At 50.9% G+C, this 57671-nt stretch carries 51 protein-coding genes and 1 riboswitch (2 of these 52 only partly in view); of the genes, 26 read left to right on the forward strand and 25 right to left on the reverse strand.

Annotated elements, in window-relative coordinates; all coding sequences use genetic code 11:
• Positions 1 to 384, forward strand: the final stretch of a protein-coding gene (guaD, locus tag ABKW30_RS13960) for a guanine deaminase (protein WP_348599525.1). 930 nt of this gene lie to the left of the window's left edge; 384 of the gene's 1314 nt are visible here — the last part of the coding sequence; the start codon falls outside the window, past its left edge; it ends in the stop codon at positions 382 to 384.
• Positions 385 to 444: 60 nt separating this feature from the next.
• Positions 445 to 1656, forward strand: coding sequence for an FAD-dependent oxidoreductase (locus ABKW30_RS13965; RefSeq protein WP_348599526.1), 1212 nt, complete (start codon positions 445 to 447; stop codon positions 1654 to 1656).
• Position 1657: 1 nt separating this feature from the next.
• On the opposite strand, the gene ABKW30_RS13970 is transcribed toward ABKW30_RS13965, so the two are convergent.
• From ABKW30_RS13970 to ABKW30_RS13980, 3 genes are read right to left on the reverse strand one after another with little or no spacing between them, the layout of a single operon-like run.
• Complete coding sequence (locus tag ABKW30_RS13970; protein WP_348599527.1) at positions 1658 to 2245, reverse strand: sarcosine oxidase subunit gamma family protein; 588 nt, start codon at positions 2243 to 2245, stop codon at positions 1658 to 1660.
• On the reverse strand, positions 2238 to 5225 hold the full coding sequence (locus ABKW30_RS13975; protein ID WP_348599528.1) for a sarcosine oxidase subunit alpha family protein: 2988 nt from the start codon (positions 5223 to 5225) through the stop codon (positions 2238 to 2240). The genes ABKW30_RS13970 and ABKW30_RS13975 overlap by 8 nt, the downstream gene beginning before the upstream one ends.
• A complete protein-coding gene (locus ABKW30_RS13980) occupies positions 5222 to 5500 on the reverse strand; it encodes a sarcosine oxidase subunit delta (RefSeq protein ID WP_348599801.1) in 279 nt (92 codons plus the stop codon). The genes ABKW30_RS13975 and ABKW30_RS13980 overlap by 4 nt, the downstream gene beginning before the upstream one ends.
• A 234-nt stretch (positions 5501 to 5734) precedes the next feature.
• On the opposite strand from ABKW30_RS13980, the gene ABKW30_RS13985 reads away from it, so the two are divergent.
• The 7 genes from ABKW30_RS13985 (at position 5735) to ABKW30_RS14015 (ending at position 14553) form a co-directional block, all read left to right on the forward strand.
• Positions 5735 to 8230 (forward strand): mechanosensitive ion channel family protein, encoded by a 2496-nt coding sequence (locus ABKW30_RS13985; protein ID WP_348599529.1) that lies wholly within the window; start codon positions 5735 to 5737, stop codon positions 8228 to 8230.
• A 128-nt stretch (positions 8231 to 8358) separates the two neighbouring features.
• On the forward strand, positions 8359 to 8622 hold the full coding sequence (locus tag ABKW30_RS13990; protein WP_348599802.1) for a hypothetical protein: 264 nt from the start codon (positions 8359 to 8361) through the stop codon (positions 8620 to 8622).
• A 198-nt stretch (positions 8623 to 8820) separates the two neighbouring features.
• Complete coding sequence (locus ABKW30_RS13995; protein WP_348599530.1) at positions 8821 to 10260, forward strand: UbiA family prenyltransferase; 1440 nt, start codon at positions 8821 to 8823, stop codon at positions 10258 to 10260.
• Positions 10257 to 11579, forward strand: coding sequence for an FAD-binding oxidoreductase (locus ABKW30_RS14000; protein WP_348599531.1), 1323 nt, complete (start codon positions 10257 to 10259; stop codon positions 11577 to 11579). The genes ABKW30_RS13995 and ABKW30_RS14000 overlap by 4 nt, the downstream gene beginning before the upstream one ends.
• A gap of 85 nt (positions 11580 to 11664) precedes the next feature.
• Entirely contained in the window at positions 11665 to 12093 is a 429-nt protein-coding gene (locus ABKW30_RS14005; RefSeq protein ID WP_348599532.1) for an EamA family transporter, read from the forward strand.
• Positions 12094 to 12107: 14 nt separating this feature from the next.
• Positions 12108 to 13106, forward strand: coding sequence for an NAD(P)-dependent oxidoreductase (locus ABKW30_RS14010; protein ID WP_348599533.1), 999 nt, complete (start codon positions 12108 to 12110; stop codon positions 13104 to 13106).
• A gap of 10 nt (positions 13107 to 13116) precedes the next feature.
• Entirely contained in the window at positions 13117 to 14553 is a 1437-nt protein-coding gene (locus tag ABKW30_RS14015) for an aspartate aminotransferase family protein (protein WP_348599534.1), read from the forward strand.
• Between the two features lie 39 nt (positions 14554 to 14592).
• Here the strand turns inward: ABKW30_RS14015 and ABKW30_RS14020 are convergent, their stop codons facing one another.
• Positions 14593 to 16296 (reverse strand): hypothetical protein, encoded by a 1704-nt coding sequence (locus ABKW30_RS14020; protein ID WP_348599535.1) that lies wholly within the window; start codon positions 16294 to 16296, stop codon positions 14593 to 14595.
• A 243-nt stretch (positions 16297 to 16539) separates the two neighbouring features.
• On the opposite strand from ABKW30_RS14020, the gene ABKW30_RS14025 reads away from it, so the two are divergent.
• Both ABKW30_RS14025 and ABKW30_RS14030 read left to right on the forward strand, forming a co-directional pair.
• Positions 16540 to 19053 carry an FAD-dependent oxidoreductase gene (locus ABKW30_RS14025; RefSeq protein ID WP_348599536.1) on the forward strand — a complete coding sequence of 838 codons (2514 nt, stop codon included), beginning with the start codon at positions 16540 to 16542 and terminating at the stop codon, positions 19051 to 19053.
• A 123-nt stretch (positions 19054 to 19176) separates the two neighbouring features.
• The gene (locus ABKW30_RS14030; protein ID WP_348599537.1) at positions 19177 to 20028 is read left to right on the forward strand and encodes a DUF1194 domain-containing protein; all 852 of its coding nucleotides are present in this window, start codon (positions 19177 to 19179) and stop codon (positions 20026 to 20028) included.
• Between the two features lie 2 nt (positions 20029 to 20030).
• Here ABKW30_RS14030 and ABKW30_RS14035 read toward each other — a convergent pair whose 3' ends face one another.
• Both ABKW30_RS14035 and ABKW30_RS14040 read right to left on the reverse strand, forming a co-directional pair.
• Positions 20031 to 21029, reverse strand: a complete 999-nt coding sequence (locus ABKW30_RS14035) for a GlxA family transcriptional regulator (RefSeq protein ID WP_008123533.1) — start codon at positions 21027 to 21029, stop codon at positions 20031 to 20033.
• Between the two features lie 217 nt (positions 21030 to 21246).
• Positions 21247 to 21507, reverse strand: a complete 261-nt coding sequence (locus ABKW30_RS14040; RefSeq protein WP_348599538.1) for a hypothetical protein — start codon at positions 21505 to 21507, stop codon at positions 21247 to 21249.
• A gap of 136 nt (positions 21508 to 21643) precedes the next feature.
• Between ABKW30_RS14040 and ABKW30_RS14045 the strand changes: the two genes are divergently transcribed.
• Positions 21644 to 22552 carry a LysR family transcriptional regulator gene (locus ABKW30_RS14045; protein WP_348599539.1) on the forward strand — a complete coding sequence of 303 codons (909 nt, stop codon included), beginning with the start codon at positions 21644 to 21646 and terminating at the stop codon, positions 22550 to 22552.
• Here ABKW30_RS14045 and ABKW30_RS14050 read toward each other — a convergent pair.
• From ABKW30_RS14050 to ABKW30_RS14090, 9 genes are all read right to left on the reverse strand, one after another.
• A complete protein-coding gene (locus ABKW30_RS14050; RefSeq protein WP_348599540.1) occupies positions 22542 to 23264 on the reverse strand; it encodes a copper homeostasis protein CutC in 723 nt (240 codons plus the stop codon). The two genes, ABKW30_RS14045 and ABKW30_RS14050, sit on opposite strands and share 11 nt — an antisense overlap.
• The gene (locus ABKW30_RS14055) at positions 23261 to 24175 is read right to left on the reverse strand and encodes an ROK family protein (protein WP_348599541.1); all 915 of its coding nucleotides are present in this window, start codon (positions 24173 to 24175) and stop codon (positions 23261 to 23263) included. The genes ABKW30_RS14050 and ABKW30_RS14055 overlap by 4 nt, the downstream gene beginning before the upstream one ends.
• Positions 24176 to 24240: 65 nt before the next feature.
• The gene (locus ABKW30_RS14060; protein WP_348599803.1) at positions 24241 to 26268 is read right to left on the reverse strand and encodes an ASKHA domain-containing protein; all 2028 of its coding nucleotides are present in this window, start codon (positions 26266 to 26268) and stop codon (positions 24241 to 24243) included.
• 139 nt (positions 26269 to 26407) lie between these two features.
• Positions 26408 to 27370, reverse strand: coding sequence for a methyltetrahydrofolate cobalamin methyltransferase (locus ABKW30_RS14065; RefSeq protein ID WP_348599542.1), 963 nt, complete (start codon positions 27368 to 27370; stop codon positions 26408 to 26410).
• A gap of 10 nt (positions 27371 to 27380) precedes the next feature.
• A complete protein-coding gene (locus tag ABKW30_RS14070) occupies positions 27381 to 28253 on the reverse strand; it encodes a methylenetetrahydrofolate reductase (protein ID WP_348599543.1) in 873 nt (290 codons plus the stop codon).
• 16 nt (positions 28254 to 28269) lie between these two features.
• Positions 28270 to 28572, reverse strand: a complete 303-nt coding sequence (locus ABKW30_RS14075; protein ID WP_348599544.1) for a virulence factor — start codon at positions 28570 to 28572, stop codon at positions 28270 to 28272.
• Between the two features lie 118 nt (positions 28573 to 28690).
• Complete coding sequence (locus ABKW30_RS14080) at positions 28691 to 29362, reverse strand: exopolysaccharide biosynthesis protein (protein ID WP_348599545.1); 672 nt, start codon at positions 29360 to 29362, stop codon at positions 28691 to 28693.
• Between the two features lie 70 nt (positions 29363 to 29432).
• The gene (locus ABKW30_RS14085) at positions 29433 to 30008 is read right to left on the reverse strand and encodes a DUF4893 domain-containing protein (RefSeq protein WP_348599546.1); all 576 of its coding nucleotides are present in this window, start codon (positions 30006 to 30008) and stop codon (positions 29433 to 29435) included.
• 71 nt (positions 30009 to 30079) lie between these two features.
• The gene (locus tag ABKW30_RS14090; RefSeq protein ID WP_348599547.1) at positions 30080 to 30703 is read right to left on the reverse strand and encodes a DUF1638 domain-containing protein; all 624 of its coding nucleotides are present in this window, start codon (positions 30701 to 30703) and stop codon (positions 30080 to 30082) included.
• A gap of 68 nt (positions 30704 to 30771) precedes the next feature.
• On the opposite strand from ABKW30_RS14090, the gene ABKW30_RS14095 reads away from it, so the two are divergent.
• Complete coding sequence (locus ABKW30_RS14095) at positions 30772 to 30927, forward strand: entericidin (RefSeq protein ID WP_348599548.1); 156 nt, start codon at positions 30772 to 30774, stop codon at positions 30925 to 30927.
• Between the two features lie 67 nt (positions 30928 to 30994).
• Here the strand turns inward: ABKW30_RS14095 and ABKW30_RS14100 are convergent, their stop codons facing one another.
• The gene (locus tag ABKW30_RS14100) at positions 30995 to 31693 is read right to left on the reverse strand and encodes a cobalamin-binding protein (protein WP_008123516.1); all 699 of its coding nucleotides are present in this window, start codon (positions 31691 to 31693) and stop codon (positions 30995 to 30997) included.
• A gap of 242 nt (positions 31694 to 31935) precedes the next feature.
• Here ABKW30_RS14100 and ABKW30_RS14105 point away from each other — a divergent pair, with 242 nt between their 5' ends.
• A complete protein-coding gene (locus ABKW30_RS14105) occupies positions 31936 to 33522 on the forward strand; it encodes a trimethylamine methyltransferase family protein (protein WP_348599549.1) in 1587 nt (528 codons plus the stop codon).
• Between the two features lie 89 nt (positions 33523 to 33611).
• Positions 33612 to 34286, forward strand: a complete 675-nt coding sequence (locus ABKW30_RS14110; RefSeq protein WP_348599550.1) for a hypothetical protein — start codon at positions 33612 to 33614, stop codon at positions 34284 to 34286.
• A 3-nt stretch (positions 34287 to 34289) separates the two neighbouring features.
• Here ABKW30_RS14110 and bmt read toward each other — a convergent pair whose 3' ends face one another.
• Entirely contained in the window at positions 34290 to 35300 is a 1011-nt protein-coding gene (gene bmt / locus ABKW30_RS14115; protein WP_348599551.1) for a betaine--homocysteine S-methyltransferase, read from the reverse strand.
• A 90-nt stretch (positions 35301 to 35390) separates the two neighbouring features.
• Positions 35391 to 36227, reverse strand: coding sequence for a helix-turn-helix transcriptional regulator (locus ABKW30_RS14120; RefSeq protein WP_348599552.1), 837 nt, complete (start codon positions 36225 to 36227; stop codon positions 35391 to 35393).
• A 117-nt stretch (positions 36228 to 36344) separates the two neighbouring features.
• Between ABKW30_RS14120 and ABKW30_RS14125 the strand changes: the two genes are divergently transcribed.
• Entirely contained in the window at positions 36345 to 37382 is a 1038-nt protein-coding gene (locus ABKW30_RS14125; protein ID WP_348599804.1) for a fatty acid desaturase, read from the forward strand.
• Between the two features lie 9 nt (positions 37383 to 37391).
• Complete coding sequence (locus ABKW30_RS14130; RefSeq protein ID WP_348599553.1) at positions 37392 to 38159, forward strand: PhnD/SsuA/transferrin family substrate-binding protein; 768 nt, start codon at positions 37392 to 37394, stop codon at positions 38157 to 38159.
• Here the strand turns inward: ABKW30_RS14130 and ABKW30_RS14135 are convergent.
• The 5 genes from ABKW30_RS14135 to ABKW30_RS14155 form a co-directional block, all read right to left on the reverse strand.
• The gene (locus ABKW30_RS14135) at positions 38136 to 40712 is read right to left on the reverse strand and encodes an FAD-dependent oxidoreductase (RefSeq protein WP_348599554.1); all 2577 of its coding nucleotides are present in this window, start codon (positions 40710 to 40712) and stop codon (positions 38136 to 38138) included. The genes ABKW30_RS14130 and ABKW30_RS14135 overlap by 24 nt on opposite strands.
• A gap of 59 nt (positions 40713 to 40771) precedes the next feature.
• On the reverse strand, positions 40772 to 42352 hold the full coding sequence (locus ABKW30_RS14140) for a trimethylamine methyltransferase family protein (RefSeq protein ID WP_348599555.1): 1581 nt from the start codon (positions 42350 to 42352) through the stop codon (positions 40772 to 40774).
• 161 nt (positions 42353 to 42513) lie between these two features.
• Complete coding sequence (locus ABKW30_RS14145; RefSeq protein ID WP_348599556.1) at positions 42514 to 43584, reverse strand: glycine betaine/L-proline ABC transporter ATP-binding protein; 1071 nt, start codon at positions 43582 to 43584, stop codon at positions 42514 to 42516.
• The gene (locus ABKW30_RS14150; protein ID WP_348599557.1) at positions 43577 to 44464 is read right to left on the reverse strand and encodes a proline/glycine betaine ABC transporter permease; all 888 of its coding nucleotides are present in this window, start codon (positions 44462 to 44464) and stop codon (positions 43577 to 43579) included. The genes ABKW30_RS14145 and ABKW30_RS14150 overlap by 8 nt, the downstream gene beginning before the upstream one ends.
• Positions 44465 to 44588: 124 nt before the next feature.
• On the reverse strand, positions 44589 to 45593 hold the full coding sequence (locus tag ABKW30_RS14155) for an ABC transporter substrate-binding protein (protein ID WP_348599558.1): 1005 nt from the start codon (positions 45591 to 45593) through the stop codon (positions 44589 to 44591).
• Positions 45594 to 46166: 573 nt separating this feature from the next.
• Here ABKW30_RS14155 and ABKW30_RS14160 point away from each other — a divergent pair.
• A complete protein-coding gene (locus tag ABKW30_RS14160; RefSeq protein WP_008123494.1) occupies positions 46167 to 46304 on the forward strand; it encodes a hypothetical protein in 138 nt (45 codons plus the stop codon).
• A gap of 319 nt (positions 46305 to 46623) precedes the next feature.
• Here ABKW30_RS14160 and mmsB read toward each other — a convergent pair whose 3' ends face one another.
• Together mmsB and ABKW30_RS14170 are read right to left on the reverse strand one after the other, a co-directional pair.
• The gene (gene mmsB, locus ABKW30_RS14165; protein ID WP_348599559.1) at positions 46624 to 47514 is read right to left on the reverse strand and encodes a 3-hydroxyisobutyrate dehydrogenase; all 891 of its coding nucleotides are present in this window, start codon (positions 47512 to 47514) and stop codon (positions 46624 to 46626) included.
• A gap of 27 nt (positions 47515 to 47541) precedes the next feature.
• A complete protein-coding gene (locus ABKW30_RS14170; protein WP_348599805.1) occupies positions 47542 to 48696 on the reverse strand; it encodes an isobutyryl-CoA dehydrogenase in 1155 nt (384 codons plus the stop codon).
• Positions 48697 to 48816: 120 nt separating this feature from the next.
• Here ABKW30_RS14170 and ABKW30_RS14175 point away from each other — a divergent pair, with 120 nt between their 5' ends.
• From ABKW30_RS14175 to ABKW30_RS14210, 8 genes are all read left to right on the forward strand, one after another.
• Positions 48817 to 50277: a cobyric acid synthase gene (locus ABKW30_RS14175; protein ID WP_348599560.1), complete on the forward strand. Its 1461-nt coding sequence runs from the start codon at positions 48817 to 48819 to the stop codon at positions 50275 to 50277.
• Positions 50278 to 50334: 57 nt separating this feature from the next.
• Positions 50335 to 50570, forward strand: a riboswitch (cobalamin riboswitch).
• Between the two features lie 48 nt (positions 50571 to 50618).
• A complete protein-coding gene (locus ABKW30_RS14180) occupies positions 50619 to 50798 on the forward strand; it encodes a CbtB domain-containing protein (RefSeq protein WP_348599561.1) in 180 nt (59 codons plus the stop codon).
• Between the two features lie 126 nt (positions 50799 to 50924).
• Positions 50925 to 51650, forward strand: a complete 726-nt coding sequence (locus ABKW30_RS14185; RefSeq protein WP_348599562.1) for a CbtA family protein — start codon at positions 50925 to 50927, stop codon at positions 51648 to 51650.
• Positions 51650 to 52174 carry a bifunctional adenosylcobinamide kinase/adenosylcobinamide-phosphate guanylyltransferase gene (cobU, locus tag ABKW30_RS14190; RefSeq protein WP_348599563.1) on the forward strand — a complete coding sequence of 175 codons (525 nt, stop codon included), beginning with the start codon at positions 51650 to 51652 and terminating at the stop codon, positions 52172 to 52174. Before ABKW30_RS14185 ends, cobU begins: the two co-directional genes overlap by 1 nt.
• Positions 52175 to 52178: 4 nt before the next feature.
• A complete protein-coding gene (cobW, locus tag ABKW30_RS14195) occupies positions 52179 to 53231 on the forward strand; it encodes a cobalamin biosynthesis protein CobW (protein WP_348599564.1) in 1053 nt (350 codons plus the stop codon).
• An 11-nt stretch (positions 53232 to 53242) separates the two neighbouring features.
• Entirely contained in the window at positions 53243 to 56974 is a 3732-nt protein-coding gene (gene cobN / locus ABKW30_RS14200; protein ID WP_348599565.1) for a cobaltochelatase subunit CobN, read from the forward strand.
• A 26-nt stretch (positions 56975 to 57000) separates the two neighbouring features.
• Positions 57001 to 57639, forward strand: a complete 639-nt coding sequence (gene cobO, locus ABKW30_RS14205; RefSeq protein ID WP_348599566.1) for a cob(I)yrinic acid a,c-diamide adenosyltransferase — start codon at positions 57001 to 57003, stop codon at positions 57637 to 57639.
• Positions 57639 to 57671 carry the beginning of an EamA family transporter gene (locus tag ABKW30_RS14210; protein WP_348599567.1) on the forward strand. Its footprint extends 396 nt past the window's final position, so 33 of the gene's 429 nt are visible here — the first part of the coding sequence; its start codon is at positions 57639 to 57641; its stop codon lies off the right edge, out of view. The genes cobO and ABKW30_RS14210 overlap by 1 nt, the downstream gene beginning before the upstream one ends.

Genomic DNA, 57671 nt, shown 5'->3' on the forward strand with positions numbered 1-57671 from the left:
CGGGATGCGGACGTTCGCACTGCAATCGCCACGGATATTGGTGGGGGCACATCCTACTCTATGCTCCGTACATTGGATGAGGGATATAAAATCCTCAATATTCAAGGGCAGCGATATCATCCTCTAAGATCATTCTATCAGGCGACGCTTGGCAACGCCCGCGCGCTGTCTCTTGATGGCGTTATCGGTTCATTCAAACCGGGGGCAGAGGCTGACTGCGTCATTTTGGATGCAAGAGCCACACCTGCCATGCGTGTGCGGATGGAGACGGTTGAAACGCTGGTTGAAGAGTTGATGTTGTTGCAAACGATGGGCGATGATCGCTGTATCGCCGAAGTATATGTTGCTGGCAGCCCGTCGAAAAGCACGTTGACTACTTGTTGATGGAACGAAGCTGTGAGTTGACCCGTTTCGAAGCGTCAATGCCTCGATCTGGGATTCTTCATGACAACACAACACCGAAACTTGAGAACCGGCCAGCCTATCTGGTTGGGGAAAGCGGCACCGAGCGTCAAATTTGATGCCTTGATGGATGATATCACCATCGACATTGCTATTGTCGGAGCTGGAATCAGTGGTGCGCTAATGGCCGAAAGCTTAACCGAGGCGGGTTATAGCGTAGCCGTTCTCGACCGGCGCAAACCTGTAATGGGTTCAACTCCAGCCAGTACCGCGTTATTGCAGTTCGAGATTGATACGCCGTTGCATCATTTGGCAAAACAAATTGGACTGAACGATGCCGAGCGTGCGTGGAAGCGTTCAAAGCTTGCCGTGGATGCATTGCGGGAGCGAACTCGAGATCTTGGTATTGCATGTGAAATGAAAGACCGCGATTCGCTCTACATTGCTGGTGATCTGCTAGATGAGAAAGGTTTGCAGCGAGAGTTTCTATCCCGTCAGCGGGCAGGATTTGAAACCAGATATCTGTCTCACGACGATCTTCAGTCGAGATTTGGAATAGATCGCGGCGCGGCACTCATGAGCTTCGATAATATCGAGGCTAATCCCCGTAAGTTGGCGCTGGGTTATCTAAATGTTGCCATTAATCGCGGTGCGCGCATCTACGCCCCTGTCGAAGTAGCAACTGTGGAGCCAAGATCGCGGGATGTCTTGGCGACGACCAAAGAGGGTCGAAAAATTCGCTGTAAATACTTCATATCCGCCACCGGTTACGAGCTGCCAGAGCATGTCCCCAAAAAAGGCCACGAGATCATTTCGACATGGGCGCTTACGACAGTACCTCAACGCGAAAAACTTTGGCCCGAACGTTGCCTGATCTGGGAGGCCTCCGATCCGTATCTTTATATGCGTACGACGCAGGACGGGCGGATAATCGTCGGAGGCGAAGATGAAGAATTTGAAGACGAAGAGAAACGCGATGCCAAACTGACTTCCAAGACCAATGCAATCTTGAAGAAGCTCAAAAAGATGTTCCCTCGAATTACTGCAGAAGCCGATTATGCCTGGACGGGAAGTTTTGGCTCGAGCACGACGGGGTTGCCGTTTATCGGGGCTATACCCGGTATGGATCGTTGCTATGCGGTTCTTGGATATGGCGGCAATGGCATCACGTTTTCAATGGTTGCTTCGCAACTCGTGCGGGGCCTGATAACTGGGACCGGTGACCCGGATGAAAATATCTTCGCGTTCAGATAAGCTATTTTACTCGATAGCCAACCTCTTCAGCCGCGCGACCCAATGTCAACCAGAAGGAACGTGCAAATGTTCGGAAAACGTAAAGGTCAAAAGTCTCGCTATCGATACGCTGGATCAAAGTGTGAATATCGTGGTGGAGGGTTGCACGACCGGCTCCAATAGGGAAAGCGTGCTCAGAGAAGTCGATGGCGAATAATTTTGCCAATACCCACTCTACATGTGTCCCTCTTATGCGGATGACAGTACGTCCGTGAGTTAGCGCAACCACTGTACCAAGATCAGGTGAGATGGCGGCTCGCAAACGCTGTTCGAGATCAGGAGTGGCTCCTACAACCATGAAGCGTCCCGGCGCGAAGCCGAAAACCGTCTTTTCACCTGCAACCCTGCCATTCCCGGGTTTGTTCTGGATGATCACTCCAGTTGCACTACCGATCGCAGTTAAAACCGTTGGAATGGCATCGCTCCAAGCGGTAACCTGAATGAGCGAGATATCGGTGCGCTCATGTATTGTAACGCCGACACCGCCAGCCGCATTGCCATGGTCACCTGGGCGGTATGCCAGACCAAGTGGCGATTGAAAATCAGCCATGCATCCGGCTCCCATCCTTATCGAACATATGATGGCTCACTATTTCCACTGCACCATGCTTGTCGCGTAAAAGATCGGTGGCAAAAGCCCGTTTTCCGATCATTGATGATCCATGCTTGACCAAAGCCAACGCGATGTATTTTCCAAGAGCGGGTGAGTAGCAGGCAGCAGTCACGTGGCCGAAACTGTCAGCGGGCTCACGTGGTATCTTGTCGGAGACAATATGGCTGCCTCCATTAATCGACTGATTGTCCAATGAAATAAGCCCGACAAGAGATAAACGATGTTCATCCTTGAGACCCGGACGCTCGATCATGGCTGAACCGATATAGGTTTTTTTCTTTGATAGCATCCAGTCAAGGTGAAGATCATGGGCTGTCGTGCGCCCATCGATTTCTGCGCCTGTCACGTGGCCTTTTTCAATGCGTAATGTTCCAAGTGCCTCCAAACCATAAGGAAGGATATTGAATGTTTTTCCTGCTGTGAGCAGAGCTTCCCAAACTTGTATTCCGTGTCCTGCTCCAGAGTAAACCTCGTAAGCGAGTTCACCTGAGAAGGAGAGGCGGCAAATCATGACGGGAATATCGCCAATGCGACCGTAGACAATACCCATGAATGGTAAGGTTGTATTGTCCACCTTGGTTCCGGTGACACATCCTTCAAGTACGGCACGTGATTTCGGGCCTGAAACGGCAGCCCCAGCCCAAACATCGGTTACTGACGTAAGGTGAACACGCAAATCTGGCCAAACGCAGTCAAGATAATACTCCAAATGCTGCATTACCGGGCCCGCATTAGCCGTTGTGGTCGTCATCAAAAATTGAGTTTCTCCGAGGCGCCAGGTAGTGCCGTCATCAAAAGCAATTCCGTCCTCGCGTAGCATAAGTCCATAGCGTGCCTTGCCTACAGGAAGTGTTGAGAACATGTTGGTATATACGCGATCAAGAAACTCTGCCGCGTCGGGGCCCTGAATATCAATTTTGCCCAGTGTGGAAACATCGACAATGCCTACACCTTCGCGCACAGCACGAGCTTCGCGTGCATACGCTTGTTCAATGGTTTCACCGTGACTGCTGTAAATCATGGGTCGATGCCAAAGTCCCGCTTCGTAGGTCTTGGCACCATTGGCAATGTGCCAGTCATGCATTGGAGTTAGTCGGTGAGGGCGCAGATCGCCATAACGTTCTCCGGCAATGGTTCCCATGGATACGGGTGTAAAGGGTGCGCGAAACCGTGTGGTGCCGGCTTCAGGAATTGAGATGCCGCGAATGTCCGCCATGATTGCAAGGCCCGGTACATTTGAAGTCTTGCCCTGATCAGTCGCCATGCCAAGCGTTGTGTAGCGTTTAAGATGCTCTACGGAGTGAAAACCTTCGCGATAAGCAAGGCGGATATCACTTGCAGTCACGTCATGTTGAAAGTCTACAAAAGCTTTCTGAGACTTTCCAGCGGGTTCGATCTCGAAGATTGGCGCTGGAGAACTATCCAGCATAGACGCTTCTACAGAAGGTAAAACAATTCTGCTCTTGGCGGAGCCCTTGGTGGCTGCATCGGAAAGAACGCTGATTGTATCCATATAGCCGGCAGCTGACCCGGTGACTACCCAGTTCTGGTTTGGCTCTGGTGCAAGAAAAGCTTGCAATTCCTCGTCCCACTCAGGCTTGCCACCGGCTTGGCTGGCAAGATGAATGGCTGGTGACCAACCTCCCGATACGCCCAAACAATCAGTTTTTATCTCACGCGGCGCGCCGGATATACGTCCAGTCTCCGCATTGAAATGCTGGACAGTTATAGAACTCAAAGTCTTACCTGCGTGGGTGCCAGTGACCGCCGACCCAAGTAGTAACTCGGCACCAATGACATTGGCTATATCATTGCAAGTGCCCGAAACGTCGGAACGAACGTCGACTATGGCTACTACATTGACGCCAGCTATGGATAAAGCTCGAGCTGCATCATAGGCACTGTCATTATTGGTGAAGAAGGTAACATTCTTGCCCGCGCCGACGCCATATTCGATTGCAAATCGACGGACTGCATCACCAAGCATGACGCCGGGGCAATCATTGCCTGGAAAGACTATTGGTCGCTCAAACGCACCTGTGGATAAAATGGTTTTACCCGTACGGATTACCCAGTGCCGCTGCCGAGGCTGACCGTGGGTTCGGTTTGGCTTGTGGTCCGAAACACGCTCGACAGCAGTCAACACGTTGCCATCGTAGTAGCCCCAAACAGACGTGCGGACCAGAAAACGAACGTTAGGAAGATTGGCCAACGCCTCGGCCTTTTCACGTGCCCATACTGCTGGGCTGCGACCATCGAGTGTTTCGCTGGAGGCCAGAAGGGAGCCGCCGGCTATCGCCCGTTCTTCGGCAATGATCACGCGTGCCCCAGTTGATGCCGCTGCTTCGGCGGCAATAAGCCCTGCAGGCCCGCTACCCACAACCAGAACATCACAAAATGCGTTCATGCGTTCATAGCGGTCAGGATCGGCAGCGGTACCTGCTCTGCCAAGGCCTGCAGCGCGCCTTATGAAGTGCTCACAGAACATCCAGAAACGAGTGTTTTTTAGTGGACCAATCGCTGGGCCCATAAAAGTTTTATAATAGAATCCAGCTGAGAGAAGCGGGCCTGCCAATTGGTTGACAGCCATCAAATCATGTTCGAGCGATGGAAAACGGTTCTGGCTTTGAGCAACAAGGCCATCATAAATCTCAAGTTCGGTTGCGCGGACGTTTGGCTCGCGGACATCACCTGAGATAACGGTGACGAGTGCATTGGGTTCGTCACTACCTGCTGCGAGCAGACCGCGAGGGCGGTGATATTTGAAAGAACGCCCAAAAAGCGTGACTCCGCTGCCAAGAAGAGCAGATGCGAGTGTGTCGCCCGGGTGTCCGTCATAGGCCTTGCCGTCGAATATGAACCGGATCACTTTGGCGCGCTCTATGCGTCCGCCATTGGGAAGTCGCCAACTTGTCATCGCTGGTCGTCTCCTCGTTGGCTGTCGCGAGCAAAGCTGACTGATGAAATCATATGGGTTGATACATCGCGTATGACGATCAGATGCTGGCGGCACCCACCTCCGTGCAACCAGAATTCTCGATGTGATTTTGCAGGATTGGAACGATCATAGATATATGCGTTCCAGATGTTCTCATCTGTTGATGCTGGATCTGGTCTTACGCGCGTAGCGTCGCCCTGATAAGTAAACTCTATAACATCGCGCGGACCACAATAAGGGCATTTGATAATCATGGTGTCATTGTCCGATGAGCGAATCGTTGGGGTTGCGGTATAATGGTGGCGTGAATCGTGCTTAAACAGAAGACAGGATATGCAGCCTTTTGCAAACACACGAACAGCACTTCCTAACAATATGCTATTGTCAGCCGGGCACAATCATCAGTATAGCGGCGATCACTGTCATTGAACCGACCCGGTTTTATTGATCATGCCTTGATTGTGCCGAGATGAACGGGCAAGGCGAAAATGAAACTCTCCATCTATGGATTTAAACCTGTGATTTCTCCATTTCGGCAAATTATCCTCGCTTTCGCATTATTTTTTTTCGGTGCGATGCAAGTCCATCCGACATGGGCGCAAGCTACCGAGCAGCCTGCCGCTGCTCCAGTTGTTACCTCTGGTATTGTTGCCGAACAACGACCGCTCATCGATAATCTGAAGAAGCAAATCTCGGCTTATCAGCAGAAATTCAAAGACAAGGCCGATGCGGATGCTGCTTTGGCGGATCTGCGTCTTGATCTCGAAGGTACTGCAAAGAAACTACTGGAAATTGGCGTTTCGTTTCGTCCACGCTTGACCGAGATCAATTCTCGGCTGGAACAACTGGGACAGCCGCCAGCTCAGGGACAGCCCACCGAGGCACAGATCGTCACTGACGAGCGTACCAGGCTGACAACCGAAAAAGCCGAAATCAATGCAGTCCTTGGAGAAACGGAGGATCAGTTGATCGCGGTCAATAAAATGGTTGACGCCATTGGAGATGCCCGGCGTGAGCTTTTTGCAAATACTTTGTCTCAACGTGTGGACATAAATTATTCGCTTGGAAGCGAAGTAGCGGAGGCTTACGGGCGCGAAATACAAACGATGAACCAGCGCATATCATCATGGTGGCGCTTTGTTATCGCATTCAAGTGGCAGTCCATGCTGGCAGCTGCAGCAATGGCCGTGGTGGCAGCGTTGGTCTTGTTGATTGGAGGGCAGCGCGCGCTAGGGCACCTTTATCTGCGCGATTCAACGGTGGAAGCTCCATCTTATCTTAGCCGCTTGGCTGTGGCATTCTGGTCAACGCTAATGCGTTCACTCACAGTGGTAGTTTTTCTCGCCACGACTTATTTTTTTCTGGATTATTTCAATGTCCTCAGAGCGGATATAGCTTCTCTATTTTATACTTTGTTCAGTGTTATCGGGATTGTCTATTTCGTCCATGCTCTTGCGCAGGCAGTTATCTGTCCAGGCGCACCCAATTGGCGGCTGGTACGCGTTGCTTCTCGGCCAGGACGAGTTCTGATGGTACTGATCACGGCAACGGCTACCATTACAGGTCTTGACTATCTGGCAGACACAATCAACCAGATTGCGACCTCTCCCTTATCGTTAACTGTTGCCAAAAGCCTGTTTGCCACAATTTTGGTGGGCCTTTTGATCTTTTCAATCGCCCTGCTCAAGCCGTTGGAAAATCAGGAAACCGGCAAGGTTAAGCCATGGCCGAAGACAATAAGATTCTCGCTATATGTGATCGCTTTGATGCCGGTAGCCGCTGCATTGCTCGGTTATATCGGACTTGCTCGTTTCGTTTCCCAGCAGGTTGTCATTAATGGCGCAGTCGTTGTCACGATGTATCTGGGTTTTCTCACCGCACGTGCAGTGTCAGATGAAAACGCGTTATCAGGAACAGTGTTTGGGCGGGCAATCCAAACTCGTTTCGGCATGGATGAAACAACGCTGGATCAGCTTGGCCTTGTGGCGAGTATCGTCATTTACGCCTTCGTTCTTCTATTAGGTATACCAGTCATACTGCTGCTTTGGGGCTTTCAATGGAGTGAGATGACCGCGTGGTTCCTGAATGTCGCTACCGGTTTTCAGATTGGCTCAGTCAATATTTCGCTTGTGGCGATTGCCATCGGCATTCTGCTGTTTGCATTGTTCTATGCCTTTACCCGCTGGTTCCAGGGGTGGCTTGATACAAAAGTCATGGCTCGGGGCAAGCTTGATTCAGGCGTGCGCAATTCTATCCGTACAGCTGTTGGCTATCTTGGTCTTGGTATAGCCGGTGTCATTGGTATTTCAGCTGCGGGCATCAATCTTTCAAGCCTTGCCCTCGTCGCCGGTGGTCTTTCATTGGGTATCGGTTTCGGCATGCAGGCAATCGTGTCTAATTTTGTCTCCGGCCTTATTCTTCTGGCTGAACGCCCATTTAAGGTGGGAGACTGGATTGAAACGGCTGGCGTTGGAGGAATTGTAAAGAAGATCAGTGTGCGAGCGACAGAGGTAGAAACCTTCCAGCGTCAGTCGATTATCATTCCAAACTCGTCATTCATCAACGGTAATGTCGGCAACTGGACCCACCGCAACAAGTTGGGCCGCGTCGAAATCCCTGTTGGTGTTTCCTACAAATCAGACCCAAAGCGCGTTTACGATGTGTTGATGGAAATCGCACGGGCGCAACCGCTTGTCCTTAAAAACCCTGAACCATTCGTGGCCTTCAAGGCTTTAACGTCTTCCACAATGGATTTTGAATTGCGTATCCATCTTGCCGATTTATCAAATTCCGGGACCGTTCAGAATGATATCCGGTTTGCGATGATTGATCGTTTCGCGGAAGAGGGGATAGAGATTCCTTACCCTGCGCGCGATGTGCAGCTTAATCTGGAAGAGGCTGATGTTCTGATCGAAGCGTTGACCAGTAGGATCAAGGCTGAAATAGCTGGAGATGCAAAGAAGCCAAAAACCAAATCCGTTTAGACTTTGGTTGAATGAAGGCAAAATAACGGAGTGTTCAGTTGCCGTTCAGTTTGTTGCCGCTATAACTGTTTATGAAAAGGGCAATATTGGCTCTTGATAACAGGGGCGGTGGCGACACCGGAATGGATATGAACAAGTTTGCTGTTGCTGTTCTTATGAGTGCCATCTCTGCCGGATCTGCATTCGCCGCCAGTGTTACGAACGGCGATGCATCCGCGCAGACTATCGTTGTCACTGAGGGCTCCAGCAAAACGGAGCTTCAGGTGGGAGCGGGGGAGACTCTCGAATTTTGCAGCAATGGTTGCTTTGTCACATTCTCAAATGGCGACCGTGAAGCATTGACCGGTGGCGAAACCGTCGAGATTAAAGGCGGCAAGGCGACGATCAAATAAGACTTTCAACTCATAGTTTTATAATTCTCTCAGTCGGCTGCACCTGTCAGCCGGCTTTTTAATGGTTAATTTACTTAGGTTATTACTTTCCTTACCAGCATCAATAATTTCATTTTTCATTTCTTCTTTTCCGATAAGCACTGCACTGATAGATAATATGGCGCTGGTCCGATCATTATGGGACTTTAGGGATTTGTCGTGGTGAATTCTCGTTCGAGTAGCAACGTTCCAGATCTGATCGTAGACCTTGATGGCACGCTGATCGCGACAGATCTTCTTTGGGAAAGTGCGTTTCAGTTATTGAAGAAGAATATGTTTTATATTTTTCTTCTGCCCTTCTGGTTATTCAAAGGGAAAGCTAATCTGAAACATCAGATATCGCTTCGCGTTACTGTCGATCCCGCAACATTACCATATCGACAAGAATTCGTTGAGTATCTGAAACAACAACGCGATCAAGGTCGCAGATTGGTTCTTGCAACAGGATCTGCTCGTAGACTTGCTGACAGTATTGCTGCCCATCTTGAGATATTTGATGCGGTGTATGCCACAGACGACAGCCGTAACCTGACAGCCCATAAAACGGCATTTTTACTTGAGACTTATGGCAATCTGCCGTTTGCCTATGCTGGAAATAGCCGTGCCGATATACCCGTTTTCGACGCGGCAAGCGAAGCCATAGTGGTGGCGCCCGACCGGGCAGCACGAAAATGGCAGCAACAGCATTCTGCCCGCATTTTTGAAGCGCCCAAGACTAACTTCAAGACATTCCTGAAAATGCTTCGAGTGCATCAATGGATGAAGAACACCTTGATTTTCGTTCCTGCAACATTGGATCATATGTTGATGGAGTGGCCGGTCATTATAAATGCGGTTATTGCTTTCTTTGCCTTCTCTGCTGCAGCTTCAGCAATTTACATAATAAATGATTTGTTAGACCTTCCACTTGACCGCCAGCATGCTCGCAAGAAGTACCGTGCCTTTGCCAGCGGGGCCTTTTCAATCCGTTTCGGCCTTATTGTTTCGCTAACGCTTATTCTGATCGCAGCTTTGCTTGCATTGCAGTTGCATTGGACATTCGGTGCGGTGCTTATCGGCTATTTGATTGCGACTACCGCATACTCACTTTCTATAAAGCGAATGTTGCTGATTGATGTGTTTACCCTTGCCGGGCTTTATACTTTACGTATCCTGGCCGGCGCCGCAGCCAACCAGATTGAGGGGTCATTTTGGCTGCTTGCATTTTCCTCATTCTTCTTTTTATCGCTCGCCCTGGTCAAGCGTTATGTGGAGCTGCAAAACTCCATTGCCGAAGATAACAATCGCATCGCTGGCCGAGGATATCGGCCTGCGGACCGTGCAATTATCGCACAATGTGGCGTTGCATCGGCCTTTGCGGCAGCATTGGTTCTAGCTCTCTATGTCGATAGTGAAGCAGTTATGAGCCTTTACGCTTACCCTTGGATGATCTGGCCGCTTTGCCCCATCGTGCTGTATCTCAACATTCGTATCTGGATATTGGCTTACCGAGGTGAAATGCACGATGATCCGGTTGTGTTTATCATCTCAGACTGGCGCAGTCAGATCGTTATAGCTATCGGAGCCGCACTTCTTCTTTATGGCGGCATGCGCTCGTGAGTGCAAATTACGATAGTTTCGGGTTGATCGATAGGCATTCACGCGCGGCTGTCCAGCTAGAGCAGGCGCGTGAGATTTTTACCAAACCAATTGTTAGTCGAAGCAGTTTCCTAGCCTTTGGCAATGGAAAATCTTACGGCGACACCTGTCATAATGATGAAGGTACGCTGGTTGATATGCGCAACAGTAACGAACTTGTTGCGTTTGATCCCGTAACCGGGTTGCTTACCGCCAAAGCGGGTATGCTGCTTTCCGAAATAATAAGGATCGGAGCAGAACATGGCTACTTTTTACCCGTTACGCCGGGCACACGCTTTGTGACACTGGGCGGTGCGATTGCCAACGATGTGCACGGAAAAAATCATCACCGCCGTGGAACATTTGGCTGTCATGTAAAGCGGTTTGAGCTTCTCCGTTCCGATGGGTCCATAACCGAGTGTGTTTCGGGGATAAATTCCTCACTTTTCAATGCGACAATCGGCGGTTTGGGTCTGACAGGGATTATCCTTGAGGCGACGATCCAACTTATGAAAGTAGGATCGCTGGATGTGGTTGAGCACATACAGCCCTTCACAAGTCTGAAAGATTATTTCGAGCTCGCGCCGACCACCGATAACGACAATGAATATTCTGTTGCTTGGGTGGATCAACTTGCGGCAGGAAAGGATGCCGGGCGGGGTGTCCTGCTTAGCGGCAATCATTCGGATAATGGCAATTATTCAGTAAGCTCAAAGGCACGCAAATTGGGCGTTCCTTTTGATTTACCAGTATCAGCGCTGAACTATCCAAGCCTCAAACTGTTCAATGCGGCCTATTACAACCTCAAAAGCCGTAACCAGAAACCGCATCTCAGCGGTTACGGCAGCTTCTTCTATCCGCTTGATCAAGTGTCCAATTGGAACCGGCTGTATGGGCGATCTGGCTTGTTTCAGCATCAAAGCATTATTCCGGAAGATGCCGCGCATGAGGTTATACCGGAAATGCTGAAGGTTACTCGCAATGCAGGGCAAAGCTCGTTTCTCACCGTGCTGAAACGCTTTGGAGATACAGGATCGCCTGGCGTCCTGTCCTTTCCACAGGCCGGCTACACCCTGACAGTAGATTTTCCAAATCGTGGATCACGAACGCTTGCGCTGCTGACAGAACTTGATCGGATGACCATTGCCAATGGTGGCAGGGTAAATCCCTATAAAGACCAGCGTATGAGTGCTGAAGTTTTCAAGGTTGGCTTTCCGCAATGGTCAGAGCTTGAACGTGAGCGTGATCCGGCGATTAATTCTAACTTTTGGCGACGGACAGCTTTAGCAGAGACAATCTAACCGAAGCGTCGAATTTTAATAATGTGCTTGGTGTATTTTCAATGCAGGGTTGTTATTTGTTGGCGAATTCAAGGGGCGAGCTAAAATGACAAAGTATATTCCGTTCATCCTGTTTACGGTGATGACCAACGCTGCGGCGCAGGTCATGTTGAAATATGGTATGATAACACTTGGACCTATCAGCTTCAGTAGCGATACAATAATTCAGCGCGTATTTCAGATAGTGTTTAATCCGTGGGTATTTGCCGGACTTTTCATGTTCGTCATCTCTATGGCATCACATCTGTTTGTGCTCTCCAAAGTGGATCTCTCTTTTGCTTATCCATTCCTGAGCTTGGCCTATGTTGTCGTTGCACTGGTGGCCTGGGCGCTGTTCAAGGAAGAACTGGGAGCATACAAAATTGCGGGGATCGCCTTTATCATGATTGGCACCATTTTGATCGCGCAAAGCGGTCATGATGATAGCTCGGCGACTGAGTCTACGACCCCCTCAACCTTAAATACTCCGTCATAAGTGGACCCAAAGTAATGAGACATATAATTTTTGGTGGTGACGGATTTGTCGGGCGGCATCTCGCACCAAAGCTTGCCGCTGAAGGTGAGGAAGTGATCGTTGCGGATATCGTCAAAAGCAAACTGGCCCATTATGGCGATGTGCATTTCGTGCAGTGTGATGTTACCGATCCTGCAGCAATAACAAATGTTGGCATCAAAGCCGACGACATGGTCTACAACCTGTCAGCGAAAATGCTGTCACCGCTACAGGTCAGGGCGAAACGCCACGATTTTTTCTTTCCTGTAAATTATTACGGCACGGAAAATATTATCAAGGCGCTGGACAGTGCCGGTGCAAACAAGCTGGTACACTACACCACAGATATGATCTACGGTCATACATATGTTTGGCCACAGACCGAAGAGCACCCTGCGGCGCCGCTTGGCGAATATGGTTTGTCAAAATGGAAAACCGAGGAATTGGCTGCCGAGTGGCGCAAGCGTGGAATGGATATTTCGCTGTTTCGCCCCCGCTTAATCATTGGCCCTGGTCGACTTGGCATTCTCGAAAAGCTCTTCAAGCTGGTTGATAACAGTCTACCGGTCCCCATGATTGGCTCTGGTAAAAACCCTTACCAGTTCATCTCGGTGTTTGATTGCGCGGACGCAGCTTATGCTGGTTGGAAAGCGGGTGTTCCTAACGAAGCTTACAATCTAGGTTCGCTCAACCCGCCACCAGTCCGTAAACTTTTGGGCGATTTGGTGAAGTTTGCTGGTTCTAAATCCTTGCTCCTGCCGACACCGGCTTGGGCGGTGAAACGCACGCTCGATTTCTTCGACATGATAAACATGCCTATTATGGATCCGGAACAATATTTGATTGCCGATGAGATGTGTGTGTTGGATGTATCAAAGGCTGAAAGGCAATTGGGCTGGATACCGAAACATCGCGATGAAGACATGTTGATTGCTGCCTACAAAGAGTATCGGCTTGTCAAAGAAGGCACAGCGGCTCCTTTGACGGAGCACTAGGGGAATGGCGATGAGCAAGGTTCAGGAAATGACGAAAGCTAGCGCGCCGGTTGCCCGGCCAAATCTACTATCGGTCGATGACGCAAAGGCAATGACCTTGCCGCGGATGACCGAGATATTCACAAAGCATCTTAATCCAGGCCAACTGCATTTCATGAAGCTCTTAGGTTTTCACAAAGTGAAGATCGAGTGGGCAGATGGGATGTATTATTATGATCAAAACGGGCGAGCGATCCTCGACTTTTTCGGAGGATTTGGATCGCTTGCATTTGGTCATAATCATCCAAGGATTGTAGAGGCACGCAAGAAATTTCAGGATGAGAAGCGACAGGAAATCGCGATTGCTTTCATGTCCCAGTATGCCAGCGCTCTAGCTTACAATCTGGCAGCATGCTCTCCTGGCGATCTGGACATGGTGTTTCTTGGCTCATCTGGTTCCGAGGCAATGGAAGCAGCCATCAAGGTTGCCGAACGTGCGGCAGGCCCAAAGAAGCCCAAGATTGTTTATGCCGAGAACTCGTTTCACGGTAAGACCAAGGGTGTTCTGTCAATCACAGATGGCTCTCTTTATCGTGGTGATTTCAAATTAGTCGACAACACGATCCGTGTGCCTTTCGGTGATATCGATGCGGTGGAGGCTGCGTTCAAGAGCGATCCGCAAATTGGCGTAATTGTTCTGGAAACTATTCAGGGCGGCGGTGGCATCATTCAGGCGCCAAACGAATATTGGCAGAAGTTGCGCGCACTTTGCGATCAATACGGCGTGCTTTGGGTTGCCGATGAGGTTCAGTGCGGTTTTGGGCGATCCGGTAAGTTCTATGCTTTTGAACACGCAGGTGTTGTGCCGGATGTTACTGCGCTGGCAAAATCACTTGGAGGCGGCAAGGCTGCAGTCGGTGCAATGATTGCCCGACGCGAAGTTTATATGAAAGCTTATGGCACGCCGAAAACTGCGATGATTCACGCTATGGCTACTTTCGGTGGTATTGGCGAAGCGTGTGTAACATCGATCGAAGCGATCAATATTCTTTACGATGAGCATCTAATTGATAACTCAGCTGAAATTGGTGATTATCTTTTGGGAAAGCTGGAAGAGCTAAAGGCCAAGCACCCGGCAATGATAAAGGATGTCCGGGGCAAGGGGCTCATGGTTGGCCTTGAGTTTCATGACTTTTCCAAAACTGTTCCCATGGTATTACGCCCAGTATTGGCGGTTCTTGACGACAAGCTTAAAGGCTCACTTCCTGGCTTCATTGGCAGTCATTTGTTGCGTGACCATGGCGTGCTGGTTGCCTTTACGGAGTACAATCGCAACGTGGTAAGACTGGAGCCTCCGCTGATCTGCGCACGGGAAAATGTCGACGATTTCATTAAAGCGCTAGATGAGGTTCTGTCGCGCGGCATTGTACGAATCGTGAAAGATTTCGTGAAAGCCCAAGTGAAGTAAATTGTTATTGAATGTAAAAAAGCCGGTTGTCCGGCTTTTTTATTGACCTGACAATTTGATCCCCGGTCTAAGCAATAAGTCCCAGCAATCATTAAGTTTGATGACTGTTCGATCATCCAATGCCTTTGCATAAACGTTTTGCAGATAACGTCGTGCAGTCGTTATGGGACAGCTGGGACGCAAAACGCCATCGGTGGCACGAACCGAAGCTTCGACGACAGGCGTGAGCTTTTCTACGGTACGGAAGGGATCGGCGCCGATCTGAATGTGGCGCGTTGCATCACGATCCAATATCCATGGGAACGGGTCTGTGAAATCAAGATTCATCAGGCTGCCGAGGTGGATATTATTTGTAGTTTCAAACTGTTTGATAGCTTTAATGGCATGATCGACAGATAGGAGCCAGTACATCTGGTAGTCCAGTTCTGCGTAAAATCGCCAGCTTGGCAACTGCCTTTCAATAGCTAACTGCCGGTAAGGTTCAACATTCTGGATATAATGGTTCTCCAGCAGAAGCACTCGATCCATTATGTCCGCGCGCGTCGAAACAAGCCCCATCGTCTTCAGATCGGTTACGGGCGCAGTGACGTAGTGCGGAGCAACGGCAATGAACCGCAGGGTTCCGTGTATTACTTTGGTCGTCGTAGGAATTACGGTAAGGGCGACGAGGCAATAAACAATCAGGCGGTGTCTTTCGGTCAGAACCGTTGTCTTGTAAAGCACAGTCAGCAAAACCGGCCAGATGAAAATGAACTCCTGGCTGCCGGTGTTTTGTGTCTCAAGGAAGGTGCCGGCGGCCATTACGACGCTTGCCCACAGCCAATCCCTGTCCAAAATGAATGCGCGATCCCCTAATGCTGAGTGCTTGTAATGGCCACGCCAATCAAGCCAGAATAGAAAGAGTATCAGGCTTGCTGCAGCCAGTATCACGTCAAGTTTGATCGAAAACACTGTAAGAAAACGCGGGATCAGCAGGCCTTCATTCAAATTAACGAGGGTAATTATGCTGGCAATGTACGCCGATATCATGCTGTTATTTAACTCTAGTCCAGCCAGAGCGACGACGAAAACCGCAAGCGCCAGCAAAAGGTGGCGTAGAAGGAATCGTCCGGTAATCACCGCGTATAGGCCAATCAGACCGCCCGCCAGAAAACCGGTAATCTTTGTGAGAAACAATGCCAACATTGTCAGTGCCGCCACGATCGCTAAAGCGCGGCCTCTCGGCATAAATATCAGGGCGCTCGTAAGGATATAAAGCAAAAGTGAGGTATGGCGGTTATAAATGCCAAATCCACTTACACCCGGATAAGAGTGGAAGGCCTGAGTATTCATGGGGCAGAGTGCAAAGATCAGAAATGGTATGAGAACAGCCATTGCTGTCATGCGACTATTCTTTTCGACAACAGCAATTACAGCCGCCATCAAAGGTGCTGCGGATATCAGAACGGACCATTGTGCGAGTAATGTCGGCTGCCCATCCGGGAAAAGTGTCTGCAACCAGTAGAACTGATAATATTCTAATGCACCAACTGGTGCTTGAAAGTCCACGGCAGGAATTTGATCAAGCTTCAGCCGTTGCGCTGCGTCCAGATATATATAGGTATCCCAATACATGGGGCCGATAGGAAGAGTGAGCGGCAAGCTCAAAAGAATGCACAGGAGAAGCAGAGCACCGGCCAGTAAGCTCAATGGCGAAAGAAGCCATGAAAGTGTTCTTTTGCTGCTAAATGTTACGTCTGCCATTTGCTTCCGATTCAGCTAATTCACGTGTCGACTTCATGATTAGTACGCAGTTATCCATATTGCGTTAAATTGAACATGTAATTCTCATGTTTTTTAGTTGAATCAATCAGTGTTTACTATGCGTCGCGGCGTGTTTTGGGCATGTCGCAAACAGGCCTTAGCAAAAGGCATGCTGAACGGCATAGTGCACAAAATTCGCAGATGCCATTCGAGCGATCGATCGATACCAAAGGATAGTATGAAATGAAGACTGAGGCGCGTGTTGTCGTTATCGGCGGTGGTGTGGTGGGTGTTTCGACACTCTACCACTTGGCAAAAAAAGGCTGGAGCGACGTTGTCCTGATCGAGCGAAAAGAGCTTACGTCCGGATCTACCTGGCATGCTGCTGGCTTGTTGCCTTTGTTCAATATGAGCTATTCGGTAGGCCAAATTCATAAATACTCAGTCAAATTTTACCAGGAACTTCAGGAAGAGACCGGCATGAATGTCGGCTTCACCAACTGTAGTAACATCCGTCTTGCCCGCACCAAAGATCGCTGGGACGAATTTATGTATTATGCAGGTGTCGCTGAGACGATTGGCGTTCCGGTCAAACTGCTTACCCCCGAGCAAGTAAAGGAAATTTGGCCGCTGGCGGAGATTGACGGTATTCTTGGTGCGATCCAGCATCCGGATGACGGATATATTCAACCAGCAGATTTGACGCAGGCGCTTGCAAAAGGTGCGCGTGATCGCGGCGCGTCGATCTATCGTTACACTACCGTGCTCGGTATTGAGCAACTGCCGTCAGATAAATGGCTGGTCAAGACCGACAAAGGGGACATCACGGCCGACCATATCGTTTCTGCAACAGGCAATTTCGCCCGTAAAACCGGTAAAATGGTTGGACTTGATGTCCCGGTTATTCCAGTGGAACACCAGTACATCGTGACAGAGCCACATCCTGCTATCGTAGAGCGCAAGGCAAAGGGCCTGCCTGAAATGGGCGTTCTGCGAGAAAGTGATAGTTCGTGGTATATGCGTGAAGAAAATGGCGGTCTGCTGCTTGGACCATATGAGCGTGGCGCGCCGGTTTGTTATGTCGATGGACCGTCCGACGGCAGTGAGTACGAACTTTTTCAGGAAGATCTTGACCGCCTTGAACCTTACATTGAAACAGCAATTGCGCGCGTTCCTGCTTTTGGTGAAGTCGGTATCAAGAAGGTCTATAACGGCGCCATTGCTTATACGCCGGATGGCTCTCCGATTATCGGGCCTGCGCCGCGTCTGAAAAACTTCTGGCTTAATGAAGGCCATTCTTTTGGCGTAACCGCAGCAGGTGGTGCCGGTTGGCAATTGGCTGAGTGGATTGTCGAAGGTGAACCATCCATTGATATGATGGGCGTCGATCCCCGTCGTTTTGGTCCTTACGCAACTGAAGGGTATCTGAAAGAAAAGAACGAAGAGGCGTATGCCGAGGTATTTTCTGTTCACTATCCGGATGAAGAACGTGGCGCAGCGCGACCATTGAAGCGTTCTCCAACATATGAACGCCAGAAGGAACTGGGAGCCGTATTCGGGACTGTTTACGGCTGGGAGCGTGCCAATTGGTTTGCACCGAAAAGCTACGAGCTGGATGTCGCGAAGCTCGACAAGCCGGATGTTCTGATGAATCACAATCATCCGAAGCCGGTGGACGGCAAAGTCAAGGAAATATGGTCTTTCCGCCGTTCGAATTACTTTGAACATGTTGGTAATGAGATCAAAAATGTGACCAGCAATGTTGGTCTTCTCGATATGTCCGCATTCGCGAAGATGGAAGTATCCGGCCCCGGTGCGCGTCAGTGGCTTGACTCAATTCTGGCCAATCGCATTCCCAAGAAGCAGGGGCGAATTGCGCTCTGCCATTTGCTTACGAAAGAGGGCGGTGTTCGCTCTGAGTTCACAGTATATGAATGGGTCCCTGGTAAGTTCTATCTTGTTTCGGCAGGTGCTTATGAGAATCATGATCACGATTATCTTTACAAGCTCCTCCCGACAGATGGCTCGGTGTCGCTACGTCCCATAACGTCGACCTACGGTGTGCTGGTTCTCGCAGGACCGAACAGTCGCAAAGTCTTGCAGAAGCTGACTCGTGCTGATCTTTCCAATGAAGCATTCCCATGGCTATCAGGTAAGGAAATCAGTGTCGGCACAGCAACAGCACATGCCTTACGGGTAAATTTCGTTGGTGAGCTTGGCTGGGAGTTGCATCATCCAATTGAGCAACAAAGTGCGATCTATGAAATGCTTCTTGATGCGGGTGCAGAGTTTGGCATAAAGCCTTTCGGTATTCGGGCGATGACGGCAATGGCCGTCGAAAAGTCCTATCGGCTGATCCCGCGCGAATTGTCTATTGAATATAACGCGTTTGAGAGTGGTCTGGATCGCTTTGTGCATCCCAACAAGGGTGACTTCATCGGCCGCGATGCAGTAGTTAAGGCTCGGGAAGATGGTCTCAAGTGGAATTTCGTAACACTTGAAGTGCATGTTCCCGGTGTTTCAGACGTAGATGCGCGTGGGAGTGAGCCGATTTACCTAAAAGGTGAGCTTGTTGGCCGCGCAACTCATGGTGGTTATGGCTGGCGATTGGGCAAGAGTATTGCTCTTGGCATGGTCAAGCCAGAACACTCAGCTTTAGGTACGCAACTCGAGATCAAGATTTTGGGTAAGACTCATAAAGCAACTGTTATTCCAGAATCGCCCTTCGATACGGAAAATGAACGTTTGAAGGCCTGATCTATTCGTCGAAGTGTTTAAAATGGCGCCGGTTTGGCGCCATTTTCTTTTGTGCCTATTCAACTGCGCGTGAACAAGCGTAAACCTGCTTTGCGTTACCATGTTTTCCGGTACACTTTATGCATGTCATCGCAAAAGAGAGCTCTTGGTAGTTTTCTGATACTGGCGACGTTTCTGGCCAGTTCTTTGGCGCGCTCACAATCAAACGAAATTGATGTCGACGTGGAGTTGGTTCTGGCTGTCGACGCATCGCGTTCAATGCAAAGCTTTGAGCAAAAAATTCAGCGCGATGGTTATGTCGCTGCTCTCCGCCAGAAGGACGTGGTCCGCGCCATTCGAGAAGGTGTCCATGGCAGGGTAGCCATAACCTACGTTGAATGGGCTGGTTCCACGATGCAGCGCGTCATTGTTCCATGGATGATAGTGGACGGTGCAGACACAGCAGAAAGATTCGCATCATTGCTTTCTGAGCCTATTCCATCGACGCAGAGCAGGACATCGATCTCCGGTGCAATCGATTTCGGCAGCAGTCTGTTTGACGATAACGGATTTAGAGGTTTGCGGCGTGTTATCGATGTTTCAGGAGACGGGGCAAACAATAATGGGCGTTCTGTATTGGAAGCTAGAGAGCAGGCTACTGCAAAAGGTATAACGATAAATGGCCTGCCACTCATGACCCGCGGTGATTTTTATTCTGATTGGGCGGTAGAGGATTTGGACGTCTACTACACCAACTGCGTGATTGGCGGACCAGGTGCTTTTATGATCCCAGTCAATTCCTGGGATCAGTTTCCCGAAGCGGTAAGGCGCAAACTCGTTCTCGAGTTGGCGGGGAATATACCTGAGATGCACAAGGTAAATTACCGCATGTCGGATAAGTCGCCTGTTTTGCTTGCGCAAAACAAAGGGAATTATGATTGCATGTCCGGCGAGAGAATATGGCAGAGGCGCATGCAAGATTGGGAAGTACGCTAAATTTATGCTGCCATTAGTTGCTTGCGATCTGCACGTTCCTGTTGCGGCGAGCGTCCATATAGCTCGCGATAGCATTTCGAGAAGTGCGAGGCAGAAACAAACCCACAGGCCACGGCTACCTCGACGATCGGCATTGATGACTGGATCAACAGATGCCGCGCGCGGTCAAGCCGGATTTCCAGGTAATAACGGGCTGGTGACCGGCCCATTTCCTGACGAAACAACCGTTCGATCTGACGGCGCGACAGCCCAACATGATCGGCAATTTCAATTAATGATAATGGCTCTGACAATCGTGCTTCCATCAACTCGATAATGGTCAACACTTTTGAATTCTGCACGCCGAGACGTGCACGAAGTGGCAGGCGCTGACGATCATGTGGGCTCCGGACACGATCTGTCAGAGCCTGCTCACAAACCCGATTGACAATATTATCGCCGAAATCATCACCGATAAGTTTGAGCATCATATCGAGTGCGGCAGTGCCACCTGCGCAAGTGTATATATTGCCGTCAACTTCAAACAGATCAGCGTAGACATCAGCTTTTGGGAAAGCTTCAGCGAAGCCCGGTAGATTTTCCCAGTGGATAGCACAGCGCTTGCCCGAAAGTAATCCGGCTGCTGCCAGGATGTGCGCTCCCGTACAAAGGCCGCCCACGGCTACGCCACGATTGAATTCCTCACGAAGCCAGGCAAAAACCGATTTGTTTTGAAATTTTTCGACATGGACGCCGGAGCAAACAAACACCATTGATGGGCGTTCTTCGCCGGTCAAATAACGACGCTCGTCCTCAAGGGAGGAATTGGCTGCGCATTCGACGCCATTGGATGCTGTTACCGGCTTTGCGTCCACCGATGCAAGACGCCAGCGGTAAGCCTCATAACCCAACATTCGGTTGGCTATGCGCAGCGGCTCAATCGCTGTCGCGAACGCGATCATCGAAAAATTAGGAACGAGAAAAAATACGAAAGACCGCTTGGTGAGACCGACTTGATCCATGTTGACCTATGTTCCCGTATCTGACTTTAAGGCCATGTCGCACCTGAAGCAGTTGATTCAGGCATCGGGCGTGGTCTTTAGAGCTTTTTTTCAGATAGAACCATAGAATTATTCTAAATGGAAGTGGCCCACCCTGTGTCGCAAAAGCGCAGGTGTCACCAATATCAAAGAGAGCAGACAATTCGTTATCTGCTCCCTTTTTCGAACAATCGCTCATTTAATTTGGCCGATGCTTCAACTCATTGCACTTCCGAACCTGACGCTCATAAAGATCAGGCCAGCCAATATCTTCACGGATACCTTCAGGCAAGGAATCGAGAGCGGTTTCCGTCGCATGAAGTCTACGGATACGTGCAATTGAGTTGCGCGCTTTCAAGACTGTTCGAGCGATGCTTTGAGCCTGTTCGTTGATAGAAGCTGTAATGCGCCCTGAGAACCCAATCTCACCCTTGTTGTAGCTTTCATCGCAAGTACTCATTTCCTTTTCCTTCTCGAAAGAAAGGAGCGTTGTTGCTTACCTTTCTGTAAGCTTGACTATCGGCTCTATTTGATGTTCAATCAAACGAAATTAGAGAATGATATGATTAAGAAAAATTGATGAGGAAGGCGATCACATGTCAGCACCAATGCATCATCCCATTCCGATCCTTGATCTGGATGTCTTGCGCACATTTGCGATGATTGCCGAGACCGGTAGTTTTTCTAGTGCGGCTAATGCGGTCTTTCGCACGCCCTCTGCTGTTTCGATGCAGATCAAGAAACTGGAGGAAATTCTAGGTCATGTATTATTGGAACGTGATGCGCGTTCAGTGAAGCTGACACCAAGCGGTGAGATATTACTGGGTTATGCCAAGCGTATGCTCTCACTGAACCGTGAGACGGTTGCCAAATTCATCGCTCCTACTGTCTCTGGCGTTGTTCGCCTTGGTGCGCCTGATGATGTAGGTGAGCGGGTCCTGCCATTTGTGCTGAAGCGTTTCGCTGAGTCACATCCGGACGTAACAGTCGATGTGGTCATCGACCAGAGTAATAATCTTCGCAAGCGTCTTGATGAACAGCGCCTTGATGTAACATTGGTGAACGTTAACGAAACATTGGCGAAGCACGATGAAATCGAAGTCCTGATGACGGAAGAGATCATCTGGGCAGGAGCGAAATGCGGCAATGCCCATGAACGTACGCCGCTGCCGCTATCGATGTGGGAAGAGGGCTGCATCTGGCGCGCGAATGCGATTGAAGCGTTGGAAAGCATGGGTAGGGATTATCGTGTGGCCTATATGAGCGCCCATACGATGGGACAGCGCGCCGCCATTGTTGCCGATCTTGCTGTCGCGCCTTTCTCCAAGTTTTTGCTGGATGATAATATGGTGCAACTGGGGCCGGAACACGGATTACCGGAACTTGGAGAATCCAAGCTCGGTATGCTTGTTACAAAGAATGCTGGAGCCCATATCAAAGCTGTGGCGCAGCATCTTCGGGTCTATTTCGAAGGTTATGAACGCACGGGTAAGCTTACCTGCTGAGGCAGTAGTCTTTTAGTGCTCTGACGAGATTGGAGCTGGTCCGTTTCTGCGAGAGAGTTTCAAAACCAAGCCTTCTTGCGCCTTCACTTATCGGCGGCGAAGCGACAGAACACGATGAGTGAATTTCCGAAAAAGGAATACGATCAAGCAGCATGCCGGCGTTGGTGATATTAACTCCCGATCCCGGCATGATCTTTATTCTACCCTCGGCAAGGTCAAATATTTGTTTCAGATCATCAATGCCTTCGACAGATGTAAGGGCGCGGCCTGATGTAAGAATTCGCTCAAAACCAAGTTCGACAGCTTGGTTTATCGCCCCTGTAATGTCCGGTACGAGATCAAATGCACGGTGTAGTGTAATGCCTAGCCCATCACATTGACCGATTAAACGAGCAAGGGTGGCTTGGTCTAATTCGCCACTGGCAAGATTTGCGCCAAAAACCACGCCGGCGAGGCCACTTGCGCGTACGGTATCGATCTCATAGAGCATTGCATCAAGATCAGCATCACTGAAAACAAAATTCCCAGGTCTTGGGCGGATCATCGCGTAGACGGGAATCGGTGAAGCTGTCGCTTGCTCGATAAGTCCTGGTGTTGGTGTCAAGCCGCCAAGATCGAGAGCGGAACAGAGTTCAACCCGGTCAGCGCCACCATCGATTGCTGCTGCCAATCCCTCGGGATTATCGACACAAACTTCAAGTAAAACAGTCATTTCGCTTTTTCCATTAATCCGAGAACACCGGCACCAATCAATCCTGGCTCAATTTTGAGCTCTGCCGGGATAACCAATGGCTTGTTAGTTTGCCGCAAAATCCGCGCACGCACCGCTTCATCCAGTCGGCGAATAAGTGCCGTAGAGTTTGCAAGCCCTCCACCGACAGGTACAATTGAAGCACCAACGATATTAACTGTCATAGCCAGGGGGCCGCTCACCATATCGATATAAACATCAATGGTTCGAGTGGCGGCCTGATCACCGGCGTCCCAAGCGGCAATGATTTCCGTGCTGGGGAGAGAAATACCGTGGATGTGGTGATGGAGCCGTTCCATACCACGGGCAGCACCGACGGCGTCAACGCAACCAACTTGACCGCAGCCGCAGGCATAGCGAGGGATGGCAACAGGCGGATTCCCTGCAAGTGTAGCTGAAACAGGACCATGGCCCCATTCGCCTGCAAAGCCACCAGCTCCCTCATGAATTTTACCGTTGATTACCAGTCCTCCACCAACTCCGGTTCCCAAAATAACGCCGAACACCACACGGTGTCCACGCCCTGCACCGACAACAGCTTCTGAAAGGGCAAAACAATCAGCGTCATTGGCAACGAGCACGGGGCGTTGCAATTTTTTGTTGAGATTTCGCACCAACTGACGACCGTGAATGCAAGGAATATTGGCGCAGGTAATTTTGCCGGTATCAGAATCGACTACGCCTGCGATAGAGATAGAAATAAGACTTGCCGGGTCGGCACCACCATCCGCTGCAATTCGTTCTATGGATGAAGCGAAAAGGTCAAAATCGTGCAGCGGTGTCGCGACTTTCGGTAACGGCCTTATATCTCCAGGTGAATAGGCTATTGCACCTTTGATGGCCGAGCCGCCAATATCAAAACAGGCTATCATGGGTGGTTATTTCCAGAATCAATCATCTAGGTTGTTTGATAGCGGAAATTGGCAAAGGCACAAAGCTAATCGCGGCTGCGACGTGCAGCGCGATCTTCACGAGAGCGACGGCGCGGCGTAGCGTCACCGGCTACACCATCCTCACTGACATTCTTACGTGGCGGCAAGGTGACAGCCTTGGACAGTTTCGGAAACGGGTCTACTTTGTTCGGCATGGCCATTGCATAGACAAAATGTTCCTGAAACTTGGGTTCGAGCGCGGTTTCAATTTTCTCAATCTTGGTAACGGCATCTTCTATCTCGCGACGGTAGTTGCGGTTGAGCAAAGCCATTCGTGCACCGGTACCAGCGGCGTTACCGACTGCCAGTACCTTGTCCAAGTCGCAGTCTGGGATCAAGCCAAGTACCATGGCATATTTCGGATCAATGAAAGAACCAAAGGCGCCAGCAAACCTGATCTGATCTACGTGATCGATGCCCAGCTTGTCCATGAGCAATTTAACACCAGCATAAAGTGCTGCTTTGGCCAATTGAATGGCTCGAACATCTGTCTGGGTTATGGTGATCGTCGGTGTGCCCTCGCGGAGAAGATAGGAGAATGTACGTCCAGTCGCCATGACACGGGGAGATTTTGCAGAAAGGCTACCGTCGATGACACCATCTTCCGAGATTACGCCGGAAAGATACATCTCGGCCACAACTTCGATGATTGCCGAGCCGCATATACCAGTAATGCCGCTTGTTTTCACTGCTTCGGCAAAGCCCGGCTCATCGGACCATTGTTCGGTCCCTATAACACGGAAACGAGGCTCAAGAGTAACCGGATCAATACGCACGCGCTCGATAGCACCGGGCGCTGCCCGTTGACCACCGGAAATCTCTGCTCCTTCAAATGCGGGGCCAGTGGGCGAGGATGCAGCAACAGTGCGATGGCGGTTTCCAAGCACGATTTCCGCGTTGGTGCCAACATCGACGAGTAGCATCATCTCATCCTGACGATGTGGGCCTTCTGCGAGCGTGGCAGCAGCGGCATCGGCACCAACATGTCCCGCAATGCACGGCAGCATATAAACGCGAGTCCCCGGGTTCATCGGGAGGCCGATATCCGAAGATTTGAGATGCACTGCTCCCGATACAGCCAGTGCAAACGGCGCTCCGCCTAGCTCAGTCGGATCAATCCCGAGGAACAAGTGGTGCATGATCGGGTTGCCAACAAAAACGGCGTCAAGAATATCTTCGCGCGCTACGCCACCTTCAGTGCAGACCTTGTCGATCAATTCATTAATGGCTCCGCGAACTGCAGTCGTCATACCTTCGCGCCCATCAGGATTCATCATCACGTAGGACACGCGGCTCATCAAATCCTCACCGAAACGTATCTGCGGATTGGACGTACCGGCAGAGGCAATGGTGCGGACTGACAAAAGCGATGACAGGTGCATGGCAATTGTCGTCGAGCCAATGTCGCAAGCAATACCGTAAGCCTCGTTCTTCAGGCCAGGCCAAAGGCCGATCATGGTTGGGCGTGCTGTCTCTTCATCGTGATGTATAGCTGCTGTGACGCCCCATTGTCCTTTACGCAATATTTTCTGCACATCAGCGAGAAGATAGGTATCCACATCGATATTATGGAAGCCCCATTCTTTCTCCAGAGCAATCTTAAGGCGATCCAAATCTCCAAGCGGCTTGTGCATGTCGGGTTCTTCAACCTCAACGTAACACATGCGGACTGCCGGATTTCGTTCAATAACACGTGTATCTACGTCCTTGCGCACAACCTGCGCATTGACCTGCACATCTTGCGGTACGTCGACGACAAGATCACCTAGAATTGTTGCAGAGCAAGACAGCCGTCGACCTTGTTTCAGGTCGCGCTTTTCGGCATATCGCTGTTCCTTCGGACCAAATTCGGAAATGTGCTCATTAGAAGAAGTTATGCCGTGTTTGGCAAAGCGGCCTTCCTGCACCTCCACCTGACAGCGCCCGCAAATACCGCGGCCGCCACAAACGCTTTCGACATAAACTCCCAGCGTACGTGCCGCTTCAAGTACAGGTGTGCCAACAGCAAAACGCCCACGCTTTCCCGACGGCATGAAAAGAACGAGTGCTTCTTTTGCCGAAGTTTCGGGCGCTTTCACAGGTGCATTCAAAATCGGTGCTCCAAAACTTTTAGGTGAGGGGCGTGGACGCCACTCACCTTCCTATGCTGGGCAGAGTGTTCGGCGCGAACGCTTAGCTTGCGACGCCACGTCGCGCATCACGTCCGCCACGACGACGGCCACCACCGGTTGAATCGGCAGGAACAGAAACTGCCGCTGTTGCGCCAGGAGCAGCCGGTTGATGATCGCGATATTTTTTGATCCAGTAAGTGCAATTGGCATCTGTACCGTTAAGCACGTTGGCCGCGTGGACAGCTTCCATTTCCTGCGGACGGCAAGGGTTCATGATGGCCGAGGTCATACCCGCACCGATAACCATGGGAATAAAGCCAGCGTTGATTCCATGGCGGTGAGGAAGGCCGAACGAGATGTTTGAAAGGCCACAGGTCGTATTAACCTTCAATTCCTCGCGCAAGCGGCGAAGCAATGCAAATACCTGACGTCCCGCATCCCCAAGCGCACCGATTGGCATCACCAACGGATCGACCACGATGTCATGGGCTGGGATGCCAAAATCAGCAGCGCGTTGAACGATCTTCTTGGCGACGGCGAAGCGAACATCCGGATCCATCGAGATGCCCGTCTCGTCATTTGAGATGGCAACGACCGGAACATTGTATTTCTTAATAAGAGGAAGAATAGCTTCAAGCTTTTCCTCTTCTCCGGTGACCGAGTTTACAAGTGGACGACCTTTGGCCACACGCAATGCTGCTTCGATCGCTGCGGTAACCGAACTGTCGATGGATAGCGGCACATCGACAAGGTTCTGTACGATTTCAAGCGTCTTGACCAACAGATCTGGCTCTGTGGCGTTTGGATCTACAGCCGTTACGCCTGCATTTACGTCCAGCATGGTTGCACCAGCGGCTACCTGCTCAAGCGCATCCTTAATGACAGTATCGAAATTTCCCGCAACCATTTCAGCTGCAAGCTTCTTGCGGCCCGTAGGATTAATCCTCTCGCCAATCACACAAAAAGGCTGATCGAAACCGATGATGATTTCTCTGGTTGCCGAAGCAACAATCGTACGGGTCATGCAGAGATCCTTAATTCGCGGCTGAGTTTGCTGCCAGATATTGGGTAGTGTTCAAATTCCACGAACCACGATCAACCAACCATTCGGATGATTTCTTCAAACCACCAAACGGGAAGACATGAATCTGCTTGATCGCTGATGCTGAATTGCCGATAGCGTGTTGTTCGATTGGCCCAACTACGCCTTCTGGTGAATGGCTAGTTGCAAGTGCAGTCAGTGAAAGCGCGTTCTTTTTCAAGAAGCTGATGGAGTTGCCTACACCACACATGGCCGCATATTTGATTAGCGTAGTGATTTTGGCAGGACCTGCCACGCCAAGATGCACTGGCAGATCTATACCGTGCTCCCGCAGAGCTTCGGAGTAACGGATGAAGCGATCCGCATCGAAACCGAACTGCGTGACAACACGAAGACGAGCTCCAGTACGTTCACCAAAGTTCTTCTTCAGGCGAAGGGCTTCAATAGCGACTGCTTCGGAAAATTCAGGGCTGCCTTCCGGGTGACCGGCAACGCCCATTTCATTGATACCGTACTTGTCGAAAAAACCAGTCTCTAGAACCTGCATCGTCGAAGAGAATTCGCCAGCTTGCCGTTCCAGTCCACCGCCGATGACCAGAACATCTGTTACGCCGGCTTCGTGTGCGGCGCGGCGAATGCGATTTTCCAGCGCCGCTTTCGTTGAAAGACGGCGCGAAGCAAAATGTGGAACAGGTTTGTATCCAAGATCATGGATACGCTTTGCCGCCGCCGTCAATGTATCAACGCTGTCGCTGCCCATGTCAGTGATATAAACGCGTGTACCTGCCGGAAAAAGCCCCGGGAGATCCTGTGATTCAATAGCTTGGCGTGCCGCGACTTCGATTGATGCTGCAATTTTGGTCATTGGCTTCGCTCTCAATTCATGAATTGTCATGTCCACCTGCCTTTACAAGCGCCACAAGGCGTTCCCGGTCATAATCACTGTCAATGCGGGCGAGGGCTGCATCAGCCTCAGTCTCAAGATCATCACTTACAGGCACTGGCGTGCCGCGGCGCCATTCCGCCAGATAGGCGTCGGAATCTTTGGCACCTATGCGCATGGCGCACATGTCTATGGCTTCAGTAAAACGAAGGGGAAGCTCGCGCTTGGCTGCCTGACGGCCCTTTTTGACGGTTACTTGGGCGGGAATGTCCCGCCAATAAACGACAATGAGATCAGCCATGCAATCTATCCTCCGACAAGGACCGTTTTGCCGGAAAATAATGGGTTGAGCTAGCTATCTCACGACGCCCGGGCACTCAAATGCGACGTGGTGAGGTAGTGTTTTTGCGACAAATTAATTAGAAGGGCCAAAAACTTGCAGCGTAGGTAATTACACTGGCGGCAATGAACGCAAAACCGGCAACGATACCGATAGAGATAACGCCTATCGTAAGCCCAGCAAACAGTAGGCGTCCATCGCGTTCGCACAAGGCAATGCCGATAATAGCCGTTGCCAGTGCGGGCAACCAGTTTGAAAGCGGCATAGGTAAGACGACTGACATGCCTAGGATCGTGGTGAATGCGCCAAGCAAGCGATCACCTTGCTTGCGGCCAAAAGGCCAATTACGTGGTTTGATGAAACGTTCGAGCCATTGAAGCCAAGGTACAACTTTATCCGAAACCTGCCTGAAACGCTCAGGAGAGATTGATTTGGTACGCAAGAATGCTGGCAACCAAACGGAATCACGCCCCATAACCATTTGAACTGACAGGAGAACCAGCGGGATACCCGTTACAATACCAGTGCCGGGCGGCAACGGTAAAAGGTTCAAAATTGCAAAGAACGTCAGCAATGCCGCCAAGCTGCGATCCGTAAATGCATCTTCGAGTTCGGTGAATGAAACAGGAGCCGTTGCGGAGAGAGACAAGTCCTTGAAGACTTGCGAAAGCGGACGCGGATCATTGTCCGTGTTGACACTCTCGATTGTCTCCTCCGGATTCAGCTTTTCGTTTGCGTCAGTAACAGTCATCGTCTCGTCTTTGCATATGCTTTCGACGCATATGGCGTGAGCTTAATGACATTGCAATGACGAAAGGGGTTTAACGTTTCAATTCCAGAACGTCGAGAAGTGACTCACGTGCCGGTGCCGGAAACTCGATCCGAAATGAATCTTTCGAAGTTTTATAGGTATAACCTACTTCATCCGTGTCAGCGCCAGCGCCATACTTCTTTGGTTGGTCGCCAGCAATATAGCCACTTCCGAGGTATGTTAACCTAGTATCGCTTTCAGTAAAGAATCGACCCTTGGTACGTTGTGATCCGCTAATCTTTTCCAGCATCCAGCCCGATCCGTCGTCTGTGACGCGACATTTAAACCAGCTGTAGATTACCAGCGGCGTAGTTTTCCCCAGTTTGGTAGTTCGGCACTGCCAATCACCAGTCATGTCAAAGTCTTCATTGAAACTGAGTGCAGCAGCCGTGAATATCTTGTCTAGTTCAGCAACATTAGCGGCATTACCATCTGTTTTTGCTTCATCCAATGCTTGTTTTTTTATCGTCTCGTAGCTTTCAAGACGTGCTTTGTCAGAAGCCGTGATAATGTTGTTTATCGTTCCATCTGCATGGGCAGAACCTGCAACACAGATCAAAAGAACTGTCAAAATTGGAATGCGCATGGGGATATTCCTGTTTGAATCGAACAAGACAAAACGATTTGAAATCGCCCATATTATGGCACGCAGATGGATCAGTAGTTGGCTGCGGCGGTGAGGGCAGGGATGAGATCGCCATAGCCAGTGAGGCGGCGTTCATAGACTAGTCCAAGAAACTCTGCGGCCTTCTCGGCTTTGATGCTCAATTCCGGATCGTCAGTTTGCGCCATATAAATCATCTTTTTGTAATTGCCGAAATACATTTCACGCAATTCGGGATGACGATCCAAACCTAAAGGCTTGACCATAAAGGCATCGAAATGACGAGCGAGAAAATCGGTCATAAAGAATGATGTCATGTCATCATCCCATTGCGCCGCAAAAAGCTCATTACCAGCATAGAACGAAAAGCAATGAGGACCGGCAATTCGCTCAACGCCATGCTTTTCGCACACCCGATCCAGCAAACCGCCGGTCCCGCAATCCGCATAACCGATAAAAACCTTTGCTACGCCTTCGGCTTTGGCCTTTTGAATTGCTTGGTCCACCGACGGTGCGATCTTGTCGGGATGATGGTGATACTCAGCAGGTAGACAGGTCAGCTGCAAATGTTCCAGACCAAATCGCTGCCGAATGGCCAGAATTTCGCGCGCGATCATACCGCAAGCAATGATCCTTACGGTCTCAGGTTGAATTTTCTGGTTTCGGCTAACATTCATGGAACCGATGTTGCTCCATCGCGTTATGCGAACGTTGGATTTAATTTATCAGAACGGGAGACATTTCCATGAAACTATCACACCTCGCTCCAATTGCAGCTGTCCTTGCTGTTGTAACGCTTGCAGGCTGCGCCAATACTATTCGGGGCGTCGGCGCGGATACTGCAAATACGGTCAATGCTACTCAGAATGCGGGTCAGCGGGTTGCCAATTCCGCCCAGTAAGGGCACTTCTTAAAGCCTTTCCCAAGAACGAAAACGGCCACGCCACCATGTGGCCGTTTTCGTTGTATCATGCACCAGACATCTGGTTGTGCTTACGTTTCATGAATGATTTCGCAGTTTCGACGGCCACAGCGGCATCTCGGCAATAGGCATCTGCACCAACCGCCTTACCGAATTCTTCGTTCAGCGGCGCGCCGCCGACAAGTACGACATAATCCTCGCGAATGCCTTTTTCCTTCATCGTATCGATAACGACCTTCATATAAGGCATTGTTGTGGTAAGTAGTGCTGACATGCCGAGGATATCAGGCTTATGTTCTTCAATGGCAGCCAGATAATTTTCGACGGGATTATTGATACCGAGATCTATGACATCAAACCCGGCTCCTTCCATCATCATGCCAACAAGGTTTTTACCGATATCGTGAATGTCGCCTTTGACAGTGCCGATAACCAGCTTGCCCTGTTTGGGAGCACCTGTAGCAGCCAGAAGAGGGCGTAGGATAAACATTCCAGCCTTCATTGCATTGGCCGACAAGAGAACCTCCGGCACGAACAGAATGCCGTCACGGAAATCCTCGCCGACAATGCGCATTCCTTCCACCAATGCCTCGGTGAGCACTCGATAAGGCACCCATCCGCGTTCAAGCAGAATATTGGTGCCTTCTTCGATTTCTTCCTTCAGACCATCATAAAGATCGTCATGCATTTGCTCGACGAGTTCGTCGTCTGAAAGCTCCGAAAGAATGATTTCATCGTCGGCCATTTCTATGCTTCCTTTCGCGCCTCATGCAGATGTCAACAACGGTTCTGGCGTTTATCTATCATATCGGGCAAGTTGCTGAAAACACATTGCTTAAATGCGACCTCGTAAATGACGAAAACGACTGTTGGTTGTCTCCGATGCGCCACCCGGTGCCGCACACGGAAACGCTCTTGCATGCTGTGCCGCTAGGATTTGGCGTGTTGAAGAAAAATCTGCGTTTATGAAGCGCTGAGGAGAAGAAAATGAGTGAGGATACGTCAGTTGATGCTCCCGCAGAAACGGAAACAGGCAGTGGTCGTCGCGGACGGGGCGCTGGTGCGGGTGCTGCTGCGCGTCGTGCAGCCCGATCCGGTGGCGGTCCTGGTAAATCGCTGACCTATATCACCCGCAAGATTAATACCTACGAAGTGCTGGATGAAGAAGGCTTGGCTATTATTGAAGCCAATGCCGACACAGTGCTTGAAGAAATAGGCATTGAGTTTCGCGATGATGCCGAAGCCTTGGCGCTTTGGAAAGAAGCTGGTGCCGATGTAAAAGGCGAACGTGTTCACTTTCCGAAAGGATTGCCGCGATCACTCCTGAAAACAGCCCCTTCTGTTTATACGCAGAATGCGCGTAACCCGGAGCGTTCTGTTCAGATTGGTGGTAAGGCAACAGTTTTTGCACCAGTTTATGGTCCGCCCTTCGTCCGCGACCTCGATGGCAATCGCCGTTATGCCACCATCGCCGATTTCCAGAATTTTGTGAAACTTGCCTATATGGCGCCATCAATCCATCACTCGGGCGGTACGGTCTGTGAGCCCGTGGATGTGCCTGTAAACAAACGGCATCTTGATATGATCTATGCTCATATCAAGTACTCTGACAAACCCTTTATGGGTTCTGTCACCGCCCCTGAGCGGGCGGAAGATACGATATCCATGTGCAAGTTGGTTTTCGGTGATGATTATCTAGATCAGAACACTGTGCTGACCAGCCTTATCAATGCGAACTCACCAATGGTTTTTGACGAGACCATGTTGGGTGCGTTGAAAGTATATGCACGCAACAATCAAGCCTGCATTGTCACGCCTTTCATTCTTGCCGGTGCGATGAGCCCGGTAACTGTGGCGGGAACTTTGACGCAGGTTCTGGCGGAGGTTTTGGCTGGTGCTTCGTTCACGCAGCTGATCCGTCCGGGCGCGCCTGTTATCTTCGGAACTTTCGCATCATCAATTTCGATGCAATCTGGGGCGCCGACGTTCGGCACCCCTGAACCATCCCTTGTGTCTTATGGTGCAGCACAACTTGCACGGCGGCTCGGCCTGCCATTCCGTACTGGCGGTTCACTTTGCGCTTCGAAAGTCTCCGACGCGCAGGCGGCTTATGAAAGCGCCAACACGCTTAATTCGACGCTTCTGGCCGGTACAAATTTCGTGTTGCATGCAGCCGGTTGGCTTGAGGGCGGCCTAGTCTCTTCCTATGAAAAGTTCATGATGGACATTGATCAGCTTGGGATGGCTCAGAAAATTGCGGAAGGCGTCGATCTTTCTGAAAATGGTCAGGCTATGGACGCTATCCGGCAAGTCGGACCTGGAAGCCACTATCTTGGCTGCGACCATACACAAGCGAACTTCCAGACAGCCTTTTATAGGTCGAACATCGCGGATAATAATTCCTACGAGCAATGGCTTGCAGAGGGCGAGAAACGTGCCGACCAACGCGCCAATGAACTTGCCCGCCGCTGGTTGGAAACATATGAAGCGCCATACCTAGATCCAGCGATTGATGAATCTTTGAAAGAGTTCATTGCCAAGAAAAAGGCATCAATGCCCGACGCTTTCACCTGAAAGAAGCCCGAAGACGGCCGGGCTAAAGTGGCCGATCTTATCCATAAGGATGTCTGGGCCTCGGCAGTGAAGGGGTAGGGTATCTGGCGATGAGTGTTGATGTAACGTTGGAAGATATTGCCGCCGGATTGAGGCCGTTCGGTCTCGTTCCGCGCGGCGGATTTGTGTTTGATCGACAAACTCTACCGCCAAATCTTGCGAGTGAAGCTCGGCCTGTCAGCGTAGTTATGATCGGGCATTTCGGGTCGGCAATATGGCCGCACTTCATTAAGTGGCAACAACTCCAATCTGGGGTAACTGATCCACTCGACGCGTGGTCCAAGCACGTGTTGAACCGCGTGGCCATGAAGTTTGGAGCTGTAGCCGTCTTTCCATCAGATCGGCCGTATCAACCATTTCAGCAATGGGCAAAGCGTGCTGAGGGAATTTCCGCTTCTCCTCTAGGGTTGTTAATCCATCCGCAGTACGGCCTTTGGCAGGCGTTCAGAGGCGCATTATTGTTTGATTGCGAGATTGAGTTCTCGCAACAGAGTACAGCAAGCCATCCATGCGATACTTGTCTGGAAAAACCCTGTCTTTCTGCCTGTCCCGTCAATGCATTTAACGGGACTGACTTTGCAGTCGATTGCTGTCGCGATTATCTATCGAGCGAAGGCTTTGAGTGTATGGAAAACGGCTGTAAAGCGAGACTTGCATGTCCTGTTGGCCAGGAACATACCTATTTGCAAGATCAGCAACGCTTTCACATGGCTGCTTTTGCGTAATAATTAGCCGCGACGGCCTCGTCGCTCACGCTTCGGAATGTCGTCCGCATGCGCTGCAAGTTTGTTGCGCATTGGTCCAATGACTTCAATGATTTCTTCAACAGTGGGGCGGGAACCTTGCTTATGCCCGTCTAACGCATTGCGCATCGCTGCCAAGTGTTCGAATGACGTTCCACAGCAACCGCCGATGATTTTTGCGCCCCCATCAATGGCCAGACGCGTATAATTTGACATAAGCTCCGGTGTACCAGAATAATAAATCTCAGCCCCCCGAAATTCGGGAATACCGCAATTGCCCTTGATAACAATAGTTGCAGATGGATCGGCCTCACTCATATCGAGCAGTGATGCCAATATGTCCGACGCGCCAACGCCGCAATTCGCCCCAACAGCTACCGGGCGCTCGGCTAGGCCATCTACAACGCCGTGTATCTCCTTAGGCGGTAGACCCATCATGGTCTTTCCAGCTGTATCAAAAGAGCCCGTATAGACGTAGGGAAGGCCAACCTTGACTGCCGCTTCTGCTGCTGCCCGAATCTCCCCCGGAGCAGACATTGTCTCAATCCAGGCAACGTCAACGCCACCTGCCTTCAAGCCCTCTAGCTGTTCTGTGAAGGCAGCTACAGCGTCCTCTTCAGTAAGTGCGCCAAGCGGAACCAGTAGCTCCCCTGTGGGGCCAACCGAGCCCGCGACAATGACCTTTCGGTCCGCTTTGTCAGCAACATTGCGAGCGAGTTCTCCCGCGGCCTTGTTCAATTCGAAAACGCGATCCTGAGCATGATGCAGCTTAAGACGATGGCGTGTTCCGCCGAACGAGTTCGTCAGAATGATGTCAGCGCCTGCATCGATAAAACCCTGATGCAGAGCGATAATTTTTTCAGGTTGTGCCTCGTTCCAGAGTTCTGGCGCTTCACCTGCTTCCAAGCCTGCAGCAAACAAATTTGTTCCTGTGGCGCCATCTGCCAAAAGCACGCCCTTTTCGGCAATCAGATCAGCAAGCGGGTTTGCAGTCATGGATATTGTCCTCTCGATCGATAGTATGTCGATATAAAGAAATCTTTATATGTGGTCAATTCTCATTTGCGACAAGGCTTGACGCGATAACTATTCGACCTTCAAGGATGAAACGTAGCTCGCGATTTCATGGGCATTAACTTTGGCAACGCGTATAAGGCCATCGAAGTGCCGTTGCATTGTTAAAACAGCTTCGGTCGTATTGAGTACGAGATACATACCCCCGACAAAAAGTGCGACGCGATAAGGCCCAAATACCGTATAGGGCACCGAAAACCGTTCGCGGCCATCAAAAAGATAAAGCCGGAATGAGGGATAAAGCTCCTCAAGAAGAGCCGATATATGTGCAAGTTGCTCGGCACGGATTTGTTTGGTCAAATCATTCCAGATGCCGTTACCTGATGCAAAGTCATTCAATGTCTGCAAGGGCATGCAGACTTCCATATCTGTGCCTGGTTGGCGATTGTAATCAAGGCGAAAGGCGGTTTCGCTCATCTGAGCGGCGGGATCACGATGAACCATCGATGTTTCATAGGCAATGACCGCCGGTGTGCGTAACAAGTCTGGAATACGTGCCGGGACGTAGCGTATCTTGCTACCCGTGGCTTCAGCGTGCCAACGGACGAGAAGAGTGCGTTCGAAATTGTCAGGTCCCTCTTCGATCTCCATGCTTGGACGTAATTCGCCGGTGATCCCCTCGTCTTGGCTAAGCCCAAGTAGCCAATCCAAGGAAACAGAGTGGCGCTCTGCAATATTAAGTAGGGTTTCAACTCTGGGTAGACGTGTCGACTGGCCTGACAGGAGTTGGGAGAGCGCCGATCTATCAATTCCGACGGAGTTGGCAAACGCAGATTGGTTTTCGCCGCTACGACTAAGAAGGCTTTTTATTCGCGTTTGAAACAAGCGCGAAAGATCTCGCTTATCCATATGATAGCTGCCATTTATTTACAATATGCAACAATTGCATTATTTGGTGCGCAAAATCAACACTTATACGCAATTGTATCATTGCTGACAGCTCCTGACAGTGAGACCATGAAAAACATGGAATCAGAAAGACATACCCCAACAGCATCAGCAACGGCGGCAAATCAGAAGCGACGCCGCTCCATTGAATGGCCAACAGTTGCCCTGATGGTTCTGTGCTACGGTCTTTGGTTTTTTGCCGGACTTTATCTTTACGCGATCCTGCCCGTTTTGGCACTTTTCCTCATGGCCATCGCCGTTGCGTTTCATTCATCATTGCAACATGAAGCGCTGCATGGTCATCCTACGCGCAATGGGACAATCAACGAATTACTCGTCTCAATACCGCTCGGCCTGTTTTACCCTTTCAGACGGTACAAGCATTTGCATTTGAAGCATCATGCTGATGAGCGCCTGACAGATCCTTATGATGATCCGGAGAGTTATTTCAGGGCACTGGGAGATTGGGACAAATTACCGAAGGCACTGAAAACTCTGTTGAACTGGAATAATACTCTTATAGGTCGCATCATAATTGGCCCTGCTTTGATGGTGGTCGGATTTCTCATAAGCGAATTCAGGCTGATTACAGGAGGTGAGCGAAAGACACGTAACGCGTGGCTAATACACCTGCTCGGTCTTGTTCCCATGCTTATTGTAGTTTGGTTCGCATTCGGTATCCAGATCTGGATTTACGCTCTCACCGCAGCCTATTGGGGATTGTCGATCATTGCTATTCGAACCTACTGCGAACACCAATGGTCTGAGCGCCCGGATGGACGGACCATAATTGTAGAAAAGTCGCCTCTAGCACTATTGTTCCTCAATAATAATCTGCACTTTGTCCATCATAAGCGTCCAACTGCTCCGTGGTATGATCTGCCGCAAATCTATGATGAACAACGCGAGGAATGGCAGAGGATGAATGGCGGTTATGTGTTCCGCAATTATTTCGAGATTCTGCGTGCCTATGCGTTCCGCCGCAAGCAGGAAGTCGTCCATCCGGTGTTACGTCGTGAACCAGCAACTGCACGCGCTTTCCGTCCGCGCCGCCATGGCATCAGTTTACAGGGCGGTACCACTTTGCCTATTCCAGCAGAGCCGCCAAAAGACTAAGTATAGCGCATGACCTTGATTGCGGCTTTGCCGATGTATGACTGGCCGGAGCGGCGCGCGGAAGTGGATGCGCAATGGTTCAAGCTGCGTGATACCCTGCGTTCCAGTGGTTTTGATGCACCCGATTATCTTGCACGACGCAATGCTGACATGCCGGCAGTCCCGGGTGGGATCAAAGACGCGGCAGGGAATGTAATCGCTCCTGATCCCGCAACGCTACCGCCGGATGAGTTCGATCTCCCAACCCTTTGGCGCCATCCAGATCTTTTATTGGCACAGACCTGTTGGGGACCGATGGAACTCGGGTTGCAGCAACATGTCCATGTCGTGGGGCAGGATGATTATTCAGGCGTTGAGGGCGGCAAGGAAGCATTTTATTCAAGCCCTATCGTGATGAGACGAGGCGAGGGTCCCGCCATTTCGGCCCCCACTGACGGACAACCACAACTGCCTTTAAATGTCATGAGACAGAAGCGTCTGGCATTTAACAGTCACGATTCAATGTCTGGCTATCTCTCATTGAAACGTGATCTTGAGGCATTGGACGAAACGCTGGATATTTTTGTTAGTCATTATCAGACTGGCGGACACCGGAATTCTATCCACGCTGTAGCGGTAGGGCGCGCCGATGTTGCGGCCATAGATTGCAAATCGTGGGAACTAGCCCAGGGTTATGATGAGGCAGCCAGCGCCTTGATCGTCGTAGGTTGGACAGGCAGGCGAAAAGGCCTGCCCTTTATCTCATCGCAAAAACTACCCGCGCATCTTTTCGCCTGAAGGATCGAATGGCGGCTCAATGTTGATGCGGGCTGCACGGCGACGGCCAAGAATCTCTACTTCAAAAAGGCCTTGGCTCTCATTATCTGCCAGTTCCGCAGGCACATAGCCTTGTGCCATGGAATGCCCAACATAATGGGCATAGCCGCCGGATGTAACCCACCCGACAACGCGCCATTCGCCTTGTACTGCACCAATGTCACCAGCATTCGCTACGACCTCGCCTTTCTCATTGAAACGAGGTGCCCCAACGCCATGACTGGCCTGAACAACGCCGTAATCCTTGGAGACCTTTGCCCAGATAGGCTCATCACCCATTACATCGGCTGCATCGTCACCTGATGGAACATCAATGATGAGCGAGACGCGGCGTAGTTTGGTACTCGTGCCCGCGTCAAACTCCGTTTTTTCCTTCGAGGCGGCGTCACGACCTATGAAATCATTCTTGGAGAGTTTGATGAAGCGGTCCATCGATCCTTCGTAAGGGCCGTAGATTGGACGTAGCTCGCGATACCATGTCGGAAAGTTTTTCTCGAGCCGCATCGAAAGTAGGGCACGCATACCGAAGTCGACAATATCATATTCTGCGCCGGCATCCTTTATCGCCTTGTAGACGATCCGCTGATAAGATGGCTCCATCCAGATTTCATATCCTAGATCTCCCGTGTAAGAGATACGGTTAACTCTGCAAGGGGCTCCGCCCACTGCCATCTCCCGATAATCCATAAAACGGAATGCAGCGTTCGAAACGTCTTCATCTACAAGTTTGGCGAGCAGATCGCGGGCTTTCGGCCCTGCGATCGACAGACCGACCAGAGTCTGATCAAAGCGATGAATGCTGACCGAGCCATCCTTCGGCTGCTGTTTCTGGAACCAGCGCATATGATAACGCTGCGCTGCAGATGATCCCCAGATAACGAAGCGTTCATCTGCTGCCTTGGCGATAGTAAAATCGCCGATCAGCTTACCCTCGTGATTAAGCATGGGTGTCAGCACGAGCCGTCCAATTTTTGGCATGGTATTGGTCATCAGTCGCGAAAGAAACGCTTCTGCACCAGTTCCTGTAATCTCGTATTTCGCAAAGTTGGCGATTTCGGTAACACCGACACGCTCTCGCGTCGCGCGAACTTCATTGCCAATATGCTCAAAATCGTTGGAGCGATGATAAGAGAGGATATCTCGTGCTTCCGTGCCTTTTGGTGCAAACCAGAGCGGGGTTTCCAGACCCCAGGAATCACCCATGACAGCATTCTGCGAAAGCATTGTTTCATAGAGTGGTGTGGTTTGTTGCGGGCGGGCGGCTGGCAACTCCTCGTTGGGGAAGCGGATCGAGAACCGACGTGAGTAATTTTCACGAACCTTTGCATTGGTATAGCGCAAGGTTGCCCATTCGCCGAAGCGCGCGACATCCATGCCCCAGACATCAAATCCGGGTTCGCCATGCACCATCCAATTGGAGAGCGCCAGACCGACACCGCCGCCTTGGCTAAAGCCTGCCATGACTGCGCATGCGGTCCAGTAGTTGGTCAAGCCTGGTACGGGCCCAACCAGTGGATTACCGTCGGGTGCAAATGTGAAAGGCCCATTGATAATCTGTTTGATTCCGGCTTTCTCGATGCCGGGAAAGTGTTTGAAACCTACTTCAAGTGACGGAGCGATGCGATCGATATCCGGCGCAAGCAGTTCGTGACCGAAATCCCAGGGCGTATTAACGGGTGACCACGGTTTGGCTGCCTTTTCATAGGTGCCAAGCAGGATGCCATTGCGTTCCTGCCTTGTGTATATTTCGCCCTTGAAATCCATGACGCCAATTAATTCTCGGCCCGTACTCTGGTTGAATTCCATTACTTCCGGGACGTCTTCTGTCAGGAGATACATGTGCTCCATTGCGAGAACCGGCAGTTCCAGTCCGACCATGCGTCCAGCTTCCCGGGCCCAAAGGCCGCCACAGTTGACGACGTGCTCGGCTTTAACAGTTCCCTGTTCAGTGACAACGTTCCATGTACCGTCCGTTTCTTGCGTCAATTCGATGACGCGATTGCGCAAGGATATTTCCGCACCCAGCTTGCGCGCTGCCTTGGCATAAGCGTGTGTAGTCCCCGATGGGTCGAGATGTCCTTCGACTGGATCCCACATGGCGCCAACAAAATTGGTTTCGTCCATTAAAGGGAACATTGCTTTCGCTTCTGAGGGCGTTATCAGCTCTGTATCCATGCCAAGATAACGCCCGCGGGCATGGGCGAGACGCAGGAAATCCATACGTTCAGGACTGTCGGCCATCATGACACCGCCAGTCAGATGCAGGCCACATGATTGTCCGGAAAGCTCCTCGATTTCCTTGTAGAGGCTGACGGTATAGGCCTGCAGCTTTGCAACATTCGGGTCGCCATTCAGCGTATGAAAACCGCCGGCAGCATGCCATGAAGATCCCGACGTCAATTCGGAACGTTCAATCAGCAGGACGTCTGTCCAACCGGCGCGAGCCAAGTGATAAAGAACGGAACATCCGACAACGCCGCCGCCTATGACAACTGCTTTAACGTGCGATTTCATGCAATTAAGCCTCTTAGATGCAGATATGATTCAATGTATTCAGAAACTGATTCAACCGTTCAGAAATCGGTTGGTGCGCCACCTTCAGACTTGCGTCTAGCAACAAAGGCGTCGATTTCTTCTTCAATGGCCGGATCAATGGCCGGTTTGACATAGGTTGCCAGCCGCTCCTTCCAGACCCGGTTGGCGCGCTCTATTGCAGTCGGCGAGCCAGCCTCCTGCCAGCTCTCGTAATTGCGCCAATCGGAAATGATCGGTGCGTAGAAGGCTGTTTTATAGCGCGACTGCGTGTGTGCTGTGCCGAAGAAATGCCCACCCGGTCCGACATCGCGCATCGCATCGACACCGAGTGCATCATCGGATAAATCCAATGGTGTCAGGAATTCAGCGACCATCTGCAACAGATCGAAGTCGAGCATCATTTTTTCGTAAGAGCAGCAGAGACCGCCTTCAAGCCAGCCTGCCGAGTGCAACATGAAATTGGCACCGCCCTGAATAGCACCCCATAGCGAAAATACCGATTCGTAAGCTGCCTGCGCATCGACCGTATTGGCTGCGCAGACATTGGAAGTCCGATAGGGAATTCCGTAGCGGCGAGCCAGTTGTCCGCCGACCATTTGTGCTTTCATATATTCAGGGGTGCCAAAGGCAGGTGCTCCAGATTTCATATCGACGTTGGAGGTGAAGCCGCCGTAGCCGACAGGAGCACCTTTCCTAACCATCTGCGTAAAGGAAATGCCGGCCAAGGCTTCGGCATTCTGCTGAACCAGAGCGCCAGCTATGGTGACGGGAGCCATTGCTCCGGCAAGTGTAAACGGCGTGACGATGACAATCTGGCCATTGCTCGACATTTGGATGATGCCTTCCATCATTGGAATGTCGAGCTTGAGTGGAGAATTGGTGTTGATGATCGTATAACAAGATGCCTCTTGCTGTAACTGTTCGTGGCTGATGCCACGAGCAATGCGCGCGATCTCAATACCATCCTCATTACGCTCCTTGCCGAGAGAGTAGATATGAAATGGCTTATCGGTCAGCGTCGCGAGGTCTCGAATACATTCAAGATGGCGCACAGAGGGGTGGATATCAATCGGCTCGACCGGATACCCGCCCGTCGCATTGATAATATTGTGCATCTGCGCGAGTTTCAGAAAATTGCGAAAGTCAGCTTGATTGCCTGAGCGTCGGCCATTATCCATGTCGGAACAATTGGGTGCAGAACCCATTTGCGCGAAGATTAGATTATTGCCACCAAACCGAACATTGTGCGCAGGGTTGCGGGCATGCAATGTGAATTCGGATGGTGCATGCCCCACATATTCGAGGATCATGTCCTTGTCGAAGTGCACACGGGCTGTGCCGGGCCGAACATCCGCGCCCGCTTGCTTCATGATTTCACGAGCGCCGTCGTGCAAAACATCGACGCCAATCTCCTGCAATACTTTTAGCGAAGCGTTGTGGATTGACTCCAGTTCGTCATCAGAAACGATTTTAGTTGGTGTGAGCGGAATTTTGAGCTGACGGAATGGCGGCTGATCGAATGCACCGCTTTCAATACTGCGTGGACGAGACCGTCCACCGCGTCTGCCATGATCTCGCGATGAACCAGTCGTTTCGATTTCGATCGCAGGTTCGCTCATAATGCATGCCCTCTGTGACACCCTTGACGGGCGATAGAGTCACTATCGCCAGAGGCTAAAAAAGGGTGCGCCGCGTGAGCGACTTCTTGGGCAAAGTAAACGACATGCGTGGTTATAAAAAGCGTTCCAACTAATGGAAGCGCTCTCATATGTCGTATGATTTACTCGGCGGCTGCAGCGGTCAGATGACTGATCGGAGTAACCATGGCTTGAATGAGATTGTTCATGCTCAGCACGCCGACCGATTTCCCATTCTCGTCAACGACTGTAGCATATTGCTGATTGGCGTCAGTCATTGTTTTGGCGGCTTCTTCAAGGGTGGTTCCGCTGGCAACCGTTACATTTCCCGCATCTGCTGGTGCACCGGATTTTGTCGCAATGGTATCAACCATGATGACGCGTCCACGGTTCACTTCTTTGACGAAGCTCGAGATATATTCATCGGCGGGCTGCAGGACGATATCCTGTCCGGTTCCCTGCTGGACAACCTCGCCGTCGCGGAGAATTGCGATCCGATCACCAAGGCGCAGTGCCTCATCGAGATCATGTGTAATAAAGACAACTGTCTTTTTGATTTCCTTTTGGAGATCAAGAAGCACGGTCTGCATATCCATGCGGATCAAGGGATCGAGCGCTGAGAATGCTTCATCCATAAGAAGGATCGGCGCATCGTTTGTTAGTGCACGAGCAAGTCCAACACGCTGTTGCATGCCACCTGAGAGCTGATTCGGATAGTTATCTTCGAAGCCCTTGAGGCCAACACGTTCAATCCATCGGCGTGCTTGCTCTTCCTGCTTTTCGCGGGAAAGCCCCTGAATTTCCAGGCCATAGACCGTGTTGTCGAGCACTGTTCGGTGAGGCAGGAGTGCAAACTTCTGGAAGACCATTGCAGTCTTGTGCCGGCGAAACTGGCGCAAGTCGCTCTCGTTCATCTGGCAGACATCGGTGCCGTCAATGATGACTTCGCCGGCCGTTGGATCAATCAGGCGGTTGATATGCCGGATGAGGGTAGATTTACCAGAACCCGACAGCCCCATGACGACCTGAATTCCACCCGCAGGCATATCAATATTGATATCACGTAGACCAAGCACATGGTGATGCTTTTCGTTGAGCTCGGTCTTGGTCATACCTTTCTTCACTGCTTCGACGTAAGCAGATCCGCGCTGGCCAAAAATCTTGTAAAGATTCTTGATCTTGATGCCTGCGCCTTGAACGCTTTGATCAGCCATGGACGACCTCCTGATGTTTTTGAAGACGCTTGCCATAGGCCTGACTAACGCGGTCGAAAATGATGGCAATGCCGACGATGGCAAGGCCGTTGAAGAGGCCAAGGGAGAAGAACTGACCATTGACCGAGCGGAGCACAGGTTGCCCCAGTCCCTGTACGCCGATCATGGAAGCGATAACCACCATTGCCAGCGCCATCATGATCGTCTGATTGATACCTGCCATGATCGTGGGCAGGGCTAGGGGAATCTGAACGTTCTTTAATCGCTGCCAACTGGATGAGCCGAACGCATCGGCTGCTTCAAGAACATCCTTGTCGACTAGCCGGATACCCAAGTTGGTCAGACGTATCATGGGTGGAATAGCGTATATAACGACGGCGATAAGACCCGGTACCTTGCCTATACCCAGTAACATGACAACCGGGATGAGATAAACAAAGCTTGGCATCGTCTGCATCACGTCAAGGATTGGATTGACAATCCGCTGAAATCCATCCGAGCGGGCCATGATAATGCCGATCGGAATGCCGACAACAATCGAGACTACCGTGCCGACAAAGATCATTGCGATGGTTTTCATCGCGTCACTCCACATGTCGAAATAACCGATCAGGAGTAGTGTAACTATTGTGCCAGCAACGATTTTCCAGTTGCGGCTGGCAACCCAGGCAATACCTGCAATAAGCAGAACCATTATTGGCCAGGGTGTGCCTGTCATGAATCTCTCTGCCTGAATCAGAAAGTACTGCAGGGGCTGAAAGAATGATTCAATGATGTCGCCATATTCTCGCGTGAAAGCCTTGAAGCCTTCGTCCATGGCTTTCTTAAGGTTACGTAGCGTCTCATCATTCATATTCGGGAATGAGTAGAACCAATCCATGCGTTGGTACCCCCTTCTAAAGTCAGAAAAAGCTTTGCTTTTTCATACGACCTTGCTGGCTGAACGCTTCGACGCCCGCCTGTTCCAGATTTTATGCGGCGGGGTAAACCCCGCCGCAATTTGATTATTGAACGGCAGCCTTGATTTTCTCAGCTGCTTCCGGCGAAACCCATTTCGACCAGGTCGCTTCGTTGTTCTGCAAGTAGTACTTGGCACCATCTTCGCCGGTTGCCTGATTGTCGACCATCCAAGCGAGAAGCTTGTTGGCATCGTCAGTCGATATCTGGCGTTTCTTCAGGTATTCAAAAGCAGGGCCAGCTCTGTCAGCGAATTTTTTGGTGACGACGGTAAAAATATCGGCGATGGGCCAACCGTTGGGCTTTGGATCCGGGCAATCAGCAATCGCGTTGCAACGGTTCCATTCCTTTTCGTCCCATTCGACACCATTATCGAGCTTGACCATTGGATATTTACCGAGAATTGCTGTCGGGCCCCAATAGTAACCAAGCCAAGGCTCTTTACGTTCGTAGGCTTTTGCAATTGAGCCATCAAGACCAGCTGCTGAGCCTGTATCGACAAGCGTGAAGCCATTCTTGTCGCCTTCATAGGCCTTGTAGAAGTTGGTCGTCGTGATCTGGCAGGCCCAACCCGACGGGCAATTGTAAACAGCGCCCTTTTTCGGGTCTTCCGGTGATGGGAAAAGTTCAGGGTGCTTCATTGCATCAGCAATGGTTTTGATATCCGGATGAGCCTCGGCGAAATACTTCGGTACCCACCAGCTTTCCGTCCCGCCTTCGGTTATGGCCGGGGCTGCATAAACTAGCTTATTTTCTTCCACAGCCTTCTGGAGAGGCTCGCGGACAGCATTCAACCAGCCTTCTGGTGCGATGTCAGGCTGGCCTTTCTCGATCATTGACGTGAAGGTTGGTACTGTATCGCCAGCGACTAATTCTGCATCGCAGCCATAGCCTTCGGACAAGATAATCTTGTCGAGATTTGCTAATGCTTCTGCTGACTGCCAATTCATGTTTGCGATGGTAACTGTACCGCAATCCTCGGCTGCCGAAGCTGATCCAGCGTAACCGAAAAGACCAGCGGCCAATATAGTTGAAGCGAGTAGCTTCTTCATGTTTTTAGTCTCCCACTCTTTTTTGACAGTTCACCCGAATGCGAGTTTACCGGGCACTGCCATTACCCAGTCATTCGCTTATGTGCCATTTGGCATCTTTATCCCGGCAGAATGCAATGCTTTGATTGAATAAATGCGGTGTATCGCGACAAGGCTTATCGATAAAACGACGCCGGGAAAATGAATGAGGTGCCAAAATAACAATGCTCATGTCGGCATCGTAACAAACCAATAGATGAAAGATCAACGCTTTCAGTGATTTTCTTTAGAAAGTTGATGTCAGCATGCGTCGATATCATGCGGTTACGTTTTTTTAGCAGCAACGACATGTGGCGCTAAACCTAGAGACTGTAATGGTTATAGCCTTTCCTGTTAGCGCCATGCTCGCTTTGATGGATTTTCTGTTGAAAAAGGCCAAATGAAAGCCAAGTTGCCACTATTTTTCATGTCAGCCATGCATTTTTGCCGTGGTTACTAACGCAAATGCGACAAGGCATGACGAATTCCCATGATCAAACTTTAAGCAATAAGCGCATTTGGAGGGCAACAACAGTTCCTTTTCGAGGTGCAGAAATGCTCTACATTTTTAACCGTAATAACCGTGTTCACATTGCATGGAATGCAACGGAAAAGCGCGATACGCCACGCACCAATGCCAAGAGCGGTATTGCTTCGGCCATGTCGTTCATTTGGACACGGTCTGCAGGCTAATTGCTAGTTTCATTGCTGATGCGAAGGCGTTGCCCTGCCGGGTGACGGCTTTTTCGCGTTTGAAGGTCAGTTATCGGCAAACAAAAAACCGCCCTGTCCATTATGGAGCAGCGCGGTTTTTTGCCAAATTATGCATGGCACCTGCCGATTGATAATGTCGGCAGAAGATACCACCCCGGTACGCAGTACCTGATCCGGAGCGGTGAGCAGGGTCTTGATCTACTCACCTGTAAAGTTTTACCCGGACATCGTTACCGCTAGGTTATCGAGAACTTAAACAAACCTAAATTTTACAGATTTCAGCCTATAATTTGCAGTCTCAGTTTTCACGTTTGGCTATACGCAGATAATTGACGATACCTGAGAAATCAGAGCCTTCATTCCCGGCGGCGCTAAATTCGGCATAGATGGCTTCAGCGTGAGCACCGAGCGGTGTCGCTGCGCCGACACTCGTTGCAGCATCCTGTGAAAGCCGCAAATCCTTCAACATCAATGCTGCTGCAAATCCCGGCTTGTAGTCATTGTTGGCTGGAGATGTGGCAACAGGGCCCGGAACCGGGCAATACGTCGTTAACGACCAGCATTGACCGGAAGAGGTGGATGCAACATCGAAAAGCGACTGGTGAGACAGGCCAAGCTTTTCTGCCAGTGTGAAGGCTTCGCTGACGCCAATCATTGAAATACCGAGGATCATGTTGTTGCAGATTTTGGCTGCTTGCCCGTTTCCGTCTTCACCGCAGTGTACGATCCTAGCTCCCATATGCTTTAGCACTGGTTCGGCTTTGGCAAAGGCATCCGCACTTCCGCCAACCATAAAGGTCAACGTGCCTGCCGCAGCTCCACCAATTCCTCCAGAAACTGGTGCATCAACGGAAAGTAGTCCGTGCTGTTTGGCGATTTCATGGGCTTTGCGTGCGGACTCCACATCGATAGTTGATGAATCGATGAAGAGTGCGTTGTGTTTTGCAGCTTTCGCTACAGATTCGTAGACGGCCAGAACATGTTTTCCGGCAGGCAGCATGGTTATGACGACATCTGCTTCCGCGACAGCGGCCACTGCGCTGGAGGCTACCGACAATCCATTGGCCTTTGCCACGGACAGATTATCCGGTAATAGATCGAAGCCGTAGACGGTGTGTCCGGCTTTGACCAGATTTGCAGCCATTGGGTTTCCCATGTTTCCCAGACCGATAAAGGCGATTGTCGTCATCGCAGCGCTCTCCCTGAATATTCTGCTCTAATGTTTGATCATATGCCGCGCGATGATCACTCGCATAATCTCGTTCGTTCCTTCCAATATCTGGTGGACACGCAGGTCGCGAACGATTTTTTCAACCCCGTAATCGTGCAGATACCCATAGCCCCCATGTATCTGGAGCGCGTCATTGGCGATATCGAAGCCTTTGTCCGTCACAAAGCGCTTTGCCATTGCTGACCATTTTGATGCGTCATGAGCCTTGGCATCAAGCTTGGATGCAGCGGTATATAACAGCATACGTGCTGCGGAAAGGTCGGTTTCCATATCAGCAAGCTTGAATTGTAACGCCTGAAACTGATTGATGGTTTTGCCGAATGCCTTGCGTTCCGAAGCGTAGTTAATTGCTTTTTCCAGCGCCGATTGGGCTCCTCCCAGAGAGCACGCTGCAATGTTCAGACGACCTCCATCAAGCCCACCCATCGCAATTTTGAATCCATCGCCTTCAGCGCCAAGCCGATTTGCAACCGGAACGCGGCAATTATCGAAGATGACGGTACGCGTCGATTGGGCATTCCAACCCATTTTGAATTCATTGGCCCCAAACGACAGGCCGGGGGCATCTTTGGGGATGATGAGCGCGGAGATACCTTTAGGGCCGGACTCTCCTGTCCGCACCATGGTTACATAAATATCGCTGTCACCTGCACCTGATATAAACTGCTTGGCACCATTCAAAATATAATAGTCGCCATCAAGGACAGCCGTTGTTTTCAGTGCTGCTGCATCCGAACCCGAATTTGGCTCGGTCAGGCAATAGCTGCCAAGCCATTCCATAGTCGTCATCTTTGGTACGAATTGTTGGCGTTGAGCTTCCGTTCCAAATAGATCAATCATCCATGTTGACATATTGTGGATGGATATGAAGGCGGAAAATGCCGGGCAGGCTGCCGACAACGCTTCAAATATCAGAACAGCATCAAGCCGCTTTAAACCCGACCCGCCAAAATCTTCGCGAACGTAAATGCCACCCATGCCAAGAGGGCCCGTTTCGCGAATAACATCAGCGGGAAAATGCTTGTCGCGATCCCATGCCAATGCTTTCGGTGCCACACGGTCAGCCGCGAAGGCTCGCGCCATACTCTGAATCGCCAGTTGATCCTCATTGAGCTCAAACTGGCTGGCCGCCGTATCCACGACTGCATCCATTATAATTCCTCCCGAATATCTGTATATATTACTGTATCGAATGCACACGAGCGCGCAACGGCTTGAGCGGGGCTAGGAAGAGAAAGACATATCCGCTACTCAAAGGCCATGACACACGCAATCATGTTGCAAGGAACAGGCTCTGACGTTGGTAAATCCGTTCTTGTGGCGGGTTTGTGCCGGTTGGCGCGTAATCGCAACTTGAGGGTTGTACCTTTCAAGCCACAAAATATGTCAAATAATGCAGCCGTTAGTGACGATGGCGGTGAAATTGGCCGAGCTCAATGGTTGCAGGCTCTAGCGTCTGGTGTGCCGTCGTCTGTTCACATGAATCCTGTTTTATTGAAACCTCAATCAGAAACAGGCAGCCAAATCATCGTGCAAGGCAAAGTCTGGGGTGAAGCCAAGGGTCGAGACTATCAAAAACTCAAAGTCCAATTGCTCAATGCGGTCATGGAGTCATGGGATATTGTGCGCGCTGACGCTGATATAGTCATCGTAGAAGGTGCCGGTTCACCTGCAGAGATCAATCTGCGGGCGGGTGATATCGCCAATATGGGGTTTGCGATTAAAGCAAATGTGCCAGTTGTTCTTGTAGGCGATATAGATCGAGGCGGTGTGATCGCTTCAATCGTTGGCACACACACGATTCTCTCTCCGGAAGATCGCAGTATGATCTCTGGTTTTCTCATCAACAAGTTTCGAGGCGACGTGTCGTTGTTCGATGAGGGTTTGAAGGCCATTACGCAATTTACAGGCTGGCAATCCTTCGGTGTTGTTCCTTGGTTGAAGGATGCGTCACGTCTTCCAGCGGAAGATTCAGTCGTACTGGACCGGCTGGTTGAAGGACAAGGGCGGGCACTAAAAATTGCAATACCTGTACTTGATCGTATTGCGAATTTTGACGATTTCGATCCGCTTTTGGCCGAGCCGCAGGTTGATGTTGTCATGGTCAAAAGCGGTGAAAAATTGCCTGCTGACGCAGGGCTGGTCATCATTCCCGGCTCCAAATCAACGATTGGAGATTTGCAGCGGTTTCGCGAAAATGGCTGGGATCGTGATCTTGATCTGCACAGGCGTCGTGGCGGCCATATTGTCGGTATCTGCGGGGGATACCAGATGCTTGGCAAAACCGTCTCTGACCCTCAAGGAATCGAAGGAAATGTTAGAAGAATCGAAGGCTTGGGTTATCTCGATATCGATACGATAATGGAGCCGGAAAAGACCGTACGTAATGTCCAAGCACATTCGTTGCAGTTCGATTTGCCTTTGAATGGTTATGAGATTCATCTTGGCCGGACAGATGGCCCGGATTGCATTCGTCCGGCGGTGAATATTAATGGCGTAGCCGATGGTGCAATATCCGCTGACGGCAAAGTTTTTGGCACTTACATGCACGGTCTGTTCAACACCGACGGGTTCCGGGCCGCATTTTTGCAGTCCATGGGAATCTCTGCCAGTACGGTCAATTATCATGCGGGGGTAGATGCGGCGCTTGATGCCATTGCAGCGCAGCTGGAGTCTGTTCTGGACATTGAGGCACTGTTTGCACTTAAACATGCGCGCTGACGTGGCCAGCGTTGAAGGTGTCGCAGATTCGTTTGACTTTTCTGGCGCTTGGTGAATAACGTTGAGTAGATGATTGGTTCCCGAATTGGCCAAAGGCTAAGGGATCAAAAGGGAATGCGACGGTCGTACCCATCAGGGCGATCCTACCGCAGCCGACCCCGCGACTGTAGAGCGGTTAGGATGAATGCCAATGCTGGAGGCGAAAGCCGAAGGCGGTCACTGGGAAACCGGGAAGGCGGCATTTATCTGGCGATCCGCGAGCCAGGAGACCTGCCAGTCATAGGGTAATAGTGCCCAAAACCGAAGGGGATTGTCCCTTCTGGCCCTGCACGGAGGTTGTTATGGCTACCACTCGTACTTCAAATACGATTTCTCTCCCGCTCGCATCCCGTTTGACGACTGCTGTGGTTTCATTGCTGCTCGGCGTATTCATTATTTATGGCGTTGGTCTTTCGCATTCCGAAACGCTGCACGACACTGCGCACGACACCCGCCATTCATATGGATTTCCCTGCCACTGAGTCTTCAATTAGCTGAGTGATTGAATCAGCTAAAGGGTCTTATGCATTGAAAAATTGTAGTTTGTTTGGTCCGGGGCCTGTTCAGGTGCCCGGCGTCTCGCTTTTAGAGATTGGGGGAGCTAATCCATGTTGGTAAAGTATCTTTTGGCTACGATTGTAGCCGGTCTGTTTGCAGGTATTCTTTTGACACCGGCAATGTATGTAAAAAATGTGCCGCTTATTCTGCATGCTGAGGAGTATGAAAATGCTGGCGGGGAAGGTCATTCTCATGATGCTCCAGCCGCTACCACAGAAAGCGCTCCAGCAGCGGTAGCAGCGCACGAGCACGAGGAAGAAGCAGGCCCTGAACTGCCATTTGGCCGTTTTGGTAACACATTGCTGATTAACCTCGTTGCTGGAGCAGGGTTTGCGTTGATTACCGGTGCAGCAGCACTTTTTCTTGGCCGTCGCATCACACTACAAAACGGCATCTATTGGGGGCTTGCCGGTTTTTTCATCTTCAATTTCGCACCAGCATTTAGCCTCGCACCGGAATTGCCAGCGATGCCGGCAGCAGATTTGGCCACACGCCAAGCATGGTGGTTGATAACGGTGGTTCTAACGGCCAGCGGTGTTTACTTGATCGTTCTTCGCGAGCAAGTATGGGCAAGAATCCTGGGTGTTGTGCTGATCGTCGCTCCACATGTTTATGGTGCGCCAGAGGCTGGAGATTTGACTTCGGCTGTTCCTCCAACACTTGCTTCGGAATTTGCAGTTTCAACCCTCACAACCAATCTCTTCTTCTGGGTTGTGCTCGGAACTGCGCTGGGTTGGGCAATCCAGAATTATGCCTCATCGGAGCTTGACGCCTGATGCATGTGCTGGAACGCGGAGTCACCTTTATTCTTGGAGGCGCGCGTTCCGGTAAATCCTCCTTTGCGGAAGGCTTGGTAGAAGCGTCCAAACTGGATGCGATCTATCTTGCCACAGGCAGGGCATGGGATGATGAAATGTCGACGCGTATCGCACATCACAAGGCGCGGCGGGGATCTCAATGGGTAACAGTTGAAGAGCCAATAGATCTGGCGGCGAAGTTGAAGAGTTTGGCAGGCAGTGAAAAAGCGGTTCTCGTTGACTGCCTGACATTATGGCTGACCAATCTGATGATTGCCGAACGGGACATTGATATCGAAGTGGCGCGCCTCACAAATATGCTGAGTAATCTTTCCGGAGCCGTAATATTGGTTTCCAACGAAGTCGGACTCGGAATTGTACCGGAAAATCGCATGGCGCGTGAATTTCGCGATCATGCAGGCCGGTTGCATCAAGCCGTGGCAACTGCTGCGGCAACAGTCTATTTCGTGGCAGCAGGACTGCCACTCAAAATGAAGGGATAACAAAATGCAGGGTCACAAGATTCCGGCAACAGTCATCACTGGCTTTCTCGGTTCGGGCAAGACGACGATGATCCGCAACCTGCTCGAAAATGCCAATGGAAAGCGCATTGCGCTGATCATCAACGAATTTGGTGATCTTGGCGTCGATGGCAATCTGCTCAAAGGCTGTGGTATCGAAGCCTGCCGCGATGAAGATATGATCGAACTGAACAATGGATGCATCTGCTGCACGGTGGCCGATGATTTTATCCCGACCATGACCAAGCTTCTGGACCGGCCTGAACGCTTCGACCACATTGTCATCGAGACGTCCGGTCTTGCGTTACCTCAGCCACTTGTCGCAGCGTTCAACTGGCCGGAAATCAAGACACAGGTTACCGTCGACGGTGTGGTGACAGTTATTGATGCTGCTGCTGTTTCGGAAGGCCGTTTTGCTGATGATCATGACAAGGTCGACGCTCAGCGCGAGCAGGATGAGTCGCTTGATCACGAAAGCCCGCTTGAGGAATTGTTCGAGGACCAAATACGCGCTGCCGATCTCGTCGTTCTGAATAAAACCGACCTTATTGACGATGCACAGCTTGCTGGCGTTAAAAGTGATGTGCAAAGTCGCTCGTCACGCTCGCTCAACATGGTTTCGGCAAGTTTTGGTAAACTCAGCAATGAACTTTTGCTTGGCCTCGGTATCGGAACCGAGGAAGATATTGCCAACCGGAAATCTCATCATGAGATGGAGCATGAGGCAGGTGAAGAGCATGATCACGACGAGTTTGAGAGCTTTGTCGTTGGTCTGGGTCCTATCACCGAGCCAAAATCGTTTGTCGAGAAGCTGAAGCGTGTGATCGTTGATCATGACATCCTGCGGCTCAAAGGTTTTGTCGATGTACCCGGAAAACCAATGCGACTTGTAGTTCAAGCTGTCGGCTCGCGCATCGAGCACTATTTTGACCGAAGCTGGAATCCGGGTGAAGAACGCCAGACACGGCTGGTTGTGATTGGTCTGCATGATATAGATTCTACAGCAATTACATCTGCTGTTAATGCTGCTGCTGCCTGATCGGAAATTGAATGCATCTCCTGCTTGCCCAAAAAGGCACGATCGCTGAAGGTACTGAGGCTATCGACCTCGGCCAGACGCCAGGAGATGTGTTGTTTCTTTCTGCTGCGGACACCGAGCTTGCAAGTTTGGGTATGGCTCAACGGCGAGCTACAAATGGCATGTCGTTGCGTCTGGCTAATATGATGGCTCTTGCTCATCCCATGTCGGTTGACGCCTATGTTGAGCGGACAGCGCAGCACTCCAAGCTCATAGTTGTCAGGATCATCGGTGGCGAGAGCTACTGGCCCTATGGGCTCGAGGCTCTCCACGCCTGTGCAGTCAATCATAAAGTTCGGCTGGCAGTGCTGCCTGGCGATGACAAACCTGATCCCGGCCTTGATCGATTTTCTACCATCTCGCGTCAAGACCGTGACGCCCTCTGGCATTATTTGCTGGAAGGGGGGGCACAAAACGCTCAACGCTTTCTTGACTATTGCGCGGCAATGATTAGCGGCGGAGATAAACCGCAAGACGCTGCTCCATTACTGAAGTCCGGTCTTTGGTGGCCGGGAAGCTCTGCTCCTTCTTTGAATGAATTGCGATCCAGATGGGCGGTGGATGCACCGATTGTTGCTATCTGCTTTTACAGAGCTTTAGTTCAAAGCGGGCAAATGCAGCCGGTAGAAGCACTAATCGATGCGCTGAAGGCGAAGGGTCTTAATCCTTTACCTGTTTTTGTCTCCAGTCTGAAAGATCCAGTTTCAGTCGCGACACTGACAAATATTTTTAGCGAAGCCGCGCCTGCAGTTGTCTTGAATGCAACCGGATTTGCAGTTTCAGTGCCAGGTGCATCCCGCAAGGCTACTGTCCTTGAGCACGATGGAGCAATGGTCCTTCAGGTTGTCTTTTCCGGATCAAGCGTCGATCAGTGGCGCAGTTCCGATCAGGGTCTTTCAGCACGCGATCTCGCAATGAATGTAGCGCTGCCGGAAATCGATGGCCGCGTGTTGTCCCGGGCAGTGTCATTCAAATCAGCGCGTCATTACGATGAAGCGGTTCAGGCGAATATCGTTACGCATGAACCGTTAGCCGACCGGGTTGAGTTCGTTGCGGCGTTGGCCGCAAATTGGGCGCGACTTCGCTGCGCGAATCCCGAGAAACGCTTGATTGCTTTGATCATGGCTAACTATCCAAATCGCGATGGCCGGCTTGGTAACGGTGTCGGTTTGGATACGCCAGCTGCCACATGGCAAATACTCCAAAGATTGCGGGAGCAGGGTTACTCGGTTGCAGATGTTCCTGCCGATGGCGGCACCCTGATCAATTATCTGATGGCGGGGCCAACCAATGCTGCTGATGATGGTCGCGAAGTGCGCGAAACAATTTCCCTGAGTCATTACAAAGACTTCTTTGAAAAACTTCCGCAGTCGATTCAGTCGGCGGTAATGGAACGCTGGGGGTTACCCGAAGCTGATCCGTATTTCATGGAAGGTGATAACGCTTTTGCATTGCCGTTGGCTAGGTTTGGCGAAACACTTGTCGGTATTCAACCCGCTCGCGGCTATAACATTGATCCTAAAGAGACGTATCATTCGCCTGATCTTGTACCGCCCCACGGATATTTCGCGTTCTACGCCTTCTTGCGAAATGTTTATGGAGCGTATGCCATTATTCATGTGGGAAAACATGGAAACCTCGAATGGCTGCCCGGTAAATCTCTTGCCCTGTCAGAGGTGTGCTATCCTGAAGCCGTACTGGGGCCGATTCCTCATATCTATCCTTTTATTGTCAATGATCCGGGCGAGGGCACACAGGCAAAGCGCCGCTCATCGGCTGTTATAATTGATCACCTGACGCCGCCACTGACGCGCGCCGAAAGCTACGGCCCATTGAAGGACCTCGAAGCGCTGGTTGATGAATATTACGAAGCATCGGGCGTTGACCCACGCCGCTTGGTTCGCCTCAAGGTGCAAATACTTGATCTGGTCCGTGACATAGGTCTCGATAGCGATGCAGGTATCCACGATCACGATACGGATGACCTCGCTTTGCAAAAACTTGATGCCTACCTTTGCGATCTGAAGGAAATGCAGATTCGTGACGGATTGCATATTTTCGGCCAGTCCCCATCGGGGCGGTTACTGACTGACCTGGTCGTGGCGTTGGCACGTGTGCCGCGTGGCTCAGGGCATGGATCTGACCAAAGCCTGCAGCGCGCCATTGCGAATGATCTTGAGCTTGATGGCTTTGATCCACTTGATTGTGAAATGGCCGTGCCATGGAATGGCTTGCGTCCGGAAATCCTTGAGACTGTTTCCGACGAACCTTGGCGCATTGCTGGCGACGCGGTGGAACGTATCGAGATACTTGCTGCAAAGCTCGTCGCAGGCGAAACAGAATGTCCTGAGAACTGGATTGCTACCATGGCAGTCATGAAAGGCATTCGCGACAATCTGCATCCTGCTGTTTCCGCATGCGGTGACGCGGAGATGAATGCGCTGCTGACCGCACTGGATGGGCGCTTTGTGGCACCGGGACCATCCGGTGCACCGACGCGAGGGCGCCCGGACGTCTTGCCAACCGGGCGTAACTTTTTCTCGATCGATACGCGCGCTGTACCAACACCGGCAGCGTGGGAGCTTGGCCAAAGGTCTGCTGAGCTTTTAATCCGGCGCTATACACAAGATCACGGCGAATGGCCGACGTCGTTTGGTCTTACCGCTTGGGGCACCTCGAACATGCGGACTGGCGGCGATGATATAGCACAGGCATTGGCGCTTATCGGAGCAAAGCCTGTGTGGGACATGGCATCCCGGCGTGTTACCGGATATGAAATTATCCCGATCGCTATGCTTGGCCGTCCGCGCGTCGATGTAACTTTGCGTATCTCCGGTTTCTTCCGCGATGCATTCCCCGACCAGATTGCGTTGTTCGATACAGCCGTTCGAGCAGTTGGTGCTTTAAACGAAGACGAACACGATAATCCCATTGCAGCGCGTATGCGTCGGGAGCAGGCTCGGTTGATTGCGGAAGGTACTGACGAGAAGCTTGCCAAACAACGTGCTGGATTTCGTGTTTTTGGCTCAAAGCCCGGAGCATATGGTGCGGGATTGCAAGCGCTCATGGATGAGAATGATTGGGCCAAACGCGATGATCTGGCGGAGGCCTGGCTCGTCTGGGGCGGTTACGCTTATGGCGCTGGCGAAGAGGGGGTAGCGGAGCAGGGACTCCTTGAAGAGCGGTTGCGGACAGTAAATGCCGTTATCCAAAATCAGGATAATCGCGAGCATGATCTGCTCGATTCTGACGATTATTACCAGTTTGAAGGCGGGATGTCGGCAGCAGTCGAGTTTCTGTCAGGCGAGCGGCCATCAATCTACCACAATGATCATTCCCGCCCAGAAAAACCGATCATCCGTACTCTTGAAGAAGAAATAGCGCGAACTGTACGCGGGCGTGTAACCAATCCAAAGTGGATCGCCGGTGTTATGCGACATGGCTATAAAGGTGCTTTCGAAATGGCTGCTACAGTCGATTATCTGTTTGCCTTCGCAGCCACAACTGGTGCAGTGGGGAACCACCATTTTGAAGCGGTTTATCAGGCATTTCTCGTGGATGATGGTGTGCGGGCTTTTCTCGCTGAAAAAAATCCCAATGCCTTGCGCGATATCGCCGAGAAACTGGAAGCTGCGGTTGATCGCGGGTTTTGGTCGCCACGATCCAATTCGGCGCGATTTGAACTGAGCAAGCTTGCAGCTTGAGAATATGATTCGGAAGGGGACGCCAAATGGCTGAAAAATCACAAAAATTGCAGAATTTGACCGAAGAAGAGATCAACGAGCGTCACGCTGACAAAATGCGTAAAAAGAAGGCTGTGCGCGACAAGATACAAGCCACAAAAACCGACGAAAAAGGTTTGGTGATCGTCAATACCGGTAAAGGAAAAGGTAAGTCGACGGCCGGTTTCGGTGTTGTTTTCCGCGCACTGGGGCATGGCATGAAGATTGGCGTCGTCCAATTCGTTAAAGGGTCTTGGGATACCGGTGAGCGTTGGGTTCTCGAAAAATTTCCTGAGCAGGTGACAATCTCGGCCATGGGTGAGGGTTTTACCTGGGAAACGCAGGATCGTGCCCGCGACATAGCAATGGCGCGCGACGCGTGGGAACAGGCCAAGTCGTTAATTCTTGACGATGAGACAGAACTTGTTCTTTGCGATGAGCTGAACATTGCACTTCGCTATGATTATCTTCCGGTGGATGAGATTATCGAGGTGTTGAAGCAGAAGCCGCATATGAAACACGTCATTATTACAGGTCGCAACGCCAAGGATGAACTTATTGAGTTTGCTGATCTTGTTACGGAGATGGAAATGATCAAGCATCCTTTCCGCGCGGGCATTAAAGCGCAAAAGGGTATTGAGTTCTGATGGCCGAGAGCTGGCAATTCTGGGCAGTCGTT

The organism is Phyllobacterium sp. SB3 (assembly GCF_040009165.1).
Taxonomy (GTDB): domain Bacteria; phylum Pseudomonadota; class Alphaproteobacteria; order Rhizobiales; family Rhizobiaceae; genus Phyllobacterium.

Excerpts from the sequence above, each read along its gene's own strand:
- ABKW30_RS13965 (WP_348599526.1), top strand. The coding sequence starts at position 445 with ATGACAACACAACACCGAAACTTGAGAACCGGCCAGCCTATCTGGTTG.
- ABKW30_RS13970 (WP_348599527.1), bottom strand. The coding sequence starts at position 2,245 with ATGGCTGATTTTCAATCGCCACTTGGTCTGGCATACCGCCCAGGTGAC.
- ABKW30_RS13975 (WP_348599528.1), bottom strand. The coding sequence starts at position 5,225 with ATGACAAGTTGGCGACTTCCCAATGGCGGACGCATAGAGCGCGCCAAA.
- ABKW30_RS13980 (WP_348599801.1), bottom strand. The coding sequence starts at position 5,500 with ATGATTATCAAATGCCCTTATTGTGGTCCGCGCGATGTTATAGAGTTT.
- ABKW30_RS13985 (WP_348599529.1), top strand. The coding sequence starts at position 5,735 with ATGAAACTCTCCATCTATGGATTTAAACCTGTGATTTCTCCATTTCGG.
- ABKW30_RS13990 (WP_348599802.1), top strand. The coding sequence starts at position 8,359 with ATGAACAAGTTTGCTGTTGCTGTTCTTATGAGTGCCATCTCTGCCGGA.
- ABKW30_RS14005 (WP_348599532.1), top strand. The coding sequence starts at position 11,665 with ATGACAAAGTATATTCCGTTCATCCTGTTTACGGTGATGACCAACGCT.
- ABKW30_RS14010 (WP_348599533.1), top strand. The coding sequence starts at position 12,108 with ATGAGACATATAATTTTTGGTGGTGACGGATTTGTCGGGCGGCATCTC.
- ABKW30_RS14015 (WP_348599534.1), top strand. The coding sequence starts at position 13,117 with ATGAGCAAGGTTCAGGAAATGACGAAAGCTAGCGCGCCGGTTGCCCGG.
- ABKW30_RS14020 (WP_348599535.1), bottom strand. The coding sequence starts at position 16,296 with ATGGCAGACGTAACATTTAGCAGCAAAAGAACACTTTCATGGCTTCTT.
- ABKW30_RS14025 (WP_348599536.1), top strand. The coding sequence starts at position 16,540 with ATGAAGACTGAGGCGCGTGTTGTCGTTATCGGCGGTGGTGTGGTGGGT.
- ABKW30_RS14030 (WP_348599537.1), top strand. The coding sequence starts at position 19,177 with ATGTCATCGCAAAAGAGAGCTCTTGGTAGTTTTCTGATACTGGCGACG.
- ABKW30_RS14035 (WP_008123533.1), bottom strand. The coding sequence starts at position 21,029 with ATGGATCAAGTCGGTCTCACCAAGCGGTCTTTCGTATTTTTTCTCGTT.
- ABKW30_RS14040 (WP_348599538.1), bottom strand. The coding sequence starts at position 21,507 with ATGAGTACTTGCGATGAAAGCTACAACAAGGGTGAGATTGGGTTCTCA.
- ABKW30_RS14045 (WP_348599539.1), top strand. The coding sequence starts at position 21,644 with ATGTCAGCACCAATGCATCATCCCATTCCGATCCTTGATCTGGATGTC.
- ABKW30_RS14050 (WP_348599540.1), bottom strand. The coding sequence starts at position 23,264 with ATGACTGTTTTACTTGAAGTTTGTGTCGATAATCCCGAGGGATTGGCA.
- ABKW30_RS14055 (WP_348599541.1), bottom strand. The coding sequence starts at position 24,175 with ATGATAGCCTGTTTTGATATTGGCGGCTCGGCCATCAAAGGTGCAATA.
- ABKW30_RS14060 (WP_348599803.1), bottom strand. The coding sequence starts at position 26,268 with ATGCCGTCGGGAAAGCGTGGGCGTTTTGCTGTTGGCACACCTGTACTT.
- ABKW30_RS14065 (WP_348599542.1), bottom strand. The coding sequence starts at position 27,370 with ATGACCCGTACGATTGTTGCTTCGGCAACCAGAGAAATCATCATCGGT.
- ABKW30_RS14070 (WP_348599543.1), bottom strand. The coding sequence starts at position 28,253 with ATGACCAAAATTGCAGCATCAATCGAAGTCGCGGCACGCCAAGCTATT.
- ABKW30_RS14075 (WP_348599544.1), bottom strand. The coding sequence starts at position 28,572 with ATGGCTGATCTCATTGTCGTTTATTGGCGGGACATTCCCGCCCAAGTA.
- ABKW30_RS14080 (WP_348599545.1), bottom strand. The coding sequence starts at position 29,362 with ATGACTGTTACTGACGCAAACGAAAAGCTGAATCCGGAGGAGACAATC.
- ABKW30_RS14085 (WP_348599546.1), bottom strand. The coding sequence starts at position 30,008 with ATGCGCATTCCAATTTTGACAGTTCTTTTGATCTGTGTTGCAGGTTCT.
- ABKW30_RS14090 (WP_348599547.1), bottom strand. The coding sequence starts at position 30,703 with ATGAATGTTAGCCGAAACCAGAAAATTCAACCTGAGACCGTAAGGATC.
- ABKW30_RS14095 (WP_348599548.1), top strand. The coding sequence starts at position 30,772 with ATGAAACTATCACACCTCGCTCCAATTGCAGCTGTCCTTGCTGTTGTA.
- ABKW30_RS14100 (WP_008123516.1), bottom strand. The coding sequence starts at position 31,693 with ATGGCCGACGATGAAATCATTCTTTCGGAGCTTTCAGACGACGAACTC.
- ABKW30_RS14105 (WP_348599549.1), top strand. The coding sequence starts at position 31,936 with ATGAGTGAGGATACGTCAGTTGATGCTCCCGCAGAAACGGAAACAGGC.
- ABKW30_RS14110 (WP_348599550.1), top strand. The coding sequence starts at position 33,612 with ATGAGTGTTGATGTAACGTTGGAAGATATTGCCGCCGGATTGAGGCCG.
- bmt (WP_348599551.1), bottom strand. The coding sequence starts at position 35,300 with ATGACTGCAAACCCGCTTGCTGATCTGATTGCCGAAAAGGGCGTGCTT.
- ABKW30_RS14120 (WP_348599552.1), bottom strand. The coding sequence starts at position 36,227 with ATGGATAAGCGAGATCTTTCGCGCTTGTTTCAAACGCGAATAAAAAGC.
- ABKW30_RS14125 (WP_348599804.1), top strand. The coding sequence starts at position 36,345 with ATGGAATCAGAAAGACATACCCCAACAGCATCAGCAACGGCGGCAAAT.
- ABKW30_RS14130 (WP_348599553.1), top strand. The coding sequence starts at position 37,392 with ATGACCTTGATTGCGGCTTTGCCGATGTATGACTGGCCGGAGCGGCGC.
- ABKW30_RS14135 (WP_348599554.1), bottom strand. The coding sequence starts at position 40,712 with ATGAAATCGCACGTTAAAGCAGTTGTCATAGGCGGCGGCGTTGTCGGA.
- ABKW30_RS14140 (WP_348599555.1), bottom strand. The coding sequence starts at position 42,352 with ATGAGCGAACCTGCGATCGAAATCGAAACGACTGGTTCATCGCGAGAT.
- ABKW30_RS14145 (WP_348599556.1), bottom strand. The coding sequence starts at position 43,584 with ATGGCTGATCAAAGCGTTCAAGGCGCAGGCATCAAGATCAAGAATCTT.
- ABKW30_RS14150 (WP_348599557.1), bottom strand. The coding sequence starts at position 44,464 with ATGGATTGGTTCTACTCATTCCCGAATATGAATGATGAGACGCTACGT.
- ABKW30_RS14155 (WP_348599558.1), bottom strand. The coding sequence starts at position 45,593 with ATGAAGAAGCTACTCGCTTCAACTATATTGGCCGCTGGTCTTTTCGGT.
- ABKW30_RS14160 (WP_008123494.1), top strand. The coding sequence starts at position 46,167 with ATGCTCTACATTTTTAACCGTAATAACCGTGTTCACATTGCATGGAAT.
- mmsB (WP_348599559.1), bottom strand. The coding sequence starts at position 47,514 with ATGACGACAATCGCCTTTATCGGTCTGGGAAACATGGGAAACCCAATG.
- ABKW30_RS14175 (WP_348599560.1), top strand. The coding sequence starts at position 48,817 with ATGACACACGCAATCATGTTGCAAGGAACAGGCTCTGACGTTGGTAAA.
- ABKW30_RS14180 (WP_348599561.1), top strand. The coding sequence starts at position 50,619 with ATGGCTACCACTCGTACTTCAAATACGATTTCTCTCCCGCTCGCATCC.
- ABKW30_RS14185 (WP_348599562.1), top strand. The coding sequence starts at position 50,925 with ATGTTGGTAAAGTATCTTTTGGCTACGATTGTAGCCGGTCTGTTTGCA.
- cobU (WP_348599563.1), top strand. The coding sequence starts at position 51,650 with ATGCATGTGCTGGAACGCGGAGTCACCTTTATTCTTGGAGGCGCGCGT.
- cobW (WP_348599564.1), top strand. The coding sequence starts at position 52,179 with ATGCAGGGTCACAAGATTCCGGCAACAGTCATCACTGGCTTTCTCGGT.
- cobN (WP_348599565.1), top strand. The coding sequence starts at position 53,243 with ATGCATCTCCTGCTTGCCCAAAAAGGCACGATCGCTGAAGGTACTGAG.
- cobO (WP_348599566.1), top strand. The coding sequence starts at position 57,001 with ATGGCTGAAAAATCACAAAAATTGCAGAATTTGACCGAAGAAGAGATC.